Origin of the sequence: Prochlorococcus sp. MIT 1011, from assembly GCF_047305235.1 — a bacterium.
In the GTDB taxonomy this organism is placed as follows: Bacteria; Cyanobacteriota; Cyanobacteriia; order PCC-6307; family Cyanobiaceae; genus Prochlorococcus_B.
Genome location: NZ_CP138983.1, coordinates 517,578 through 571,844, shown reverse-complemented (window position 1 = coordinate 571,844; position 54,267 = coordinate 517,578). Strand labels below are relative to the sequence as shown.

General features: G+C 34.0%; 73 protein-coding genes and 2 tRNA genes (1 of these 75 cut by a window edge). 51 read left to right on the top strand and 24 right to left on the bottom strand.

The window, feature by feature from the left end:
- A protein-coding gene (gene psbD / locus SIB75_RS03150; RefSeq protein ID WP_413678300.1) for a photosystem II D2 protein (photosystem q(a) protein) crosses the window boundary here: on the top strand, nt 1–970 show its 3' portion. Its footprint begins 107 nt before the window's first position; only the last 970 of its 1,077 coding nucleotides appear in the window; the start codon falls outside the window, past its left edge; the stop codon is at nt 968–970.
- Nucleotides 954–2,336 carry a photosystem II reaction center protein CP43 gene (gene psbC / locus SIB75_RS03145; RefSeq protein ID WP_413684021.1) on the top strand — a complete coding sequence of 461 codons (1,383 nt, stop codon included), beginning with the start codon at nt 954–956 and terminating at the stop codon, nt 2,334–2,336. Before psbD ends, psbC begins: the two co-directional genes overlap by 17 nt.
- Nucleotides 2,337–2,400: 64 nt before the next feature.
- Here the strand turns inward: psbC and SIB75_RS03140 are convergent, their stop codons facing one another.
- Nucleotides 2,401–3,042, bottom strand: a complete 642-nt coding sequence (locus tag SIB75_RS03140) for a nucleoside triphosphate pyrophosphatase (RefSeq protein WP_413684019.1) — start codon at nt 3,040–3,042, stop codon at nt 2,401–2,403.
- Nucleotides 3,043–3,111: 69 nt separating this feature from the next.
- On the opposite strand from SIB75_RS03140, the gene SIB75_RS03135 reads away from it, so the two are divergent.
- The 3 genes from SIB75_RS03135 to SIB75_RS03125 are packed head-to-tail and all read left to right on the top strand — an operon-like array spanning nt 3,112 to nt 5,231.
- Nucleotides 3,112–3,486, top strand: a complete 375-nt coding sequence (locus SIB75_RS03135) for an Npun_F0494 family protein (RefSeq protein WP_413684017.1) — start codon at nt 3,112–3,114, stop codon at nt 3,484–3,486.
- Nucleotides 3,483–4,988 carry a cobyric acid synthase gene (locus SIB75_RS03130; protein WP_413684015.1) on the top strand — a complete coding sequence of 502 codons (1,506 nt, stop codon included), beginning with the start codon at nt 3,483–3,485 and terminating at the stop codon, nt 4,986–4,988. The genes SIB75_RS03135 and SIB75_RS03130 overlap by 4 nt, the downstream gene beginning before the upstream one ends.
- Before the next feature lie 9 nt (nt 4,989–4,997).
- Nucleotides 4,998–5,231, top strand: coding sequence for a 2Fe-2S iron-sulfur cluster binding domain-containing protein (locus tag SIB75_RS03125; RefSeq protein WP_413684013.1), 234 nt, complete (start codon nt 4,998–5,000; stop codon nt 5,229–5,231).
- 28 nt (nt 5,232–5,259) lie between these two features.
- Here the strand turns inward: SIB75_RS03125 and SIB75_RS03120 are convergent, their stop codons facing one another.
- Nucleotides 5,260–5,904: a hypothetical protein gene (locus SIB75_RS03120; protein ID WP_413684011.1), complete on the bottom strand. Its 645-nt coding sequence runs from the start codon at nt 5,902–5,904 to the stop codon at nt 5,260–5,262.
- A gap of 248 nt (nt 5,905–6,152) precedes the next feature.
- Between SIB75_RS03120 and SIB75_RS03115 the strand changes: the two genes are divergently transcribed.
- The 3 genes from SIB75_RS03115 to SIB75_RS03105 are packed head-to-tail and all read left to right on the top strand — an operon-like array spanning nt 6,153 to nt 8,494.
- Nucleotides 6,153–6,473, top strand: coding sequence for a hypothetical protein (locus SIB75_RS03115; protein WP_413684009.1), 321 nt, complete (start codon nt 6,153–6,155; stop codon nt 6,471–6,473).
- Nucleotides 6,470–7,990, top strand: a complete 1,521-nt coding sequence (locus tag SIB75_RS03110) for a hypothetical protein (RefSeq protein WP_413684007.1) — start codon at nt 6,470–6,472, stop codon at nt 7,988–7,990. The genes SIB75_RS03115 and SIB75_RS03110 overlap by 4 nt, the downstream gene beginning before the upstream one ends.
- Before the next feature lie 36 nt (nt 7,991–8,026).
- Nucleotides 8,027–8,494 (top strand): carbamoyltransferase C-terminal domain-containing protein, encoded by a 468-nt coding sequence (locus tag SIB75_RS03105; protein ID WP_413684776.1) that lies wholly within the window; start codon nt 8,027–8,029, stop codon nt 8,492–8,494.
- 246 nt (nt 8,495–8,740) lie between these two features.
- On the opposite strand, the gene SIB75_RS03100 is transcribed toward SIB75_RS03105, so the two are convergent.
- The 3 genes from SIB75_RS03100 to SIB75_RS03090 form a co-directional block, all read right to left on the bottom strand.
- Entirely contained in the window at nt 8,741–9,478 is a 738-nt protein-coding gene (locus SIB75_RS03100) for a class I SAM-dependent methyltransferase (protein ID WP_413684005.1), read from the bottom strand.
- Nucleotides 9,479–9,558: 80 nt separating this feature from the next.
- The gene (locus tag SIB75_RS03095) at nt 9,559–9,735 is read right to left on the bottom strand and encodes a hypothetical protein (RefSeq protein WP_413684003.1); all 177 of its coding nucleotides are present in this window, start codon (nt 9,733–9,735) and stop codon (nt 9,559–9,561) included.
- Nucleotides 9,736–10,197: 462 nt separating this feature from the next.
- Nucleotides 10,198–10,392, bottom strand: a complete 195-nt coding sequence (locus tag SIB75_RS03090) for a hypothetical protein (protein WP_413684001.1) — start codon at nt 10,390–10,392, stop codon at nt 10,198–10,200.
- Nucleotides 10,393–10,642: 250 nt separating this feature from the next.
- On the opposite strand from SIB75_RS03090, the gene SIB75_RS03085 reads away from it, so the two are divergent.
- Entirely contained in the window at nt 10,643–11,527 is an 885-nt protein-coding gene (locus SIB75_RS03085) for a tetratricopeptide repeat protein (RefSeq protein ID WP_413683999.1), read from the top strand.
- Nucleotides 11,528–11,612: 85 nt separating this feature from the next.
- Here the strand turns inward: SIB75_RS03085 and SIB75_RS03080 are convergent.
- Together SIB75_RS03080 and SIB75_RS03075 are read right to left on the bottom strand one after the other, a co-directional pair.
- Nucleotides 11,613–11,699 (bottom strand) — tRNA-Ser (locus tag SIB75_RS03080).
- A gap of 73 nt (nt 11,700–11,772) precedes the next feature.
- Nucleotides 11,773–12,798, bottom strand: coding sequence for an extracellular solute-binding protein (locus SIB75_RS03075; RefSeq protein WP_413683998.1), 1,026 nt, complete (start codon nt 12,796–12,798; stop codon nt 11,773–11,775).
- A 147-nt stretch (nt 12,799–12,945) separates the two neighbouring features.
- On the opposite strand from SIB75_RS03075, the gene SIB75_RS03070 reads away from it, so the two are divergent.
- Entirely contained in the window at nt 12,946–13,611 is a 666-nt protein-coding gene (locus tag SIB75_RS03070) for a Fe2+-dependent dioxygenase (RefSeq protein WP_413683996.1), read from the top strand.
- A gap of 86 nt (nt 13,612–13,697) precedes the next feature.
- Nucleotides 13,698–13,943, top strand: coding sequence for a hypothetical protein (locus tag SIB75_RS03065; protein ID WP_413683994.1), 246 nt, complete (start codon nt 13,698–13,700; stop codon nt 13,941–13,943).
- 97 nt (nt 13,944–14,040) lie between these two features.
- Here the strand turns inward: SIB75_RS03065 and SIB75_RS03060 are convergent, their stop codons facing one another.
- The 3 genes from SIB75_RS03060 to SIB75_RS03050 form a co-directional block, all read right to left on the bottom strand.
- Nucleotides 14,041–15,276 (bottom strand): iron uptake porin, encoded by a 1,236-nt coding sequence (locus SIB75_RS03060; protein ID WP_413683992.1) that lies wholly within the window; start codon nt 15,274–15,276, stop codon nt 14,041–14,043.
- Nucleotides 15,277–15,431: 155 nt separating this feature from the next.
- Nucleotides 15,432–16,301 (bottom strand): glycine--tRNA ligase subunit alpha, encoded by an 870-nt coding sequence (gene glyQ / locus SIB75_RS03055; protein ID WP_413683990.1) that lies wholly within the window; start codon nt 16,299–16,301, stop codon nt 15,432–15,434.
- A gap of 133 nt (nt 16,302–16,434) precedes the next feature.
- Entirely contained in the window at nt 16,435–17,079 is a 645-nt protein-coding gene (locus SIB75_RS03050; RefSeq protein WP_413683989.1) for a putative 2OG-Fe(II) oxygenase, read from the bottom strand.
- Nucleotides 17,080–17,911: 832 nt separating this feature from the next.
- On the opposite strand from SIB75_RS03050, the gene SIB75_RS03045 reads away from it, so the two are divergent.
- From SIB75_RS03045 to SIB75_RS03025, 5 genes are all read left to right on the top strand, one after another.
- On the top strand, nt 17,912–18,406 hold the full coding sequence (locus SIB75_RS03045; protein ID WP_413683988.1) for a hypothetical protein: 495 nt from the start codon (nt 17,912–17,914) through the stop codon (nt 18,404–18,406).
- Between the two features lie 374 nt (nt 18,407–18,780).
- The gene (locus tag SIB75_RS03040; protein ID WP_413683987.1) at nt 18,781–19,101 is read left to right on the top strand and encodes a hypothetical protein; all 321 of its coding nucleotides are present in this window, start codon (nt 18,781–18,783) and stop codon (nt 19,099–19,101) included.
- Nucleotides 19,102–19,103: 2 nt separating this feature from the next.
- On the top strand, nt 19,104–19,445 hold the full coding sequence (locus tag SIB75_RS03035) for a hypothetical protein (protein WP_413683985.1): 342 nt from the start codon (nt 19,104–19,106) through the stop codon (nt 19,443–19,445).
- A gap of 108 nt (nt 19,446–19,553) precedes the next feature.
- Nucleotides 19,554–19,748: a hypothetical protein gene (locus SIB75_RS03030; protein WP_413683983.1), complete on the top strand. Its 195-nt coding sequence runs from the start codon at nt 19,554–19,556 to the stop codon at nt 19,746–19,748.
- A gap of 378 nt (nt 19,749–20,126) precedes the next feature.
- The gene (locus SIB75_RS03025) at nt 20,127–20,321 is read left to right on the top strand and encodes a hypothetical protein (protein ID WP_413683981.1); all 195 of its coding nucleotides are present in this window, start codon (nt 20,127–20,129) and stop codon (nt 20,319–20,321) included.
- A gap of 83 nt (nt 20,322–20,404) precedes the next feature.
- Here the strand turns inward: SIB75_RS03025 and SIB75_RS03020 are convergent, their stop codons facing one another.
- Nucleotides 20,405–20,629, bottom strand: coding sequence for a DUF6737 family protein (locus SIB75_RS03020; protein ID WP_413683979.1), 225 nt, complete (start codon nt 20,627–20,629; stop codon nt 20,405–20,407).
- Nucleotides 20,630–20,673: 44 nt separating this feature from the next.
- A complete protein-coding gene (locus SIB75_RS03015) occupies nt 20,674–21,159 on the bottom strand; it encodes a hypothetical protein (protein ID WP_413683977.1) in 486 nt (161 codons plus the stop codon).
- Nucleotides 21,160–21,274: 115 nt separating this feature from the next.
- Between SIB75_RS03015 and SIB75_RS03010 the strand changes: the two genes are divergently transcribed.
- Entirely contained in the window at nt 21,275–21,700 is a 426-nt protein-coding gene (locus SIB75_RS03010) for a nuclear transport factor 2 family protein (RefSeq protein ID WP_413683975.1), read from the top strand.
- 158 nt (nt 21,701–21,858) lie between these two features.
- A complete protein-coding gene (locus SIB75_RS03005; protein WP_413683973.1) occupies nt 21,859–22,215 on the top strand; it encodes a hypothetical protein in 357 nt (118 codons plus the stop codon).
- A gap of 34 nt (nt 22,216–22,249) precedes the next feature.
- Here SIB75_RS03005 and SIB75_RS03000 read toward each other — a convergent pair whose 3' ends face one another.
- On the bottom strand, nt 22,250–22,438 hold the full coding sequence (locus SIB75_RS03000) for a hypothetical protein (RefSeq protein WP_413683972.1): 189 nt from the start codon (nt 22,436–22,438) through the stop codon (nt 22,250–22,252).
- 246 nt (nt 22,439–22,684) lie between these two features.
- Between SIB75_RS03000 and SIB75_RS02995 the strand changes: the two genes are divergently transcribed.
- Both SIB75_RS02995 and SIB75_RS02990 read left to right on the top strand, forming a co-directional pair.
- Complete coding sequence (locus tag SIB75_RS02995; RefSeq protein ID WP_413683970.1) at nt 22,685–22,822, top strand: hypothetical protein; 138 nt, start codon at nt 22,685–22,687, stop codon at nt 22,820–22,822.
- A gap of 97 nt (nt 22,823–22,919) precedes the next feature.
- Nucleotides 22,920–23,195 carry a hypothetical protein gene (locus SIB75_RS02990; protein WP_413683969.1) on the top strand — a complete coding sequence of 92 codons (276 nt, stop codon included), beginning with the start codon at nt 22,920–22,922 and terminating at the stop codon, nt 23,193–23,195.
- A 57-nt stretch (nt 23,196–23,252) separates the two neighbouring features.
- On the opposite strand, the gene SIB75_RS02985 is transcribed toward SIB75_RS02990, so the two are convergent.
- The gene (locus SIB75_RS02985) at nt 23,253–23,708 is read right to left on the bottom strand and encodes a peroxiredoxin (protein WP_413683967.1); all 456 of its coding nucleotides are present in this window, start codon (nt 23,706–23,708) and stop codon (nt 23,253–23,255) included.
- A gap of 196 nt (nt 23,709–23,904) precedes the next feature.
- Here SIB75_RS02985 and SIB75_RS02980 point away from each other — a divergent pair, with 196 nt between their 5' ends.
- Nucleotides 23,905–26,244 (top strand): tetratricopeptide repeat protein, encoded by a 2,340-nt coding sequence (locus tag SIB75_RS02980; protein ID WP_413683965.1) that lies wholly within the window; start codon nt 23,905–23,907, stop codon nt 26,242–26,244.
- On the opposite strand, the gene SIB75_RS02975 is transcribed toward SIB75_RS02980, so the two are convergent.
- Entirely contained in the window at nt 26,233–26,400 is a 168-nt protein-coding gene (locus SIB75_RS02975) for a hypothetical protein (RefSeq protein ID WP_269611017.1), read from the bottom strand. The genes SIB75_RS02980 and SIB75_RS02975 overlap by 12 nt on opposite strands.
- 460 nt (nt 26,401–26,860) lie before the next feature.
- Here SIB75_RS02975 and SIB75_RS02970 point away from each other — a divergent pair, with 460 nt between their 5' ends.
- Together SIB75_RS02970 and SIB75_RS02965 are read left to right on the top strand one after the other, a co-directional pair.
- Complete coding sequence (locus tag SIB75_RS02970; RefSeq protein WP_413683963.1) at nt 26,861–27,139, top strand: SemiSWEET family sugar transporter; 279 nt, start codon at nt 26,861–26,863, stop codon at nt 27,137–27,139.
- A gap of 80 nt (nt 27,140–27,219) precedes the next feature.
- Complete coding sequence (locus SIB75_RS02965) at nt 27,220–27,381, top strand: hypothetical protein (protein WP_413683962.1); 162 nt, start codon at nt 27,220–27,222, stop codon at nt 27,379–27,381.
- A 55-nt stretch (nt 27,382–27,436) separates the two neighbouring features.
- Here SIB75_RS02965 and SIB75_RS02960 read toward each other — a convergent pair whose 3' ends face one another.
- Complete coding sequence (locus SIB75_RS02960) at nt 27,437–27,964, bottom strand: hypothetical protein (protein WP_413683960.1); 528 nt, start codon at nt 27,962–27,964, stop codon at nt 27,437–27,439.
- A 163-nt stretch (nt 27,965–28,127) separates the two neighbouring features.
- On the bottom strand, nt 28,128–28,421 hold the full coding sequence (gene psbF / locus SIB75_RS02955; protein ID WP_413391387.1) for a cytochrome b559 subunit beta, long form: 294 nt from the start codon (nt 28,419–28,421) through the stop codon (nt 28,128–28,130).
- Nucleotides 28,422–28,614: 193 nt separating this feature from the next.
- Between psbF and SIB75_RS02950 the strand changes: the two genes are divergently transcribed.
- From SIB75_RS02950 to SIB75_RS02940, 3 genes are all read left to right on the top strand, one after another.
- The gene (locus SIB75_RS02950) at nt 28,615–29,052 is read left to right on the top strand and encodes a hypothetical protein (RefSeq protein WP_413683959.1); all 438 of its coding nucleotides are present in this window, start codon (nt 28,615–28,617) and stop codon (nt 29,050–29,052) included.
- 462 nt (nt 29,053–29,514) lie between these two features.
- Nucleotides 29,515–30,030, top strand: coding sequence for a flavodoxin FldA (gene fldA, locus SIB75_RS02945; RefSeq protein WP_413391391.1), 516 nt, complete (start codon nt 29,515–29,517; stop codon nt 30,028–30,030).
- Between the two features lie 177 nt (nt 30,031–30,207).
- Nucleotides 30,208–30,447, top strand: coding sequence for a CopG family transcriptional regulator (locus SIB75_RS02940; RefSeq protein WP_413391393.1), 240 nt, complete (start codon nt 30,208–30,210; stop codon nt 30,445–30,447).
- A gap of 320 nt (nt 30,448–30,767) precedes the next feature.
- Here the strand turns inward: SIB75_RS02940 and SIB75_RS02935 are convergent, their stop codons facing one another.
- Together SIB75_RS02935 and SIB75_RS02930 are read right to left on the bottom strand one after the other, a co-directional pair.
- Nucleotides 30,768–31,871: a glycosyltransferase family 4 protein gene (locus SIB75_RS02935; RefSeq protein WP_413683958.1), complete on the bottom strand. Its 1,104-nt coding sequence runs from the start codon at nt 31,869–31,871 to the stop codon at nt 30,768–30,770.
- 5 nt (nt 31,872–31,876) lie between these two features.
- On the bottom strand, nt 31,877–32,827 hold the full coding sequence (locus SIB75_RS02930; RefSeq protein ID WP_413684774.1) for a DMT family transporter: 951 nt from the start codon (nt 32,825–32,827) through the stop codon (nt 31,877–31,879).
- A gap of 53 nt (nt 32,828–32,880) precedes the next feature.
- On the opposite strand from SIB75_RS02930, the gene sppA reads away from it, so the two are divergent.
- The 12 genes from sppA (at nt 32,881) to SIB75_RS02870 (ending at nt 43,830) form a co-directional block, all read left to right on the top strand.
- The gene (gene sppA, locus SIB75_RS02925; RefSeq protein WP_413683956.1) at nt 32,881–33,690 is read left to right on the top strand and encodes a signal peptide peptidase SppA; all 810 of its coding nucleotides are present in this window, start codon (nt 32,881–32,883) and stop codon (nt 33,688–33,690) included.
- A 3-nt stretch (nt 33,691–33,693) separates the two neighbouring features.
- Nucleotides 33,694–34,071, top strand: coding sequence for a chorismate mutase (gene aroH / locus SIB75_RS02920; protein ID WP_413683955.1), 378 nt, complete (start codon nt 33,694–33,696; stop codon nt 34,069–34,071).
- 99 nt (nt 34,072–34,170) lie between these two features.
- The gene (locus SIB75_RS02915) at nt 34,171–34,746 is read left to right on the top strand and encodes a DUF2808 domain-containing protein (RefSeq protein ID WP_413683953.1); all 576 of its coding nucleotides are present in this window, start codon (nt 34,171–34,173) and stop codon (nt 34,744–34,746) included.
- Between the two features lie 48 nt (nt 34,747–34,794).
- The gene (rpmH, locus tag SIB75_RS02910) at nt 34,795–34,932 is read left to right on the top strand and encodes a 50S ribosomal protein L34 (RefSeq protein ID WP_413391401.1); all 138 of its coding nucleotides are present in this window, start codon (nt 34,795–34,797) and stop codon (nt 34,930–34,932) included.
- 48 nt (nt 34,933–34,980) lie between these two features.
- Nucleotides 34,981–35,367, top strand: coding sequence for a ribonuclease P protein component (rnpA, locus tag SIB75_RS02905; protein WP_413683951.1), 387 nt, complete (start codon nt 34,981–34,983; stop codon nt 35,365–35,367).
- Nucleotides 35,364–35,774: a PH domain-containing protein gene (locus tag SIB75_RS02900; RefSeq protein WP_413683949.1), complete on the top strand. Its 411-nt coding sequence runs from the start codon at nt 35,364–35,366 to the stop codon at nt 35,772–35,774. Before rnpA ends, SIB75_RS02900 begins: the two co-directional genes overlap by 4 nt.
- 84 nt (nt 35,775–35,858) lie before the next feature.
- Nucleotides 35,859–37,007: a membrane protein insertase YidC gene (yidC, locus tag SIB75_RS02895; protein ID WP_413683948.1), complete on the top strand. Its 1,149-nt coding sequence runs from the start codon at nt 35,859–35,861 to the stop codon at nt 37,005–37,007.
- Nucleotides 37,008–37,066: 59 nt separating this feature from the next.
- Nucleotides 37,067–38,545: an AAA family ATPase gene (locus tag SIB75_RS02890; RefSeq protein ID WP_413683946.1), complete on the top strand. Its 1,479-nt coding sequence runs from the start codon at nt 37,067–37,069 to the stop codon at nt 38,543–38,545.
- Nucleotides 38,546–38,669: 124 nt separating this feature from the next.
- The gene (gene serS / locus SIB75_RS02885) at nt 38,670–39,950 is read left to right on the top strand and encodes a serine--tRNA ligase (RefSeq protein WP_413683945.1); all 1,281 of its coding nucleotides are present in this window, start codon (nt 38,670–38,672) and stop codon (nt 39,948–39,950) included.
- 19 nt (nt 39,951–39,969) lie between these two features.
- Complete coding sequence (rseP, locus tag SIB75_RS02880) at nt 39,970–41,052, top strand: RIP metalloprotease RseP (protein WP_413683944.1); 1,083 nt, start codon at nt 39,970–39,972, stop codon at nt 41,050–41,052.
- Between the two features lie 124 nt (nt 41,053–41,176).
- Nucleotides 41,177–41,479, top strand: coding sequence for a 30S ribosomal protein S14 (gene rpsN / locus SIB75_RS02875; RefSeq protein ID WP_011824226.1), 303 nt, complete (start codon nt 41,177–41,179; stop codon nt 41,477–41,479).
- A gap of 182 nt (nt 41,480–41,661) precedes the next feature.
- On the top strand, nt 41,662–43,830 hold the full coding sequence (locus SIB75_RS02870) for a polyribonucleotide nucleotidyltransferase (RefSeq protein ID WP_413683942.1): 2,169 nt from the start codon (nt 41,662–41,664) through the stop codon (nt 43,828–43,830).
- Nucleotides 43,831–43,842: 12 nt separating this feature from the next.
- Here the strand turns inward: SIB75_RS02870 and SIB75_RS02865 are convergent, their stop codons facing one another.
- On the bottom strand, nt 43,843–44,751 hold the full coding sequence (locus SIB75_RS02865; protein ID WP_413683940.1) for a 3'(2'),5'-bisphosphate nucleotidase CysQ family protein: 909 nt from the start codon (nt 44,749–44,751) through the stop codon (nt 43,843–43,845).
- 1 nt (nt 44,752) lies between these two features.
- On the opposite strand from SIB75_RS02865, the gene rsmI reads away from it, so the two are divergent.
- Both rsmI and SIB75_RS02855 read left to right on the top strand, forming a co-directional pair.
- On the top strand, nt 44,753–45,643 hold the full coding sequence (rsmI, locus tag SIB75_RS02860) for a 16S rRNA (cytidine(1402)-2'-O)-methyltransferase (protein WP_413683939.1): 891 nt from the start codon (nt 44,753–44,755) through the stop codon (nt 45,641–45,643).
- Between the two features lie 52 nt (nt 45,644–45,695).
- Nucleotides 45,696–45,920, top strand: a complete 225-nt coding sequence (locus tag SIB75_RS02855; protein ID WP_413683937.1) for a hypothetical protein — start codon at nt 45,696–45,698, stop codon at nt 45,918–45,920.
- 12 nt (nt 45,921–45,932) lie between these two features.
- Here the strand turns inward: SIB75_RS02855 and SIB75_RS02850 are convergent, their stop codons facing one another.
- Complete coding sequence (locus SIB75_RS02850; protein WP_413683935.1) at nt 45,933–46,628, bottom strand: hypothetical protein; 696 nt, start codon at nt 46,626–46,628, stop codon at nt 45,933–45,935.
- 205 nt (nt 46,629–46,833) lie between these two features.
- On the opposite strand from SIB75_RS02850, the gene SIB75_RS02845 reads away from it, so the two are divergent.
- The 7 genes from SIB75_RS02845 (at nt 46,834) to thiD (ending at nt 50,890) form a co-directional block, all read left to right on the top strand.
- Nucleotides 46,834–46,907: transfer RNA gene (locus SIB75_RS02845), tRNA-Arg, on the top strand.
- 137 nt (nt 46,908–47,044) lie between these two features.
- The gene (locus SIB75_RS02840) at nt 47,045–48,304 is read left to right on the top strand and encodes a hypothetical protein (RefSeq protein ID WP_413683933.1); all 1,260 of its coding nucleotides are present in this window, start codon (nt 47,045–47,047) and stop codon (nt 48,302–48,304) included.
- Between the two features lie 36 nt (nt 48,305–48,340).
- A complete protein-coding gene (locus SIB75_RS02835) occupies nt 48,341–48,493 on the top strand; it encodes a hypothetical protein (RefSeq protein ID WP_413683931.1) in 153 nt (50 codons plus the stop codon).
- A gap of 8 nt (nt 48,494–48,501) precedes the next feature.
- The gene (locus SIB75_RS02830) at nt 48,502–48,705 is read left to right on the top strand and encodes a hypothetical protein (RefSeq protein ID WP_413683930.1); all 204 of its coding nucleotides are present in this window, start codon (nt 48,502–48,504) and stop codon (nt 48,703–48,705) included.
- Entirely contained in the window at nt 48,663–48,983 is a 321-nt protein-coding gene (locus tag SIB75_RS02825; protein WP_413683928.1) for a hypothetical protein, read from the top strand. The genes SIB75_RS02830 and SIB75_RS02825 overlap by 43 nt, the downstream gene beginning before the upstream one ends.
- Nucleotides 48,984–49,449: 466 nt before the next feature.
- Nucleotides 49,450–50,076 carry a TenA family protein gene (locus tag SIB75_RS02820; protein WP_413683927.1) on the top strand — a complete coding sequence of 209 codons (627 nt, stop codon included), beginning with the start codon at nt 49,450–49,452 and terminating at the stop codon, nt 50,074–50,076.
- A gap of 31 nt (nt 50,077–50,107) precedes the next feature.
- Nucleotides 50,108–50,890: a bifunctional hydroxymethylpyrimidine kinase/phosphomethylpyrimidine kinase gene (gene thiD, locus SIB75_RS02815; RefSeq protein ID WP_413683926.1), complete on the top strand. Its 783-nt coding sequence runs from the start codon at nt 50,108–50,110 to the stop codon at nt 50,888–50,890.
- Between the two features lie 86 nt (nt 50,891–50,976).
- On the opposite strand, the gene SIB75_RS02810 is transcribed toward thiD, so the two are convergent.
- A complete protein-coding gene (locus SIB75_RS02810; RefSeq protein ID WP_413683925.1) occupies nt 50,977–51,993 on the bottom strand; it encodes an SDR family oxidoreductase in 1,017 nt (338 codons plus the stop codon).
- 42 nt (nt 51,994–52,035) lie between these two features.
- On the opposite strand from SIB75_RS02810, the gene SIB75_RS02805 reads away from it, so the two are divergent.
- Both SIB75_RS02805 and SIB75_RS02800 read left to right on the top strand, forming a co-directional pair.
- Nucleotides 52,036–52,395, top strand: a complete 360-nt coding sequence (locus SIB75_RS02805) for a hypothetical protein (protein WP_413683923.1) — start codon at nt 52,036–52,038, stop codon at nt 52,393–52,395.
- Nucleotides 52,396–52,476: 81 nt separating this feature from the next.
- Complete coding sequence (locus tag SIB75_RS02800) at nt 52,477–52,692, top strand: hypothetical protein (protein ID WP_413683922.1); 216 nt, start codon at nt 52,477–52,479, stop codon at nt 52,690–52,692.
- Here SIB75_RS02800 and SIB75_RS02795 read toward each other — a convergent pair.
- Nucleotides 52,689–52,898, bottom strand: a complete 210-nt coding sequence (locus tag SIB75_RS02795) for a hypothetical protein (protein WP_413391034.1) — start codon at nt 52,896–52,898, stop codon at nt 52,689–52,691. The genes SIB75_RS02800 and SIB75_RS02795 overlap by 4 nt on opposite strands.
- A 26-nt stretch (nt 52,899–52,924) precedes the next feature.
- Nucleotides 52,925–53,086, bottom strand: coding sequence for a hypothetical protein (locus SIB75_RS02790; RefSeq protein WP_413683920.1), 162 nt, complete (start codon nt 53,084–53,086; stop codon nt 52,925–52,927).
- A gap of 339 nt (nt 53,087–53,425) precedes the next feature.
- Here SIB75_RS02790 and SIB75_RS02785 point away from each other — a divergent pair, with 339 nt between their 5' ends.
- Together SIB75_RS02785 and SIB75_RS02780 are read left to right on the top strand one after the other, a co-directional pair.
- On the top strand, nt 53,426–53,749 hold the full coding sequence (locus SIB75_RS02785) for a hypothetical protein (protein WP_413683918.1): 324 nt from the start codon (nt 53,426–53,428) through the stop codon (nt 53,747–53,749).
- Nucleotides 53,750–53,952: 203 nt separating this feature from the next.
- A complete protein-coding gene (locus tag SIB75_RS02780) occupies nt 53,953–54,201 on the top strand; it encodes a DUF2997 domain-containing protein (protein WP_413683916.1) in 249 nt (82 codons plus the stop codon).
- Nucleotides 54,202–54,267: the final 66 nt, after the last annotated feature.

The following is a 54,267-nucleotide window of genomic DNA, read 5'->3' as shown; positions in this document are numbered from 1 at the left end:
CTTCCCTACAGCTTTCCTAGCTATTGGTGGATGGTTTACAGGTACAACCTTCGTTTCCTCCTGGTACACCCATGGTGTAGCCAGTTCTTACCTTGAGGGATGCAATTTCCTCACAGCCGCTGTTAGTACTCCTGGCGATGCCATGGGTCACAGTCTTCTATTCCTTTGGGGACCAGAAGCTCAGGGCGATTTAACACGCTGGTTCCAGCTTGGTGGCCTGTGGAATTTCGTTGCTCTACACGGTGCATTTAGTCTTATTGGCTTTATGCTTCGTCAATTCGAAATTGCAAGACTAGTTGGTATCCGTCCATATAACGCACTTGCTTTCTCAGCAGTTATTGCAGTATTCACTGCTTGCTTCCTTATTTATCCATTAGGACAGCACAGTTGGTTTTTCGCTCCTTCTTTTGGAGTTGCAGCAATATTCCGTTTCATCCTCTTCATTCAAGGATTCCACAACATTACTCTTAACCCATTCCACATGATGGGAGTAGCTGGAATTCTTGGTGGTGCTCTTCTTTGTGCTATTCACGGTGCAACAGTTCAGAACACCCTATACGAAGATTCAAGTCAGTACTCTGACGGCAAAAATCAGAGCACAACTTTCAGAGGTTTCGACCCAGTACAAGAAGAAGAGACTTACTCATTTATTACTGCAAACCGTTTCTGGAGTCAGATTTTCGGTATTGCATTCTCAAATAAGCGTTTCCTTCACTTCTTGATGCTCTTCGTGCCAGTAACAGGTATGTGGGCAGCATCAATCGGAATTGTTGGATTAGCTCTAAACCTTCGTGCTTACGACTTCGTTAGCCAAGAAATCAGAGCTGCTGAAGATCCCGAATTCGAAACTTTCTACACCAAAAACATCCTTCTTAATGAAGGTATGCGTGCATGGATGTCTTCTGTAGACCAACCACACGAAAACTTTGTATTCCCTGAGGAGGTACTCCCACGTGGAAACGCCCTTTAATAATTTACTCAACGCTCCTAATCAAAGTCTTGAAGAGACTGGTTACGCCTGGTATGTAGGAAATGCAAGGCTAATCAACCTTTCAGGAAGATTATTAGGTGCTCACATTGCTCACGCAGGACTAATGGTGTTCTGGGCAGGCGCGATGATGCTTTTCGAAGTAAGTCACTTCACCATGGATAAACCCATGTGGGAGCAAGGCTTAATTTGTATGCCTCATGTAGCCATGTTTGGATACGGCATTGGCCCAGGCGGAGAAGTTACAGATGTTTGGCCATTCTTCATCGCAGGTGTTATTCACCTTGTTGCATCTGGAATCCTAGGCTTTGGAGGGGTTTTCCACTCTTTAGCTGGACCAGAGAAACTTGAAGAAGCTTTCCCATTTTTCTCTACTGACTGGAGAGATAAAAATCAAATGACCAATATTCTTGGTTTCCATTTGATTGTTTTGGGTATTGGATCTCTTCTATTTTCGCTTAACTGGATGTACTTAGGTGGTGCATACGACACTTGGGCTCCTGGCGGAGGAGAGGTTAGGTTGATCAACCCAACTCTCGATCCAAGAGTTATTTTTGGATATCTACTTTCAACCCCTTGGGGTGGCCAGGGTTGGATCGTTGGTGTGAACTCAATGGAAGATATTGTCGGAGGACATGTTTACCTAGCTGTTATAGAAATAATTGGTGGTATATTCCATGTCCTTACTGGTCCTTATGGATGGGCAAGAAGAGCCTTTATCTGGAATGGTGAAGGTCTTCTTAGTTATGCATTAGGTGGAATCTGTGTAGCAAGTTTCATTGCTTCATGTTTCATCTGGTTTAACAACACAGCTTATCCATCTGAGTTTTATGGTCCAACAAACGCTGAAGCCTCTCAGGCTCAGAGTTTCACATTCCTAGTTCGTGACCAGCGAATTGGTGCAAATGTAGGATCAACTATGGGACCAACTGGATTAGGTAAATACTTGATGCGCTCTCCAACAGGTGAAATCATCTTTGGTGGAGAAACCATGCGTTTTTGGGATTTCCGAGGTCCATGGTTAGAACCTCTTAGAGGTCCTAATGGATTAAGTCTCGACAAAATTCAAAATGATATTCAGCCTTGGCAAGTTCGCCGCGCTGCTGAATACATGACACATGCTCCTAACGCTTCTATCAACTCAGTTGGTGGAATTATTACCGAGCCTAATGCAGTTAACTTTGTTAATTTGCGTCAATGGCTTGCAGGTGCTCAGTTCTTCCTTGGTTGGTTTACTTTTGTAGGTCATCTTTGGCATGCTGGTCGTGCGAGAGCCGCTGCCGCTGGATTTGAAAAAGGTATCAGTCGTTCACAAGAGCCTGCTCTTTCAATGCCTGATCTAGATTAGATCCTAATAAATAAAAAAAGTCCTCTTAAAAGGGGGCTTTTTTTATGCTTAAAAATATTTGATCTTATTTTTGTTTATCTAAAATCAAGTTAGATAAGCCGAATTTCTCTAAATTAGTTTTCAACCAAGGCAAGCTAAGTCCAACAACATTACTAAAACACCCATCTATTTTTTTTATAAATAGTCCGCCATAACCTTCAATCGCAAATCCGCCTGCACAGTTATATGGTTCTGAAGTTGAAGCGTATTTATTAATCTCAATATTGGATAAGCGCATAAATTCAATTTTTGTGCTCACAACTCCTTCACAACTATTATTTAGTGAAATACTTTCCGTATAAGATTTACAATCATCCAATGAAATTAAATAGTGACCTGTATGCAAAAAACCAGTCTTACCAGACATCCTTTCCCATCTGGATATCAATTGATCTTTATTAACTGGCTTTTCGAAAATTCCCCCCTCAAACTCAAACAAAGAATCACAACCTAATAAAGCTTGAAAGGTATTTGAAGCTTTATTTTCTTTCATCAACTTTCTCAAGGCAGCATTAGCTTTACCCTTAGCTAACAATTTGACCTTTAAGATTGGATCTAATTCCTGAAGCTGTGTCTCATCAAAATCACTTACAATAACTTTGTATTTCAAAGATATTTGATCAAGTAATTTTTGACGTGCTTTGGATGCAGAGGCAAGCACAAACATAGAAAACTAATTTTTTAATACTAAGGATCATCATTGATCTTCTGTTAAAAAATAAATCCATTTAATTAAATGTTGTTGATTGACCAAAAAATCTTTAGAAGAGCTAAGAAAGGGATCAAGATTTGTCCCTTTAACTTTTTTCTTTTTATTAGTCTTCAAGAAGGGAGCCTTAGTGCTGAAGATGTTTTTTTGAATAAATCAAACTATTTGAAGCAAGACTATATGTTTATCAATAGTTCATTATTAATAGAGAATGAATTTCTTAAATTAATTAGGATAGGTGTATTAAGACGGGAAGTTGATGGCCAAGGCCTGACTTCAAAAGTTCGTATTACACCTATCGGGAGACATGTCCTAGAAAACAGTTCAGATCTATTTTCTAAAAAAAAATCACGAATAGAAAAATTAATTACATGCCTAAAATACCAATTATTACCAAGATGAACATAGGACTAAAACACACTCCATTAATGGTTTTAGGAACATCTAGCGGTGCGGGTAAAACCTTAATAGCGACTGCTATTTGTCGATATTTAAAAAGAAAAGGAGAACAGCCAATACCTTTTAAGGGTCAAAACATGAGTAATAACGCTTGGGTCGATACAAAGGGAAGAGAAATGGCATATTCTCAAGCCCTTCAATCTTGGTCTGCAGGCTTAGAGCCAAGCGCTGAAATGAATCCTGTACTTCTAAAACCAAAGGGGGATTGTACAAGTGAAGTAATTCACCTAGGCAAAAGCGTCGGCACTAGTAAAGCCATCAATTATTACGAAGACTGGTTCGAGTCAGGGTGGGAAGCTATTAAAAAAGGCCTAGCAATATTATTAAAAAAAAACGGAAGACTAATTCTTGAGGGGGCTGGAAGTCCCGTAGAGGTGAATTTGCAACATAAAGATCTTACAAATTTGAAATTAGCAAAATTTTTAAATGCAAATTGTATTTTAGTTGCAGATATTGAAAGAGGAGGCGTTTTTGCTCAAATCATTGGAACAATTGCATTGATGAAACCAGATGAAAAAAGATTAATTAAAGGAATAATTATTAATAGGTTCAGAGGGGATAAAGCTTTATTCGAATCAGGAGTTACATGGATAGAGAAAGAAACAGGAATACCAGTTTTAGGAATATTGCCATGGCTAAAAGAGATATTTCCACCTGAAGATTCCCTTGATCTATTTGAAAGGAAACAAATAAATCAGACTGCCGATATAGAAATAGCAATAATAAAATTACCTAGAATCAGCAATTTTTCTGATCTAGATCCTTTATTTAGCGATTCAAGTATTGAAATGAGATGGATAGAACCTGGCCAAAACTTAGGGGAACCAGATGTATTAATAATTCCTGGAAGCAAACAAACAATTAAAGACTTAGAGAGTCTAAATAAAACTGGTTTGAGCAATCAAATAAAAGATTATGCAAAAAAAGGGGGAAATATTTTTGGAATATGTGGAGGGTTACAAATGCTAGGGCAATCATTAGAAGATCCATATAAACAAGAAAGTATTAATGAAAAAAGTAAATTTTCGAATAAGGGGATGAACCTTCTTCCAATAAAAACAACCTTTGGAGAAATCAAGCAAACCTCACAAAGAGAAGTAAGAGTTACATGGCCAAACTCACAGAATGTAAAGGGGTTTGAGATGCATTATGGAGAAAGTGATTTAATCAATGGTAAAAATTACGATATTATTTCTCTTTTCAAAAACAGTTCTTTAGGATGGGTAATTGAAAGAGAAAATAAAAGCTTTATTGGAGGAACTTATTTACACGGAATTTTTGAAAATGACGAATGGCGAAGACAGTGGATAAATAAAATAAGACAGAGAAAGGGTTTGAATAAATTAACTACTTTCGAAGAGAACCATCTTGATAAAAGAGAAAAGTTATTAGATTTACTAACTGATGCCTTCGAAAAAAATGTAAATCTAGACAAGGTAGTATAAGTATTAAAGATGAAACAAGTAAGAATAAACTGGCCTAACAAAAAATCAAGCAATTGCTCTCCTGGAATCGAATGGTTAAAAGCTGCATACGATGCCAATATCGATATCCCTACTGGATGCTTAGGGGGGAGCTGTGGGGCATGCGAAATAGAAGTTAACGGTGAAGTGGTTCGTGCATGTATTGCAACAGTTCCTGACAAAAAAGAAATTAATGTTGATTTTTTTAGTGATCCTTATTGGTAATAAAAAATATATCAAACTTATTAGATAATCAATAATATTTCTCTGCTCTTCTAATAGCCTTAATAGAACCTTTATAATCTCCAATTTCATACTTTGATTCACTAATAATTTCTAATTTATTTATCACCTCCTCCTTTATTTTATTAGTAATTACTTTTTTATAATCTGAAATCAAATCATATTTATTTTTTCGTATTTCCGAACCTTTGATCAATGCATTATATTTAGGTTCTAGATCTATTTTTAAAAAAGTACCTAACAAAATATTTTTATAATCTATTTTAGTATTATTATTAATATCCTTGGTTTTATCAATTTCCAATAATCTAATTTCTCTTGCTTTCCTTTTATCCTCTATTGCCCCCTGGTAATCACCATTTTTATACCTAGAATTACTTCTTCCATTATATGAAATATCTTTAGATCTTTGATTAATAATTTCTATTTTAGCTTCAAAACAAATTGACATTGAGAAGTCATCTATCGCTGATAGATTATCTCCCATTTTATCATTTAGAAAACCACAATTTAAATATGCTAAAGCAATATCATCTTCACTTTCAAGACTATCAATGTTCTTTCTTATAGATTTAATGGCACCATCATAATCATTTAAATCAATCAAGTTAATTGCTTCATCATAAAAAGATGAAGACTCATCGATTTTTTTCAAATCATTTCTTCCTCTTATTTATTTAAGCACATTCGACACAAGCAGTTTAAAAATCTTTAAAAGAATATGTAAGAGAAAAGTAAGTTCTAATCAATAAAGAGAGGGTGTCAAATAGTGACTTTTGAGTAGGTCTGTACAGGTCTGAATAGGTATTTGTATAAATATCCCCTTCTTTAATACACACAAGGAACATCAGGTGCATACGAAAACACGCAGTTCATCGGCAAAAGAAGAGAGTTGATGAATTGGTGGACTCAGGAATTAATCCATCTATTATAGATCCCCAAAATACAAACAATGAAGAAAAAGATCATGATTCTAGGAACATCATATTTAAAAAAGTATTAGAGGAACACATTCAGGAAAAAATAGAAAAAGTAGTTTACACAACAGAAAGAAATGATGTTATTAGAAATTCACAGGGGATTTCCATAATTTTAGATGCTTATATGGGTGTAAAGTCAGAAGAACTTCTCCTTTCCAAATTCAAGAATCTTGAAGCAATCAATACAGCAACAACCTTTTGCTCTCATATAGACACAAACTATTTACTCTATTTAAAAAGATGAAAAACGTTCTCTATTTGACACAAAGCTCCTGTTTAAATATGTTTTATGAATTAGATAAAAGACTTAGAAAAGAAAATAATATTAAAGCCTCAGGCTTTACTATTTCTGATAGTCAATTCTATGAAGCTTGGAAGGAAAGGACGGGTTTCATTGAGTCGGATTTTTACATAATAAAAGAATGGGAACTAACAAAATCACCTTTCCTATCTTTGGATATGGAAACACTCGTCGAAATAGAAAAAAAATATTCAAAGACTGATCTTGTCTGCGGTAGTTATGTTTCTGATAGAAGACTATATATGGGTAAACTTTGTGCTTATAAACAGGATTATAAGCATCGGTTTAAAGGAGAAGAGCTTGATTGGATAACATATAAAGCGATTACAGCAATGGAAAAAATATTTGACGATCTAAAACCAGAATTAGTTATTGGATTTATTTGTGTCACATTTCTCGATTATATTGGTCATATGATTGCAAAGAAAAGAGGAATAAAATATGTCAACATGAGAGCCTGTAGGATAAGAAATAGAATACATTTCGGCTCAAGTATAAATGACCCTTCGCCAGAACTAAAAAGAGAATACATTACAACTAACAAGCTTAAAGATTCAGATTTAGAAGATTATAGAAATTATATTTCTTCACTTGAAAATATTAATTGTAAATATGAGGGTGTAGTCAGCCCTTCTGATAAACCCGTTGCCTTAAGGCAAAATGATAAGAAGTATTCACTAAAAAGAATATTTAAGAATCTTATTAAATATCACTTTACTGATATAAAAAGGGACAATCATACAATAGATCCAATTATAGGTTATTTTATGTCGTATATATATCAGCCATTAAATGCTAAATTGCTTAGTTTATTTTACAAAAGACGATACGTACTAATAGAGAAGGTAAAAAAGAAAAAGAAAATTGTATTTTATGCATTACATACTGAGCCTGAAGTAACAATCTTAGTTTATGGAAGACCATTTATCAATCAAATAGAACTTATCAGAATTATTGCCATTTCGCTTCCATTTGACTGTTGCTTAATAGTAAAAGAGCATCCCTGTATGATAGGGAAGCGTTCATTAAATTACTATAAGAAAATAGTTGACATTCCCAATGTTTACTTGGCTAGTCCAATATTAAGCCCTAAGGAGATAATTAAGGAAAGCGAATTAGTTATTACTAATTCAGGTTCAGCTGGTTTTGATGGAATAATAATGAAGAAGCCAGTAATCACTTTCGGTGATTGTTCTTATAATATTCTTCCCGATAATATGGTTAGACAATGTATGGATATCAAGAAACTTCACTTATTAATTACTGAAATTATACAATCTTATAAGTACAGTCAAGAAGACATTTTAAGATTAATTAAAGCACAATTTAACACGTCAATAGGAATCAATCTTTACTCTACACTACTAGGAAGGAGAAATGCTTTTAAATATGAACTAACTGACTTTAATTCTGAGATTGACAAGCTAAAAACAAAGATAACATCAATTATGCAAGATTAGATAAAGATATATCTTATCTAATTAAAATGAACTAATATCTTTATTATTACTATAGTAAAATACAAAAAAAGATATTCTGACATTATAAAAATTAAATATAGAAAGTATTACAGACCTTTTGCACCAGTATGCTTAAGAAGTCAAGCTTCTAAGTATTTTGATGTCTCTAAGGATTATTCATGCTCAGCAATGGAAAAAGTTGTCTATGTAAAAGAAATATTTAAGGATAAGCTACCTGCTATTACTCATTTTGATGATAGTGCAAGACTTCAAACAATTGATGATAATAATGATGACCTTTTGCCTTCGATATTGAAATATATGGACAAACATAAAGCTATCCCAATCCTAATTAATACCTCATTTAATCTAAATGGAGAGCCAAATGTTGAGGCTGAGATAGATGCTATTAGGACTTTCTTTACGAGTGGTCTAGATGTTTTAGTTATTAGTAACTTATTGATTTCAAAAGAAAGATTAAAATCATCAACAGGCTGTAATTGAAATCGATTACGGAGAGGGTGAGAGTCGATTTGGGCAAATATAGGATGCGGTAGGAAGGGATAGGAAAGGATACCTGCCAAATGAGCAAATATCCACCAACATATCCACCAACACTTTTTTTGCCTTTTTTACTATCACTATTATCCGACTAAATGAAGTTTAACTAATCAAATTCTGCTAGTCTAGGAAGTATATCTGCCAAGTTTTCATAAGCAGTTTTAGCGTCTAATTATTTTCTTTATAAAATTATTTTATTTGAATAACACATTGTGCCGCTCTCAAATTAAATGCTTTAAAGACAAACTCATCCTCATTAAATACTTCTTTTAATGCCTTATATTCGTGATGTTTCCAACCATAGTAATTATATAATTCGTCAAAAATTATTATTGAATTCTTAACTAAATAAGGTTTAAGTTTTTCTAAGGTAAATTTTGTTGGACTATAAGTGTCCATATCCAAATGAACAAAATTTATTTTTGGACTATGTCTATTTAGAAAATCATCTAAAGTGTCCTCTACCCAACCAACAATCGGTTCAATATTAGAATTAAGTTTAGGAATTTTTTTATTATTAGTAAATTTACCTATGGGCGCATTTCTACCACCCCAATCCTCCCTCAAACCTTCAAAACTATCAAAACAATATAATTTATTCACAAATTTAGACCAAAAATTAGCACTTTCACCTTTCCAAACTCCAAACTCCAAATAATAATATTCTTTATTTTTATCGTTGAATAAGGCATTTTTCAACGCATATTCTCTAATGGAATAAACATCTTCAAAAAGCACACTCTTTTCAAAATCGTTTTTAAAATAAGTGAATGTTTCGTCTACCACATGACTCTGTAATTTTAATTTTAATTTTGATTTTGCTTTATATCCTGACCTATAACCTTTCAATTCAATGGGAATAATTAAGTTTATAATTCTATAAATCAGCAAAACAAATCTTGATATTTTTACAAGTATATATTTCATGATATATTTCATAATAATCTAATCTATTAGATAACTAGAACTAATGTAGATTAACATATCAATAACTCCTAGAAAATCACCTAACAATGTATCGGGTAGATATGAGCAGAGGTGGGGATGTCGTCCAACCAAGTTGTTTTCTCATCATTGACCACTTCATTCAATTGTTCTTGTGCGAATTTCTTAACGTCTTCCCAATGCTCTTTTGCTTCCAAGAGTGAATTTTTGGTTGGTTTATCAAAGTCAGGATTACCCATATTTTTACTACTTCAGGTGGTGTAAATCTAGCAATTTTCAACAAGTAGAAGATCAATCAACTGTTGTTTCGTAAATCTAGAAATACCTTTGATACTTCCCACCATTAACTTGAGTTCTTTCTTTGTCTTTTTAAGGAGCAGTTCCTTTTCAGATTTAATTACATGAGCAAGCTTAAATGTGAGAAGAATTCCCAGTGATTTAAAAAAGAGAATTGTGGCACGATGCAGAAAACAATTACTGCATCCACGAAGCGATGAGTGTTCACTTAATTTTTAAAATTCTTTATTGCCGATGGAGAACCAACAAGTTCTTCGCACTCCACCCACATATCTTATGTCGGATGCAGGTATACCCAGAAACGACTGGTTAAACCTTCAATCCGTGAGAGACAAGAGCATCACACCACGCATCCATAAAAGTTCTCCTCTCTTCTAATAATTGGGATTTGTCATATGCCTGTCTCACTTTGTCCCCGACTGCGTGTGCCATCTGCCCTGCCTACTTATTACTTCATAGGGAAACTTCAATACATCTTGCCCTGCCGTTGCTGGTAATTTTCTAAATCCGTGTGCTGTTTGCCTGTCCTTACCAGTCGATTTGTGTTCAGGAGGGACGATGAGGGAACAAAGAGGAACAATAATTAGAAATCGGGTCAAAAATCCAACAACATATCCAACAACATTTTTGCTCTGCCATTAAAGACAAATCTTGATCGAGAGAATCACAGTCATAGCAATAGATTAAAAGAAATCCAACAACACCCGAATTCATCCAACAACATTTCTAAAAATCCAACAACAAAATCCAACAACATTCAAATTGCTAATCAATTATCTATAAAAACTAGTAAAGATATATGTGCCATAAAAAAGTAGGGACTACTATCAAGCAAAATATCTAATAAAAATGAAACCAAAAAACATATATTCCTTTTTATTTTCATTTTTAATTATCCCTTTTACAGCAAATGTAGGAATATCTTTTTTCTCTTTATCAACTGATATAGGTTTATTCAAAAAAGAAGCAAAAGCAACTAATTGGAATGCATTTAAATTGAATTCCGACAAAGGTTATAGGAATTTAAATAAAGGGAACTACCAAAAGGCACTTGATTATTTGAATAAAGCAATTAAAAACTATGGACTTGATGGTCCTACCTACTACAACAGGGGGAATGCATATATGGGACTAGAAAAATATGAAGAAGCAATAAAAGACTTTTTAAGATCTATTGAATTAGATAGTGAAACAGGAAATCAATATGCCTACAATAATGCTGCTATTTCATATGAAAATTTAGGAGATTATAAAAATGCTATTAAATATATAAGTTTAGCAATAAAAGCATACCCAGAAGACGGTCTATACTTCGAAAACCGTGGTTGGTATAATTTAGAATTAGAAAATTATAAACAAGCAGAAAAAGACTATATTAAAGCAGGTGAACTTTATTTAAAGTATAAAAATAGAACAAGAATGTATGAAAATTGTCCCAAAATTAAAACCTTGGTGCATTGCCAAATGGATTCAGATTATTACAACGAATTAGGTATAGCACAAGAGAATCTAGGAGACCTCCAAGGCGCATTACTCAACTACAATAAAGCAATAGAAGCGAACTATCCGAAGGAAGAAAAGTATATCTATTATTATAACCGTGGATATATTGTTGAAGAATTAGGAGATTACGAAAGTGCTTGTAAGGACTATAAGGTAGCAGCAACTCTTGGAGACGAAGAAACCATTGAATGGTTGAATACAAAAGATGGTGAATGGTGCAAGGAAATGTAATTATGAAATTTATCAATTTTCAATAGAAAATAGTTAAATATTATGGGTCTATATACAAATAATTTTATACTTTTAGTAAAAACCACGGAGAGGGTGGGATTCGAACCCACGGATAGTTTTAGCTATCTAACGATTTCGAATCGTTCGCTTTAGACCACTCAGCCACCTCTCCGTCAAACAATTTTAAAGCAAACAACTATTTGATTTTTAGAATAATGTGAATTAAAAATTTAATTATTAATCCTTTAATCCCAACCGGCCTTTTTCATAAGCTTAATTGCTTTTTTATTATTTGCGCCTAACTGCTCAATGGTTACATCATCAGGAGTAAATTCTCCAAATTGTGTAACCTCATCCGTTTTATTAAAACCAACTAAAGGATGTTCAAATGTTGGACCAGCTAAACCACTACTACCTGTAGGGGAAGCAAGAAACTCCAGAAGTTGAATAGCTTCTTCTTTGTTTTCAGCATATTTAGCAATTCCACCTGCACTGACATTCACATGAGCAGGATTAGGAGTTAGAACCTTTACTTTTTTAGCCAACCTTTTATCTTTTGCTCCATTAACACCAGCAAGCATTCTGGAAACATAATAGTGATTAACAATACCAACACCACATTTACCTTGAGAAACAGCTCTAATAACCCCTATATCTCCAGGGAAAAAGGGTTGAGTAATATTTGAAATCATTCCTTTCAGCCATTCTTTAGTTTTTGCTTCTCCTTTGTTGACAATTTGATTAGCTACTAAAGATTGATTATATGGACTGCTCCTTTTCCTCACACAAACAAGACCCTTCAAAGCAGGGTTAGCGAGATCTGAATAATCATTGATTGTATTTATATCAACTTTCTTAGGATTAGCGACCATAACTCTAACCCTCCTAGTTAGGGCATACCATCTTGCTTGAGGATCTCTATATTCTACTGGAACATTTTTATCTAATTCAGCAGATCTATATGACTGAAGAAGTCCACTTTTTGCAGCATTGCTAATTCGAGCAGCATCAACCAGAAGAATCACATCTGCTTTAGAATTTGCTCCTTCTCTTTTTAATCTCTCAACGAGAGAAATACCTGTAGCCTCAATTAATCGGATTTTTATCCCGGTCTCTTCGGCAAATCTCTTATATATTTGCTTGTCAGTGTTGTAATGCCTACCTGAGTAAATCCTCACTTCTCTATCAGAGGCCTTTACTTGATTAAAACTTGAAGAGACTAATAGAGAACCTGCTATTACTGAAGTAAAAAGACGCTTAATTAAATTCATTAATCAATCTAGGGAAGGGATTAATATCTTTAATAGACTAGACAAGAAGAGACAACTAGATACAACTCCGCAACATTGATACGTATTGAGGTATAAATTGATAACTTATTTATACTTTAAGATAGTAATTAAAACTAGATATTGTACATGGAATATTTAACTCATTCCCTAATCGATCAATCAGAAGCTCTTCAAATAATTCAAAAACTAAAAGCCGAGAAATCCTCTTGGCAAGATGGTAAAAAGACAGCAGGAAGCCATGCTGCAAAAATAAAATCTAATTTTCAATTAGATAAAAGTTCAAACTTATCAATTGAGCTTAAAGATATTATTGTTAATAAGATTATCTCAGATCCTCTTTTAAAAAGTTTTACATTACCTAGTCTTATCCATGGAGTCATGTTTACTCGATCCCTAGCTGGACATGGTTATGGCACGCATATTGATAATCCTTATATGCCCTCAGGAAGAAGCGATCTATCTTTTACTTTGTTTTTAAATGAACCAGAAGAATATAAAGGAGGTGAATTATGTATTCAGACGATCAATAAAACTGAAGAAATAAAATTATCTGCCGGAGAAATGATAATTTATCCCAGCACTCAACTACATTCTGTTGCTGAAGTTAAAGATGGTGAAAGGCATGTATGCGTAGGCTGGATTCAAAGCTATGTACAAAGTAACGAACATAGGAATTTCTTATTTGGTCTTGATGCTGGAGCAAAAGGATTACTATCAAAACATGGAAGATCTGATGAATTAGATTTAATTTTTCAGGCTTATAGCAATCTTCTGAGAAGCCTTGGAGATTAAGAGAGTTTCTTTATACTAAACAAAGTAAAAAATGAACTTTCATTGATAGACTAAAGATATCAAAATAGAGTCAAACTTAATTACATATGCCTAAAAAAAGTCCTGTAGGAATTTTCCTAGCAGCAACAGCGGCATTAGCCACAACCGCAATCATTCCTGATCATTCAATGGCTGGAGAAAAACATGGTGACATGGGTGGCACAAAGGAATGGACCACTGATCAAGAAGCAGATGAAGATGGCAAACTCGATGAAGCCGCGGAAAAAGCTGCTAAAAAAGCAAAAAAAGCTAACGTTTGTATTCCTATAGGGGAAGGGGAGAATTGCTGGTAAGTTTTAATTAGACAAAAAAGCCTCTATCACGGGGCTTTTTTAATGCACAAAAAAAATGCCCCGTGAGGGGCATTTTTTTATTGTTTTAATAAGGAATTTAGAATTTAAACTCTGTTAAAACAACTGCGCCGTTGACGTCTTTGCCATCAGCTTCAACATCAGAACCACCAAATATTGCAGGAGTAATGCTTACGCCATCATTAACCTTGAATGTGTAATAAGCTTCCCAAACAGTGTTGTCTTCTGCAGGGTCAGAACCAGCTCCATTGTAAGAAGTTGCTGCTTGTCTAGAACCGAATGCAACTCCAGCTCTGTTGCCATCTACAAATAGATCAGTCCAACCTAGACCTACCATCCAAGCTGACATCTCGTCTGGATCACCAACAGCAGCATCATCAACAGAAGCTACGTCGTAACCAACTTGAACTTGAGGAACAGATCCTGAAGTTTCAGGCTTCCAATAAGCTCTTAGACCAATAGAAGTTAGGTCTTTGCTGTAAGTTTCACCAGCTTTAGTGTGGTAGTAACCATCATAAGATTCACCATTTGTTTTGCTGGTGAATGCTGCTGATACTTGCCACTGAGGTGTGCCGTACTCAACCTTAGTCAAGAACATTTCCTTGGCATCGTCATCAAGGATTCCAGATTTTGCATCATCTGCACCTTTTCCGGTGTAGTTAACACTAACTGCAAACCTACCTGCAGATGGATCATCAACCTGCTGAGTATAAGCAGCACCAAAACCTGGGCTTGTGCTTGAACCATAAGTAGAAGCGTTACCACCAAGAGCAAACTGCTTGGTAATTGGCTTATAAATTGATGGAGCACTAGCTAGCATGTAGTAGTTCTCAATCTTTGGTCCAACCCAAACTTGAAGGCTGTCGCCTACAGGGAACTGATACCAAATCTTGTCAACTTTGAGTGCGTCAGCAGAACCATCTTTAGTAGCAGAAAGGTAAGTACCATTTCCTTTGTCTGCGAAACGACCACCTTTATCAAAGTTACCAGTCTTAATTCTTGTGTATAGAAGATCTTCACCAGTAAAACTAGAGTTCATGTTCAACTGGTACATGTAGTTGAAGGTGATTTTGTCAGAGTCAGTCTCTGTATCATCATCAACATAACCAGTTACGAACGCTGCCTTACCACTCATTGTTGTAGTTGAAGAGAAAGCACCAGCTTGAATTTCATCTAGCTGAGCTTCTACACCATCAACACGAGCTTCAATAACTTCAGATTCGTTTGATACAGAAGTGATATCTGCATTTGCTGCCATTGGTGCCATAAGGCCCAAAGCAGCAGGAGCTACCAGCAAACGCTGAAAAAGCTTCATTGTGTCCTCACACAAAATATGTCCAGCATATATTAGTGTATTCATTGAGACATTACCAGAGCTTTAGTCCTCTGAAGTATCTTTTTATACAGCGGTTTATATTATTAGATCTATTTATTATTAGGAAAAATAAAAATATTAATCGATGTTAATAATTAATTCAAACAAAGAGGAAATCCAAAAGACTCTCTTTCTTCCAACCAAGCTTCAGCAACGTTGCGAGCCAAAGATCGAATTCTTGCAATAATCTTAGTTCTCTCTGTCACAGATATGACTCCTCTAGCTTCTAATAAATTAAACGTATGGCTACATTTCAGAACATAGTCAAGGCTAGGAGCAGGAAGTTTTTTATGTATTAATTGATGAGCCTCTTCCTCGTAAATTTCAAAAAGTTTCCTTAAATTATTTGAGTTAGATTCTTCAAAATTATACTTACATTGACCTTTCTCGAAAGGAAGCCAGATATCACCATATTTATGGCTTTTATTCCATGAAAGATCCCAAATACTCTCAACATTTTGCAAATACATTGCTAATCTCTCTAGGCCATAAGTGATCTCAATCGAGACCGGTTTGCAATCAAGACCTCCACATTGTTGAAAATAAGTAAATTGGGTAACTTCCATTCCATCAAGCCAAACTTCCCATCCCACTCCCCAAGCTCCCAAAGTAGGAGACTCCCAATTGTCTTCAACAAATCTAATATCGTGGTCTTTGGCTGAAATCCCCAAGGCTTCAAGAGAAGACAAATAAATTTCTTGAATACCATCTAAAGAAGGTTTAATCAGAACTTGATATTGAAAATAATGTTGAGCCCTATTCGGGTTGTCTCCATACCGACCATCAGTTGGTCTACGGCATGGCTCTGGATAAGCAACTGCCCAAGGCTCAGGTCCTATCGCTCTTAAAAAAGAATGAGGACTCATTGTTCCCGCTCCTTTCTCTAAATCATATGGCTGAAGCAGTAAACAACCTTTCTCACTCCAGAAATTATTCAGACTAGAAATTATGTCCTGGAAATACATATATAATGAATTATCTAATTAATTTTAGTTTTAGAATTAATAAATTCCTCCAATAAATATACACTTAAATAAAAAGTTTACGAGAAAAAACAGAGTATGAAAATATTTAAATGATTTAAATATTTTCATCATATCAACCAGGAAGATAAGATAGATTTCCTGCTATTGAAATTCTTGGTTCATCTGTTTTAAAAAATGGATAAACGCAATGTCTTAATTTAGCGGGAAAGAAAACCATAGTACCTTCATATTCTGAAGACAATTTAAATCTTAGATTTAATATTCCTCCTAAAGAATCATTATATTCAAATTCAAAACAACCTGCCTTTATATTCCTATCAAGCAAATCAATATGTTGTGGCAATTTTTTTTGATCCTCCCATTCATATGGAATCTTCAACCAAATAGCGAAAGAATAGACCCCAGTATGATCATGGTATGGATTAAATTCAGTTTTATATTGATAGTTAACCCAAAACTGATCTAATACCAATTGACTTTCAGGTCCCATTAACGCATTCTGCGATACAGGATCATCGCCTATAGAATTATTCTTACGATAATATTTAACTAGAGGGATGCAAACAGATTTAAAAAAAAAGGAATCTATATCTTCAAGCAAAAGACTTTGGGAAATATTTCCTACTAATTTGCTTTTATAGTTCTCATTAGTGGTTTTTGCTATATCAATAATCTTCCAAAGATAATCAACTACTTCTTGATCCAATTTAATTTGTAAAAAAGGAGTAACTGGAGGAGATATTTTTTCAACTTCCATTGAAAATTGAAACTTACTCAACTAATAATATCAAAACAAAATACAACCTATTGTCTAAACATCGCCTAAACATCTTATACTGTTACATCATTATCCTTCAAAACTACTGCTATAATTGACTTTACAAGGTTAAATTTAGACCTATGTGCTTATGTCCTGGAAATACATTAGTGTTGATATAACATGAATTAGAGGTGATTGGCTTAACCTGGCGGGGGCTGTAAACAAGAAGCAGATCAAATACTTCTCGTTTTTAAATTGCCCTACCGAGAAAATTAATTAAATTATAAATCAACTAGCGATCATTTAAAGCTGAGTATTTAGATGAGGACAAAGAGTAAAATATACAAGTACTTACACCTGGCGGACCCAGTGCAACACTTTTCTTAAAAGATAGTTTTTTCGATAAACAAAAGCATTTAATATTGTTTTTCCTATATATTAGTTACTTGTAACGAATATATAATAAATTTTGTAATATATGATTATTTAACAAAAATTCAACTGCCCTCTAATACCATTCAAGATACAAAATAAGTTTTACTTATAGTTTTATTAAACTGAATATACATAAAAAGCATGAAGCATAGTTAAAAAATCTTAAAACTACCGTAAAACAGAAAAATGTAGTCAAATTTTAGTACACCAGTATCCATTGTTCCGATTCGTCACAAGGCGTATATTGGGCAGGTACTTGGCAAAGACTATGGAATTATCGCCTACAGAGGTGGTCGACTTAGCGAGTATACCGCTCAATAGTGAGGTTACAAAGGGGCTAGTGCCAGCCCAGGTGGAGTACGTCAAAGAATCGGTCGTCGAAATCAACGATGAGTTGAACTGCGTCGGTCAGTCCCTAAGGGCTGTCGCGGCAAATCTTTCCGACATAAAGAGCAACATTAAGCCTGGGAACTGGAGAGCCTTTCTCAAGTCTGGAGCAATTAATTGCTCGGAGAGATTTGCTGTTGATCTTGTAAGCGCATACACTAACTGGTTAGGCGGTTCCGACATAGAAGACAACCTACTCGCTTCGCTAACCCCTAGGTCACTAGCCCTAATGGGGAGCAAAGGGGTAACCGACAAGGAGCGGCAAAAAGTTTTCGAAGCGGTGGGGAATGGCGAAAGAATGACAGAAGCAACGGTAAGGGGCTTAGTAAAAGGGAGTAAGAAAAAGGGAAATAAATCCGTCCAAAAGACAGAAAGCCAAAAGATCAAATCCTTGAAAGAAAAAATCGAGACTTACAAAAAAGTCATAAGCAATCTTCAAGACGAAAACAAGAAGCTTAGCAAATTACTTTCAAATCGAGAAAAGATTGACTCACTTGTCTGACCCTTAATTCTAAAAGTTTCTCACTATTATTATTTAAAATGAAGATCACCAACTTAAACTCCAGAAGTTTCAAGCAATTAAAACCTGAATCAAAGAATATTAATGCAAGTGAGCGGGGAATTACGAGGAGGTTACTAGAAAAATACAAGCCAAAGTATTGTTCTAATGTGGAGAACATGAGCGACAAAAGCATTGAAAAGAGAGTGGCTTGAGATCATGAATAAAATTTCAAAATCCAGAAATAGATTATTCCATTTATACAACCCGAAGAAAGAGGGATTGGGATCGTATGACGTACACTATATAAATGCTTATAAAAAATATAAAAGATTAAAAAACGAACTAAACAAAAACGATAAAGGGAGGTATGCGGCATGATTCCTTTCATTAGAAGTCTTTCAGAACTAATGGCTATCACAGAGTCAAGGGAGACCCAAAATGATCTCTCTCAAAATAATGAGAGCTATATCTCAATAATGGATAGTGGGCAAAGAAAACGATATACAAGATCTCTCGACAAAAAAGACGTTGGTCTCCCCAATTTACCAAAAAAGATAAGGCGTAATTGGATAAATAGAAAAGAAAAGTTATCAAAATTTGTTGATGAATTAGACTATAATAATCAAATCCAAGCATCCTATGATCTGACCTTGCTAGAAAGACAAAATAAAAGAAATACTCAGGATGTTGCCTAATCATGAAAAAAATTAAGCTCAATCATGCCATAGAATATCTTTCTTCGACATTAGTTCTCTCATATTTTTTTATTCATAATATTTTTTTAGTTCTGATTGGGATTATCTTTTCATTATATTTGATTAATATTAATTTTATAAATAGAATTATTAAATCTATTTATAAAAATTTTGTTAATAAAAAAGATTCGATAGAGTTAAATGCAAAAGATACAGAAATAGATACTATTCCTATTAATAAAAAATCAACTAAAGAGGATACCAAGCTTACATTAGTTGAAAAGATAGAAGAGCTAGGATTTATTCCATCATTAGACAATAGTGATGAAACTAATGTTGCATAATATATTTTACTATATAAATATCTTTACTAAACCTTACTTCTAGCAAAGCTATTTATCTCTTTACAAGCATATTTATAAAAGGTAGTATGGACTAGATACAATAAGTAAATGCAAGATGAGCAAAAAAGGATAGAAGATATATTAGTTAAGGGTCTATCGCATATTTTAAAAAGAACAGTAAAGGTCTGCCCAGGGGATCAATTAGCTATTGCCCAAGAGTATAAAGAGTGGATAAATTGTATATCAGCTAGCGATTTTTCAAAGCAGGAGATACTAGTTATAGATAAATTCACATTTAATTAATAATATATACATTATTAGATAATATTATCTCTAATTTATTTTTTTATTTATTTGATGATTCATTGAAATTAATTTATGCATTATATTATATAAATAAAAGAATTTATATAATATAATTTAATAAGAATTTTTCTAAATTAGTAAATTAGTTAATATAATGAATTTTTACTAAATTACACTAAATACAAAAAAATAAAAAAATTGACTTCTAGCAATACTGATGTACTATACAGAGGCATTCCAAGCGTATTAAAGAATCTCAATTTTTTATACACACTCAAACAAAATCATTTAATTCACAAAGCATGATTAATGAAATAGTCAGCAGAGGCAGGGGATGTTTAGCTTATTTTTTCAACCACTCAACTGGAGCATCTAATGGAATCTTCAAGCACTTCAAGCTGGAAATCAACAACGAGTCTAAAGCTTTCAAGCGGACTAGGAATAGGCAGAGAAACTCTCATAACAAGCTCCACAAGAGAGTTAGTTGAATTTTATTGGACAAATCGAAAGCGGTTTTCAGGTGGTTACATAGGCTTCCCATCCAAAACAAGTAAGGATAAGGGTAAATAAAGATTTAACTTTTAATTCTTATTTTTGTTTGTCTGGTCTAAATAGAGAATTAATTTTTAAGCCTATTGAAATAAAATAATTAATTATGATTGTTCTTTATCATTAATTAAATGATATGAATTTGGAGCAAGTATTAAAAATAATATCCACCAGACAAAAACAAAAACGCCTATAATTGAAGTAAATATAATGTTATTAAATAGTTTCCAACTAAAAATTAGAACTAAAACTCCAAAGCTAATAATTGACCAAGGTTGACACCAGTAAGGCTTGGAATCCCAAAAACTTTTTTTTGAATTTGTATCCATTAAAGAAATTTGAGAAATGATTATATCTTTCCAATCCTAACCATTTACTCAGGCTTATCTTCTTCAAAAGGCTTATCTTCTTCAAAAGGCTTATATTCTTCAACAGACTTTCCCTCTTCAATAGGCTTTTCCTCTTCAGCAGGCTTTTCCTCTTCAATAGGCTTATCTTCTTCAATAGGCTTTTCCTCTTCAATAGGCTTTTCCTCTTCAACAGGCTTTTCCTCTTCAACAGGCTTTTCCTCTTCAACAGGCTTTTCCTCTTCAATAGGCTTTTCCTCTTCAACAGGCTTTTCCTCTTCAATAGGCTTAATTTCAACTATGTTGTCAATTGAAGAAGAGGTCTCACTGTTAGTAAAAATCTTAGAAACCTCCTCAACAGAATCAGACGCTGAGCCCTTAAGTAAAAATTTCAGAACATATCCAAGAGAGACAAACAAAGCTATTGGAAGGACAAGTCCTAAAAGCAATTTATAGAGAATTATTCCTATTCCAAGTACAGCAATAGAAATAAGAATGTTCTTCCTGTTCATATGAGCTAAATGAATAGATACTAAATCTAAGCTATTTCTGAGTTATCTTGATGACATAGCTTAAACGCGATGTTTATTTAAATAATCTAAATTGTAATTATCATCGTAAAATTCAATGCTCATCAAAGAGAAAGAATTAAAAAAATTCTTTAATTTATCTTATGGAGAGAAAGCTCCATCTAGGGAAGAATGGGAATCTTTGTACAATCAACAAGTTAAATTTATTGATCCTACTCAAGAAAAAAATGGAATTGATGCATATATCAAAGCTCAAGATGGATTAATCAAAAGATGTGATGATATTTATTTAAAATCACATTCAATTGCCATCAATAAGAATATTGCTTTTGTTGAATGGACAATGGGTTTAAAAATAAAAGGTATCGAATTTGTATACGATGGCACATCACGATTAATATTTGATGAAGTGGGGAAGGTAAAAGAACATAGAGATTATTTTGATTTTTGTTCAGGAACATTTGGTAATATTCCAATTATAGGAGCATTTTTCAGATGGTTATACGCAAGATTTGTTGACTAAAATATTTATAATTAAAGAAAAAAGAACTAGTAAATTTGCTTAATCGCAAACCAAGCGAAAAATAATATTTACTTATTTTCTAAATTTTATTTGTTTATTTGGTTCAATACGTAATTAAAATTTTTTAGCTATAACTATGTTGGTGCTGGAAGAATCAAATGGGAAAATTAGTTGAATTAATCAAGGAAACCTACGACCATAAAGCATGCTTAGAGATTGCGAGTAGTGGTTGTTCTGAGGGTGTATGCACAAGACATAACTATCAAGCTGACACTCTCTTGCTCTATATGAGTTACTCAGATGAGATCATCCAATACACCTCAGAAAGACTCGGATACTCTTTTCTTTCCAATCTTGCAAGAGATTTTGGATCACCACTAAAAGACAATAAAGATCAAGATACTTTCTCATGGCAAGAAGTAGTATCGGCTTGTCCAAATAAGGACGACTATAAACATGCCCTTGTATGGAAATTTATAGAATTAGTAGCCAAAGAGAAAAGTTTAGAGCACTAATAATAAGGAAATTAATTCTCTAGTAATTGAGTATTTATCCTACAGATAATTTAATTTTCGAAAGAAGATCAACTATTGGACTCATCCAATGAGGTTGAAAAATAAAATAAATCACACAAAAAAAGAATATTGCACCTATTATTCCATAAATTTGAACCTCTATTTCTTCCCAAATGTCTTCGGTCCAAATAAGAAAAGATTTGTTTTTGCTTTCTCTTTCCATTGAGAAATAGATTTAGAAAAGTACTATAAACTAATAATAACTAGTTTAAAATACTATTTATAAAAATACCTAAGATTTATAAGTAATTATATTCGATTGATAAATTGAATATAAAATTATGGCCAAAAAGACTCGTCAGAGAGAATTTTTAATTAGATTATTCACCTGAGACACAACCAAAAATTGAAGAATACCCCTTCTATTGAAGAAATAGTTTCGGTCACACTTAGCTGTACCTTAATTAGGATGACTGAAATAAATAGAATAGATAGATCCGTTCTTTATCAAGAATTTAAAGAATGGATAGTAAATTCTGGAGAAAATGAAGAGAGTCAAGAAATTTTATGCCTGAGATACTTAAAAAATGATAGGAAGATTAATTAGATTAACTTATAATTACTATTTGATTATCTTGCAGAAAAGGAATTTTGAAATCCTCGTTCAAGGACAAAAGCCACTAAGCTAAAGTAAATCTAAAGAAATGTTCACTTCTTTATTTTCTCTGTTTTTCTCAACTTTACTTTGGGTTCAAGTACCTCAGTGGAGTGATAATTGGTCAAAATGTGCCGTAGATGTACCCGACACTGCTTGCCATTGGTACATAGTTTCTCCGGACAATACTTTTGGTAAAGGATTCGATTGGGCGACAGCCCCATGGCTTGATGCAAACGGTTTAAATGATGTTGCAAAAATTTCTTCTGAAACAGTTGTAGAAAAACTACAATCAGAAGAAACTCATAGAAAATTAATATCTTGAGTATTTCTCAGCACTTACTTTATAAAAGAATAGAATTAAATCTTTAATCAGAAATAATTAATTTCTTATTTCACCTAATACTCTTAGTGCTTCATTCACATGAGCAGGGCCATTTAAAAGGTCGTTGAAAATATGTCTAATAACCCCTTTCGAGTCAATAATATAAGTAACACGACCATCTAGCAAACCAAGAACTTTAGGGACACCAAAAGTTCTTCTCAAAGAATTATCCGTATCACACAATAATGGAAAAGGAAGTTTATTTTTGTCAGCAAAGGATCTATGGCTTGCTTCATCATCACCACTCACCCCCCACACTTCAGCACCAAATAGTTTAAAAAGATCATATTTATCTCTAAAGCCACAATTTTCAGCTGTACAACCAGGGGTATCATCTTTCGGATAAAAAAATAGAACTAGTGGCCTACCTTTAGCTTGCTTGCTCGTCCTAGCAACTCCAAGCTGATCAGAAAGTGAGAAATCAGGTATTTGATCGCCTAACTTTAAAGGCATTTGAATCCTAAATCCAACTGATTCATTATATAAAAAATTAAGGCATATCGGAGGAGAAAAGAGTTGATAAAATAGTATTTACTCTACAATTTATAGATCAACACCTAGTAACTATGGTTTATAAACTCTAAATTTATTAAGTTAAAAAAATAAGATTTTAAGTTTTAGTATAATGGTATTAATTAAATAAAAATCATTGAGTGGTTTCGGGAAAAAGAAAAAAGAGAATAAAGGCTCTTCTAAAAAACTCGGGAAGCTTTCAGAAAAGGATCTGAAAGCACAATCAATCAATAATCATATAAAAGGTAATTTAGATGCCGCAGAAAAAGGTTATGTAGCTTTTTTAAAAAATGGGTATTCTGATGCAGATATAATTTCAAATTATGCACTCATATGTGAAGACAAAGATGAAAATGATAAAGCTATTAAACTATATGAAAGATGTATCAATAGTTATCCAAATCATATTTTCTCAAAATTAAATTTATCTTTTTTATATTATAAGTTAAATAATTTAGAAAAAGCAGAAAAAATCATTGAAGAAGCAATTAAATTAAAGCCGAGTCTTCCAAATAGCTATTGTATTAGAGGATTAATTCTGAAGAGTTTAAATAAATATGATGAGGCCAAATCATCTCTTGAACAAGCAATCGAACTAGATAGTAATTACTTTGATGCTTTCATAAATCTAGGTTTGCTAAATAAAGATTCTAATCAATATGATAAGGCAGAAGAATATTATTTAAAAGCTTTAGAAATAAATAATAAATCTGCTATAGCTCACTTAAATCTTGGCGCATGCTATAAAGAGAAACAAGAACTAGAAAAGGCAGTATTACATACAGAGAAAGCAATAGAGATAGATAATAAACTAGAAAAATGTTATTTAAACCTAGCTACAATCTATAACCAAATGGGTGATTATAAAAAATCAATCTTACTTACAAAAAAAGAGATTTTATTAAATAAAAATAGTGAGTTAAGTTTTCAACTTTTAAGTGATTTAATAAAAAAAGGAGAATTATTAAATACATCAAAGAAAGATAATAGAGAATTACTTAATAATTTATTAAATAGGAAAGATATTTCTCATCGAGAACTATTTGGCAATATAAACAGCCTGATCTCCAAAGAAATATTAGAAAAATTATCGATTTTAGAGTCGGAATTATATGAGTATAATGAATTTAATATTCTTATTAAGGAAAGGGAATTAGTAAAAGCACTTTCATTACTCATATTTTGCTCTCCGTTATGGGAAAAAGTTTTAAGGAACCTACGCAAGAATATTCTAATGAGCTATTCAGATAAAGATAAAATAAGTAATAATATTTTTGTTTTTACTATAGGGCTGGGATCACAATGTTTCTTAAATGAATATGTCTATTATATATCCGCAGAAGAAGAGAATAAACTAAAAGAACTTAAGAGAAGCATCAATAATAATAAAAATCAAGATTATAAACTAGCAATAATCTCCTGCTACCAATCTCTATCTTCAATAAACAATGAAATAATTAATTTGAATGATTATGTATCAAACAACAAAGAATTTAATAATCTACTTAATTTACAAATTAAAGAATTAAATGATGAAAAAAAGATTTCAAAAGGGATTAAGAAGATAGGAAATATAAAAGATTTTGTATCTAAAGAAGTGAAAAATCAGTATGAATTAAATCCATATCCTAGATGGAGATATAATTCATATGCTAAAGAAAACAAATTAAATTTTTTATCGATTATTAATTCTGAAATTTATCCAAATACAATTAAATCTAATTCAGATCCATTAAAAAATAAACAAACAAATATACTTATAGCTGGTTGTGGAACAGGGATTCAAATACTCGAAGCATCTCGATATAGTAATTGTGAAATAACAGCAATCGATTTAAGCAATTCAAGTATCTCATATGCAAAGAGAAAGGTAGATGAATATGGATTGAAAAATGTCGATTTTATAGAAATGGATTTACTTGAATTAAAATCACTAAATAAAAAATTTGATTTAATAGAATGTTCAGGTGTTCTTCACCATATGAATGATCCTACTAAGGGATTATCAAATCTACTTGATGTATTAGAACCGAAAGGTTTTTTAAAGTTAGGTCTCTACAGCAAATATGCAAGAAAAGAAATACTAAAAGCAAGAGAGCTAATAAAAGAAAAAGATATTAAATCAAGCGTTGATGAAATAAGAAGCTTCCGAAATGATGTTCTTAATGGAGAAATAAAGCAGTTAAATGAAATAACTAATTGGTCAGATTTCTACTCAACCTCAATGTGTAGAGATCTCTGCTTTCATAGTCACGAAAACTGTTACTCGTTAATTGAAATTAAAAAGATGTTAAAAGTATCTAATCTGGAATTCTTAGGTTTTACTCTTTCTAAAGAGATAAAAGATAAATATCAGAGAGATAATAAAGATATAGACTCTTTAAAAGATTTAAAATTATGGGATAAATTTGAAAAATTAAATCCTAATTCTTTTAGAGAAATGTATCAATTCTGGGCTAGAAAATCAATTAAATAGTTGTTCTTCCAATCCTGGAATAAACAATTTACATAGGGAGAAAATAAATAATATTGCTAGAACATTCCCTAGCATTGCTATTGCAAAGCGAATTCTTAGATCCTTAGCAAAGGGTAGTAGGTTTTCCCAAAGTTGTAATAATGGTCCGCCTGCCATTGGATATTAATATTTAATTACTAACAGCTTACAGTGGGACTACCTTATTGGCTACATGAAAACCAAGATTTAAAGTAAAAAGATTCTATTATTATCTTCTACTTCAATTTGCTTCTCATAACAAATAGAAGTATCAAACCTATCAATATTAGGACTATAGGGTAAATCAATACAAATAATAGATCTGTTAAACTCTCTGGTCTATTCACAATAAATAAACCCACTATAAAAATTATTATTGGAAAAAGAATCAGTGATTTTATTAATAGGCCTTCATTCCATCTTTTAGTCTCAATATCTTCATCTAATAAAGTTTGCAACTTCTCCTTTAAAACTTTATCATTAAAATCAGACTGATCACTCATAAGTTCTTTATAATAAGACTACGAATCTATAATAAAACTATATACTTATTTTTTTCATTACTATATAGTTTTGGTCCATATTCATTCCTAAAAAAATGGCGAGTCAATTTAATTATATAGATTTATTTGGTTTTTCAGCAGCTTTGCTCACAACAATTGCTTTTATACCTCAATTATATAAAACATGGCAAACGAAATCAGCAGAGGATGTATCTTTAATTATGTTGATTTTATTTATAACCGGTCTGATTTGTTGGATTATTTACGGTTTAAAAATCCATTCAATTCCTATTTTAGTTGCAAATATAATTACCTTTATTTTTAATTTTTTAATTTTAATTTTAAAAATCACTTATAGAAATAATAATCAATAGAAAAATTCTTTTATATATATTAAATTATTTTTCTTCAGCTCCTTTAGAAGCTATAGTTGAAGGAGAATTAATTTAATTAAATGTCAGGAGAAGAACTACAACTAATTGGCAGATCTTTAGCTCTGCATCCTCCCGTAATGATAATCACAATTGGTTTATTTATGTATATTAGAGGTAAAGCTATTGCAAGCAGCACTCCAACAAAAAAAGTTACTCCGTTTTTCCCTTTTAGAAACGTTTAAAAATATAATTAATTATCCCAACTTTTACGAATAAAATAATTTATTTTTTTAGCAATCACCCAAAAGGATTAGTTCCTCTTAGTGGTCCTACGAATAAAAATTCCATAACAGCTCCGGTTATTGCAAAAGGGAATACCCAAATAGACATAAATCTAATTCCCATGAATTTCATTCCTCCTTTCCCTGAGAAAGCATCTTTTGTCATGGTATAGACAGTTTCAGTATCTTTTACTGAAAATGTATTTTCTCCAGGATCTGAGTAGGCTTGGGCAAAATTCAAATTATTTATTAGATTTCTAATTTTGTTATGCAAAACTATGGGCCAAACCCATAAGAAAAATATTCGACCAACAAATGAAAAAGAATTAGATTGACGAGCAGATAATTGATTGTTAGTTGCTTTATTTGGGAAAGCACCTTCGATGATAGATGTTATTGAGTCCTGATCAGTAGGAAATACTTTCTTTTCCTCTTTAACTTCTGCTTGATTATCTATGGAAGAGATTTCGATATCATTTTCAGCATTATCTAAAACAGCGGTTAAGCTATTATTTTCTGTTTGGGTTGATTCTTGATTTTCCATAGCAAGCTTTTTTCTTTAGTAATTATAAGCCTTATTGGTAGCTTCTGATTAATCTAAAGAGATAATATTAAAATTATCTATAAAATTTCGAAGAAAAAAAATCCTTTTACCCATAAAAAAAGGCTCATCTGTCGATAAGCCTTTTTTTATTTTTATTTTTTAGTTATGCGTTTATTACACCACGGCGAATAAATTGCATTGCGAAGATCGCACCAAGGAAAAACACTGTTGGGATACCCAATGCATTCACCGCCAAAGTTCTAACAGTGAAAACTGGGTAACCCCCTGCAGGTCTTCCTTTATCAGTAACAATTGCAGTATCTTCCCAAACTTGCTCATTTTTAATAGTTGGGCCATTATCCCAGACAAATACTCCCCACCTACGTAACCAATAATCGGCAAAGGCAAGAGTAAAAATAACTGGAGTTAGAACCAGCAATAATTTAAGTGTGTTCATCCATCTAGGATATTTATGTGACAAATCCTGGCATATGAGAGCCAAAAAGGCTGAGCAAGAAGAAGACCCTAAGGATTCTGTAACAAATTGGTCCGAATTTAGAAGCTTTAATAACTCTCTAAGTTGACTCGCATTACTTCTGATATGGTGGGATCATTGCCCCTAGAAAGGCCTAAATTAATTGGTTTGATTTATGGAATTCGGTCTTAAAGAAATTCTTTTCGGATTAGCTGGAGTAAGCATGGTTGCTTGGGCTGGAGTAATCGGCCTCTGGCATACCTATATGTTTCCAAGATTTTTCAAAGAAGATTCCAGCCGAATTAATAGTTCTTCTTCAGCAACTTCCGTAGCGCAATCAGCTCCTGAAAACAGCGGCCCAAGCAAGCCTTGGTTCCTAGACGATGAGGGTGGTTCACTTACACCTCAGACAGCACTAGGTGCAATAGGTCTTACCGATAGAGGTAAATACAGTAAAAAATCTTTTGTGGTTGCTGATTTCAATCCTGTTGAAGCTGGTTATGGAGTTAATAGGCTTTACTCATCAGTTTTAATTGGTTTGGCTATCAGTACTTTTGTAATAATTTGCTTTGGTCTTCAAAGTGGTTTTGGAATGATGGGACCAACCTTATAAATTGATTCAAGTTAAAGCGAAAACAGATAGAACCAGCTATCAAAAGTTAAATCACCAATTTCCGCAAGGATTTATAAACAAAACTTCAGCCATTACTTGGCTTGAAGAAGATGCTTTAATTAAAAAAACAAATGTTTTCAGATAAAGATCTTTAATAAGAACCTTTTTGACTTATTTGCCAATCTTTTTCTCAAGTTAATAACAAATCTATAGCAGTAAATTTTTTCTTAGAAAATTTTCCTAAGGTTTTTCTCTGAAAACCCTTTAAGAGACTAAATCTAAGAATCGTGATTAGCAGCAAAAGCAATTTTAGAAATTAGTCGACTAGTAAGCAAAGGAATAAATATTGACTTTTTTATGTATCAAAAATCAATATTTAATAGACAAGAAAATTTAAAAAAAACCAAATTCACTCTAAATGTGCAAAGCTGCTTTAAAATATTCTTGATTTTAAATTGCTCCATGACTGTAGGAATCTACTTCGCTACAACAACAGGTAAAACCGAAGATATAGCTGAACGGCTGCACGGCTTACTTGACTCTGCTGAAGGTCCAAAGGATATTTCAGATGTCGATGATCTTAGTGAATTAGCTGGACATGACGGGGTTATTTGTGGAATCCCTACATGGAATACTGGCGCTGACTCTGAGAGATCAGGAACTGCTTGGGACTCCATCCTTGAAGACATTGGAGAGCTAGATCTCAGCGGGAAGAAAGTTGCAATTTTCGGTTTGGGTGATTCTTCTACTTACACCGAAAACTATTGTGATGCAATGGAAGAACTTCATAGGTACTTCAAACAAGCAGGTGCCTCAATGGTTGGATACACTTCAAAAACTGATTACACTTTTGACGAGTCAAAAAGTGTAGTTGGAGAAGAATTTTGCGGATTACCTCTTGATGAAGACAGTGAATCAGACATGACTGATGAAAGACTTTCAGGATGGGCTGAGAAACTAAAAGGCGAGATGTTTTAAGCCTAAAAAAAATTCTAGATCTTCCTAAGTAATTACTTAGGAAGATTTTTTTTATTCATTTTTATTTGAGATTAAAAATTTCGAGAAGATAAATTAAAAATATTCTAAAAAAGTCATTTTCTGAAGCTATTTAAGAAATCGCCCCAAATAGCCCGACAATATCTTAATGTTTTCTTCATGAACTCAAATAATTGCTCAGATCAAAACGTTTCTATCAACGTAAACCTCTCTTTAAAAAGTGAGACTTTGCGGATGTTAATAGAGATGGCAAATGATATGGGTGCAAGTCTTGAGGATGTCATAAGCTCAATAACTGAAGATTCAGTAATTGACTTAGAGAGGCTGCAAGATGATTTAGGTATTGTTATCATCCCAGAAAAATGTAGCAAACAAGATTTAATAAATTCGATTCAATAGAAATAGACCCCTTTTTTTAATCTTTACGATATGGGGTTTCTACAAAAATAGAAAAAAGCCTCTATTTGCATTATTTAGTTCATCTTTTAAGAATTCTCTATTAAATCGTCAAAAATTATCTAATACCAAAATCACTTAAAAATTTTGGATTAAGTCCTTGCTAATAAGATTTTTCCATTGATTTGTATGAATAATTAAAAAAGTAGTTTCTGCCTTTAATCAATATTCATATCTTCTTTCTAAACTCTTCTCTTCTCATTCTTAAGTTCATCTGAAAAATGTAACTGGGGCAGCAACTTCTTTAAACTTCTCAATTAATCTTAAAAATCTGCAGAATTTTTTTTATTTAAGCCCTTATAAAGCCAATTCTCAACTCGTTCTGCAAAAACTTTGTTAGTAGCTTTTTTTTCAAACCAATCTCTACAATTTTTTCTTTTAATTTCTGAGATTGATTTTGTTGCTTTAATCAATTCTTCAATGTCATTGGGTTTCACCAAAAACCCATTAAACCCTTCTTCGATCAATTCACCTGGTCCTCCAAGATCATATGCAATCACTGGGACACCACAAGCCATCGCTTCAACAATAACGTTACCGTAAGCTTCATTCCATTTAGGGGTATTTATCAAAGCTCTGCATTGTCCTAATTCCTCCTGAAATTTAATCGTTGGAAGAAATCCTCTCCACTCAATAATTTCCTTTGAGAAAGTATTTTCAATTTTTGACGCATATTCTTTGTCTTCAATAAGTCCCCAAACCAATAGTTTTTCGCCTAAATCCCTCGCGACTTTTGCTGCATCTTCTAAACCTTTCTCTGGTGCAATTCTTCCAGCCCAACCTAATGGCCCATTCTCTTTTTCATTGAAAGAATAATTTTCTTTATCAAAACCATTACCAACAATAATTGGATCAGTTTTTAAAGAATAATCTTTTGATTGACTTTTGGTATGAAAAGCTAATTGAGAAGGAAATATTTGACTTATTTCACTAATGATTTCTTTCATTATTAGTGATTCAGCACCCATACTAATTAAATGAAATATTTTGGTTTCTTGAGTTTTTGTTAACCATAAAGGGAGCCAATCATAGGCAAAGTTAATAACTGCATCGTATTGATTTGCTACATCAATTGCAGCTTCCCATAACTTAGGTAAAACACTATTAGAAGGAATTAAGACAGGATCTGTTTTTTTTTGATGCTGCCAACTAGGTTGATCAATCCCATCTATTAGTCTTATTTCAACTAATTCACTTTCAAAAGGTAATTTAGAACCTTTTGGTGCAATTAAAATAATTTCATGACCTAATAAAATTAATCCTTTTATGAGAGAAATAATAGTAAGTTCAACTCCCCCACCTTTGCCACTCCCTAGATAACCTATAGGTGTACTTACAAGAATAAGTTTTAATTGTTTATTTATCACTTAAGTTAACCCTCTTCTATTAATTCATTATTATTTTTATCCCCCCAGAATCTTCTCCTCTGACTTACAAATAGTACCGATATTAAAACCAAAACCACTCCAATCCACTGAAGGATAAAAAGTCTCTCACCCAACCAAATTCCACCAGTTATTAAGGCAAAAACTGGTGTTAAAAAAGCAAGTGTACTAAAACTTGTTAATTCTTTACGGCTTGCAAACCAAAAAAACAAGCCATAGGCCAGTGCGCTACCAAACAAACTCGAATAAGACATCAAAGTCCATTCAAGAGCAGACCAATCTGGAAATAAAGGCCAATTTTTATCAAATACATGCCAAACGAGAAGAGGGATACTTCCTAAAACCATGTGCCATCCTGTTACTGCAACAGGATCACTGTTTCTGCATGCGAATCGAATAAGAACAGTTCCTAGTGCCATAGAGGTTGCTGCGCAAATCATCCATACTTCTCCGTGGCTTAAAAAATTACTTCCTGATTCAAACTTTCCAAGTAAAAACCAATTTCCAAGCATCTCAGTAGGGACTCCAAGACAAATAATTCCAACCAATCCAAAAACCAAGCCAATCCATCCAATTGGATTAATTGCATCTCCAAATAAAATCCTTGCCAACAGAGCAACCATCAAAGGTTGGGAATCGATAAGAACAGAACCCAATCCTGCTCCAGTTTCCATTAAGCCTTTGGCGAGAAAAATTTGAAAGAGGGTCGCATCAATCAAAGTAAATACTAAAAACCACACCAAATCATCTTTTGAAATATTCCAACTTCTCTTAAGAAAAGGTACGGAAGCTAAAACCACTAAACCAGCAGGCAAAAGCCTTAGTGAAGCAACAATCTCAGGGCCTGCTGCTTTAACTAAAGGTGCCATGGCCGCCATTGAAGTGCCCCAAAGAGCGAACGGCAAAATCATCAAAAACCAATTCCAAATGACAAACATAAGGTCAGAAAGCAATCTCCTTTTTAAGATCAATAAAGTTATGCATAATTTGAATGATTTGGCCCTTGAGACGCAAATCCAAAAAGAGGATGGCACGAATCTGTATTGAAGGTCCTATCAATGCAGAAACACGAAAAAATGTCCTAAAAGCATTAAAGCAAATTGAGGAGAGAGAGTTCCCAGCCCTATTACTTCGCATTGACAGCCCAGGAGGAACAGTTGGTGATAGCCAAGAAATCCATAGTGCTCTCTTGAGACTAAGAGAGAAAGGTTGTCATGTTGTAGCTAGTTTTGGCAATATCTCAGCCTCTGGAGGGGTCTATATAGGAGTAGGTGCTGAAAAAATTGTTGCCAACCCTGGAACAATAACAGGTTCTATTGGTGTGATTTTAAGAGGGAACAACCTCTCAAAACTATTAGAGAGGGTTGGTATTAAATTTGAAACAGTAAAAAGTGGAATTTACAAAGACATTCTTTCTCCTGACCGCCCTTTATCAACTGAAGAGAGAGCACTGCTTCAATCTCTAATTGATAGCAGTTATGAACAATTTGTCTTAGCAGTTTCAAAAGGAAGAAACTTAACAACAGAGGTTGTTAAGAGTTTTGCAGATGGAAGAGTTTTCACTGGAGAGCAAGCTAAAGAATTTGGCCTGGTAGATGAAATTGGTGATGAAAATGATGCAAAGTTGCTTGCAATAAAAATTGCGAACCTAGATGAAAAAACAAAGCCAATTACCTTTGGCAAAACCAAAAAGAAATTATTAGGTTTTTTACCAGGAGGGAAATTAATTCATAATCTTTTAAACGCATTAAATCTAGAGTTGGAGGGAAATGGGCAAATTCTTTGGTTATATAAGCCATAAGTTATGAATTTTCAAAATGAATTCCATTATCTATGTGCATTGAGGGGTGCAACAACTTCAAAACACAATTCTGTTGAGTCAATCACTTCTGCAGTAGAGGAATTGCTAGTTGAATTAGTCTCCAGAAATAATTTGATCCCAGATCAAATTATTTCTGTTACTTTCTCTGTAACCAAAGACTTAGATGCTTGTTTTCCAGCTTCTATTGCGAGAAGAAAAATAGGTTGGGAAAAAATCGCACTTTTAGACTGCCAACAAATGTTTGTTAAAGACGACTTATCAAAATGTATTCGCCTACTTGCTTACGTTTCTTTACCAAATGAACAAATTCCCCAAAATCCTTACCTAGGTGAAGCAAGAAATTTGCGTCCAGACCGATAAATCCAGATTTTTTGCCAACAAAGGCCTATATTTAACTAGGTTTACGCTAAGACACTTGAAAAATATTCAAGTGATAAATTTTTTCAAATAAAATAAGTCATGCTCAAAAATCAATCTTTGCCAATCATAAAAAAAGCTTTTTTTATTGGATTCTCAGCATTCTTGTTTAGTGCAGGAGCTTTAAACGTGGCTCCAAAATCTTCTGCATCGCCAGGCTTTTTTGAATACCAATGGTACCCAGAGGAAGGTTATAAAAAGCTTAGATACCTTCAATCATCGTCTGAAAGGCTTGAGAGAGCAACTTATTACTTTTTTCTTAGAGGCAAAGAAAGAAAAGCTGATATCAGCAAATTAACCCTTAGAGTTCCTGATTATTTTGAAGCAAAAATTAAGCCTGAAAAATTAAGTTTATGCAGAGTAAACATTGGCTCATATACATCAAGAACTCGTTGTTTAGAGAATGTTCCATCTGAGATAAAAATCAATGAAGACCAAACTTCCATTGATATATCCCCAGAAAAAGCAATTCCATTCAACAAAGATTCTTACGCAGTGGTAATGAAGATTTTTAATCCTAGAAAAAGAGGAATGTTTCAATTCCAGGCTTTTTCACAGAATGTTGGAGAAATCGACATCTCAACATATTTAGGGACTTGGAACATAGACGTGCAGTGAACTGATAAATTAATCTCTATATCTAATCCAATACGAGCATAAATAGAAATGACACAAAGGACCTTTGGAGGAACAAGTAGAAAAAGGAAAAGGGTTTCTGGATTCAGAGTGAGGATGAGATCTCACACTGGAAGAAGAGTCGTAAGAACCCGTAGAAAACGTGGTAGAGCTCGTTTAACTGTTTAAAAATAACTTCGTAAAAAATAAAGATACTGATAACAAAAGTTTCTTCTAATGGTTTTGCCAAAACACATGAGACTCAAAGGTCATAAATGTTTTGACTATATATATAAGAAGGGCTCAAGGTTCTATAGCCCTTCAATGGTTCTTAGAGTTACGAATGCGAATACAAAATTACTTTCCACAGAAAGGAAGTCAAAGATTAAGCCCTCTGTAAAATGTGCAATATCTATAAGTAATAAAGTAAGCAAAAAATCAGTTACGAGAAATAAGCTTCGACGGTTATTCCACCATCATTTATCTTACAGACTTTCTAAAATGATCCCTGATAATGATGTTTGGGCATTTATTTCATTGAACCCTTCCTGCATGAAAAATTCCAACAGCAATCTCTTGAAAGAATGTGACAAACTACTTACTAAGGCTGGTATAACAAAATGACAATTAGTCCCAACGAAGATATCTTCTACGAAGGTGGTCCTGCCAGCGGTGACTTAATAATTAATTTACTTGCTGGAATAACTCTAATAGGACTACCTTTTACTTTCGGAGCCTTAGTTAGAGCCTTGTGGGTTAGGTACAAAATAACGACTCGAAGAATATCTGTTACTGGAGGCTGGTTAGGCAGGGACAAGACTCAAGTTGTTTATAGTCAAATTGCTGAGATAAGAGCCATTCCAAGAGGATTAGGCTCTTATGGTGATATGGTTTTAGTCCTAAAAGATGGAGCTCGCCTTGAGATGAGATCACTTCCGAACTTTCGAGAAACAGAATCTTACATCCTTGAAAAAATAGAAAAATCACCTAGTAATAAAGTCGATAAAGATGTTCAAGGTTTTTCAAACTAATGAGCCCTCACAAATATGTGAGACAAGAACACATCTTCTAAGGCAAACTGGCCTAACAAACTCAAACTTTCTACCTTAAAAACCGTGATCGGGTACATCTCAGACAATCTACTTATCCCGATCCTAGATTTTTTCTACGGATTAGTTCCAAGTTATGGACTAGCGATTGTCGCCTTAACCATAGTTATACGCTTAGCACTTTTCCCTCTTAGCGCTGGCTCTATTAGAAGCGCAAGAAGGATGAAAATTGCTCAACCTGTCATGCAAAAAAGACAAGCTGAGATCAAAAGCCGCTATGCAAGTAATCCTCAAAAACAACAGGAAGAATTAGGGAAATTAATGGGTGAATTCGGGAGCCCATTAGCGGGTTGCCTTCCTCTCCTTGTTCAAATGCCTATTTTATTTGCATTATTTGCAACTTTGAGAGGTTCACCTTTTGCGGATGTCCCCTATCTTGTCAACATTAAAGTTCTGCCATCAGACCAATTAGCTGCTGTAGAGCCAAAACCTTTCAAGACAGCAAAGCACTCTATATTTATAACTGAAAAGAATCATTTTCCTGTTATTGCATCTCTTCCAGGAGGTACAAAAATCGGTTCAGGTGACTCAGTAAAAATAAATTTACAAACTTTGAGCGGAGATTCATACGTAAACGAATTAAAAAAATATGAAAGTGGATCGAATTTTTCACCTTCTTGGAAAGTCACAAAAGGAGAAGACATTGTAAAAGTATCCTCTGATGGGACTGTAAATGCACTCAATCCTGGAGATGCGACTGTTGAAGCTAAGATCCCTGGATTAGCGGCTAAAAGCGGTTTCCTTTTTATTAAAGCTTTAGGAAATGTCGGCTTTTATGTAGATGGAGCAATTCATTGGGATATTGCAATTCTAGTAGCAGGTTTTGGATTAACACTTGTCATTTCTCAGGTGCTCTCTGGGAGAGGAATGCCTGTAAACAAACAACAATCAACTGCTAATAAAATCACACCAGTAATGATTACTGGAATGTTTTTATTCTTTCCTTTGCCTGCTGGCGTCTTGCTTTATATGGTCATTGCAAATATTTTCCAAGGATTGCAAACATTTCTGCTTAGCAGAGAATCTTTACCAGATAATTTACAGAAAATACTTGATGATCAACTTAAACAGCAAGATAAACCTGCTGTCTCTGTTTCGTCAGAAGTAATATCCGATTCCGATAGATTACCCTTTGAACCAAAAAGTAATAAATAAGATTAAGAGCGATTTATTATATAAATTCAAGTCTTATTCTAGATTCAAATCTATAACTGATGTCTAATTGGAACGAACAACTTGATCTACTAATTCGGGCGAGAACTCCCATTATTTGGATAAGGAGTAATGAAGAAGAAAGAGTTGAAACTCTTTTAAAAAATTCTACTAAAAGGCTTTCTCCACGAAGACTTGCTACTTGGGATTATATAGATGGAATTAGTAATGTTCTTAATTCGAATAATCTTGGTTCAAGGCAACCAATGGCAGTCCTCGAATGGCTTAAAAAACTAGATAAAAGTTCTCCAACCATCCTTTTATTAAAAGATTTTCATCATTTCTGTGAAGATCCAGGGATTCTAAGAATGCTAAAAAATTTAACTATCAATCTTCGCTCAAAGCCTCATTCAATAATTATTAGCTCTGGATTATGGAGTCCCTCAAATGATTTAGAAGAAGACCTAACTATTCTTGATCTACCTCTACCCAAGGAAAATGAAATCAAGACACTTCTATCAAATATTGCTGAAGCTAGTAATTCTAAATTAGATGAAAACGTTCTAAATGAACTTACAAATGCATGTGGGGGTCTAAGTGAATCAAGGATCCGTAAAGTAGCCGCTAGAGCTCTTGCGCAAAGAGGCCAAATTGGTAAAGAAGATTTACTAGAAGTACTAGAAGAGAAACGCCAATCTATTGCTCGTAGCGAAGTACTCGAATATTGCAAAACGAATAAGTCGCCAAGTGATGTTGGTGGTTTACAAATTTTGAAAGATTGGTTGAAGCAAAGGAAACAAGCCTTCTCCGAAGAAGCAAAAGATTTTGGATTGCCTTTACCTAAAGGGGTTTTGCTAGTTGGCCCTCAAGGGACAGGCAAAACTCTCGTAGCAAAAGCAATAGCAAATAGCTGGTCTATGCCCTTATTAAGACTTGATGTAGGGAGATTATTTGCTGGCTTAGTGGGAGCCAGTGAGGCACGAACAAGAGAGACCATTCAACGCGCTGAAGCTATGGCACCTTGCATTTTATGGATTGACGAAATTGACAAAGCTTTTGGCGGAGATGGAAGAAGTGATGGAGGAACGAGTCAAAGAGTACTTGCAAATATTCTCACTTGGATGTCAGAGAAAACTTCTTCTGTTTTTCTTGTAGCCACTGCAAATGGCATAGATAAGCTTCCCGCTGAGCTCCTTAGGAAAGGAAGATTTGATGAGATTTTCATGCTGGAATTACCCTCTAGAAGTGAAAGGCATAGCATTCTTGAACTGCATCTTCAAAAACGTAGACCTAATTTAAAAATTGATTTAAATGTTGCTGCTGACAGAACGGAGGGATTCTCAGGTGCAGAATTAGAACAAGCCGTTATAGAAGCAATGTACTTTGCATTTGCAGAGAAAAGAGAGCTTCTTGAAGGTGATTTAATTCTTGCTACTAGTCAACTAGTTCCCCTTTCTAGGACAGCAAGAGAACAACTTGAATCTCTCAGAGAATGGGCTTCTAGCGGAAGAGCAAGAGCTTCATCTCCAAAACTTTTCTAGAATCATCTTGTAATTTTTATTTTAATTACTAAAAAAAAATCCCTTCATTTTAAAGGAAATAACACGAGTGATTATTTTGGGGAACAATTAACGACTAGGCTAAAAGGAATTCAACATTTAGATAGTGATAGACCAGAGATTACTTAGAGAAAATCCAAATTTAATTGAGGAAGGACTTAAATCCAGAGGAATGAATGTTGATTTAGAAGCTCTTCAGAAATTCTCAAAAGATCTTAAAGAGCTTGAAGAAAAAAGAAACTCTTTACAAGCACAAGGAAATTCAATTGGGAAAGAGGTTGGACAAAAGATAAAACAAGGTTTTTCTCAAGATTCAGAAGAGATTTCAAATCTTCGCATTAAGGGCAATAAAATCAAACAACAAGTTGGGATTATAGAAGAGAAAGAAAAATCGATTTCAAATAAATTAAATGAACAAATCCTTTGCTTACCCAACCTTCCTGAGAAGGGTTCTATTAATGGCAAAAACGAAAAAGATAATAAGGAAATAAGAAGATGGGGTGAACCTATTTCAGGAAATAATTTAAAAGAACATTGGGAAATCGCTAATCAATTAAACCTCTGGGATAGCGAAAGATCTTCAGTAATAGCTAAAAGTAGATTTGTAACCCTTTTCAATCAAGCTGCAAAACTTGAAAGATCACTTATAAATTTCATGCTTGATATACACGTTAAGAAAGGATATTTAGAAGTTCTTCCTCCAGCACTTGTAAATACAGCTAGTCTTACCGGATCTGGACAGCTACCAAAATTCGCAGAAGAAAGTTTTCGTTGTGCTGATGATGATTTATGGCTGACTCCTACTGCAGAAGTGCCAATAACATCTCTCCATCGTGGCGAGATAATCCCTAAAGATTTGCTGCCATTAAAATACGTAGCGTATAGTCCCTGTTTCAGAAGAGAAGCTGGGAGTTACGGTAGGGATACAAGAGGTCTAATTAGACTTCATCAATTCAATAAAGTTGAACTATATTGGTTTTCTACTCCAGAAAAATCTGAAGAAGCTTTAGAGCAAATCACATCTGATGCAGAATCTATATTGCAGGAACTCGAATTGCCTTATAGGGTAATTCAGCTTTGTACGGGAGACTTAGGTTTTTCAGCAAAGAAAACTTATGATTTAGAGGTTTGGCTTCCGGGTGCAAATACCTTTAGAGAAATATCTAGTTGCAGCAATTGTGGAGATTTTCAAGCTAGACGTTCCTCAATACGAACAAAAGATAACAATAAAAAAAATATACTTTTGCATACCTTAAATGGAAGTGGATTAGCAATAGGCCGTACGATGGCTGCAGTCTTGGAGAATGGTCAACAATCTGATGGAAGTATCAATTTGCCAAAAGCCTTAATACCTTACTTCGGTTCGAACAAATTACAGCCAGAATAGCAAAATCAAAATCTAATTAATGAACGTTCTTTTATCTATAACTGTACTTGGCCTTCTAATTTTTTTTCATGAGGCTGGTCATTTTTTAGCAGCCGTACTTCAAAAAATTAAAGTAAGTGGTTTTTCAATTGGTTTTGGACCAGCTCTATTAAAAAAGGAAATAAATGGAATTACTTATTCACTTAGATCTCTTCCTTTAGGGGGATTCGTATCATTTCCTGATGAAGAAACAGATTCACTAGTTCAACCCAATGACCCAGATCTTTTAAAGAATAGACCCATTCACCAAAGGGCCATAGTCATCTCAGCTGGTGTAATAGCAAATTTATTACTTGCTTGGATAGTACTTATTGGTCAAGCAAGCTTCGTCGGGATTCCTAATCAACCTGATCCAGGCGTAATCATTATGGGTATCCAACCAGATGAACCTGCATTTTATTCAGGCTTAGTGGCTGGAGATCGAATAATTAGCGTAAACGGTCAAGCATTAGGAAGCGGGAAAGAGGGGATTATGAATTTAGTTAATATCATTCAAAAATCATCTGGAGAAGAATTACTTTTTGAGAGAGTTAATGAAGGAGAAAGCGAGACAGTTACTATAATCCCATTAGAGAATGAGGGGAATGGAAGGATAGGAGCTCAATTGCAACCAAATCTTCCAAATGAAGTATCTAAAGCAAAGAATATTGGTGAAATAGTTAATAGCTCAAATACACAGTTTTATGAATTACTAAGTCGAACAGTTATTGGCTACAAAAGTTTGATTACTAATTTCTCTTCAACTGCACAGCAGTTAAGTGGACCAGTCAAAATTGTTGAAATTGGTGCTCAACTTTCTCAGCAAGGTGGTTCAGGACTTGTACTCTTTTCTGCGTTGGTTTCAATTAATCTTGCAGTTCTTAACTCGTTACCATTACCTCTTTTAGATGGAGGCCAATTAGTTCTTCTTATTTTAGAAAGTATACGTGGTAAGCCTGTTCCTGAAAAAATTCAGTTAGCTTTTATGCAATCTGGCTTTGTTTTACTTGTAGGTCTAAGTGTTGTTTTAATAATCCGGGATACAACACAGCTATCTTTAGTTCAACAGTTCGTTCACAGATAATAACCTTAATTCTGGATGATCTTAAGTTGAAAAAAATATTTTAAAAATAAATTTCCTGCAATAACTTAAAAACAATCAGGCAAGGAGTTAAAATGTCTGTTAAATGATTTAAATAAGCTCCTTAATGGCAAAAAAGTCAATGATAGCGCGAGATGTAAAGCGCAAAAAACTTGTAGAAAGATACGCAGCAAAGCGTAAGAGCCTGATTGATGCCTTCAAATCAGCAAAAGATCCTATGGAAAGACTAGAGATCCATCGAAAGATTCAAGCTTTGCCTAGAAATTGTGCCCCAAATAGGATTAGAAATCGTTGTTGGGCTACTGGAAAACCAAGAGGGGTTTATAGAGATTTTGGCTTATGCAGAAATCAACTTAGATCGAGAGCTCATAACGGGGAATTGCCTGGAGTAGTAAAATCAAGTTGGTAGAAAATAACAGTAAATTGATTTATACCAATAATTGGGAGAAATTATATCTCCCAATTTTTTCAGTTTTATATTTTCAGTAATTGTGGTAAATGTTTCCTCTAGGAAACAAATCTATCGAGATTTTTACTCAATTAGTCCCATTAAGTGTAAGAATGTATAAAGACAAAAAGCTATAAAGTCACGTGCAAGGTCAGACAAAATCCGTTTCCTTCGATGGTAGAGAGATAAAGCTCACTACAGGGAGATTTGCTCCACAGGCTGGTGGTTCAGTAATGATTGAGTGTGGAGACACCTCCGTCCTCGTAACAGCTACAAGATCTACAGGGAGAGAGGGGGTTGATTTCCTACCTTTAATGTGTGACTACGAAGAAAGGTTATATGCAGCAGGAAGAATCCCAGGTAGTTTTATGCGTCGCGAAGGTCGACCTCCTGAAAGAGCGACTTTAATTTCAAGACTTATTGATCGTCCAATGAGACCTCTTTTCCCTGGTTGGATGAGAGACGACATACAAGTAGTAGCAACATGTCTTTCTTTAGATGAAAGAGTTCCAGCAGATGTTTTGGCTGTGACTGGAGCTTCAATGGCAACCTTGATGGCGGGTATTCCTTTTCAAGGACCTATGGCTGCTGTTCGAGTTGGGCTCTTAGGAGATGACTTTGTTCTTAATCCAAGCTATCGAGAAATCGAAAGAGGTGATCTTGACCTTGTAGTTGCTGGAACTCCAGATGGGGTAGTAATGGTAGAAGCAGGTGCCAATCAGCTTTCAGAGCAAGACGTTATTGAAGCTATTGATTTTGGCTACGAAGCCATAACTGAATTAATCAATGCTCAGAAGGAAGTTTTAAAAGACTCAGGAATCAAGCAAGAGATGCCTGAAGCGCCTCAAGTTGACGACACAATTTCAAATTATTTAGATAAAAATTGTACAAAATCAATCAGTGAAGTTCTTAAAAACTTTGATCAAACAAAAGAAGAGAGAGACAATAAGATTGAAGAGATAAAGACAAGTATTTCTTCAAAAATAGATGGACTTAAAGATGATAATGCTGTTAAAAAATCTCTTTCTTCAAATAGCAAACTTTTAGATAATAGTTATAAAGCTTTAACAAAAAAATTAATGAGAGATCAAATAATTAAGGAAGGGAAAAGGGTCGATGGAAGAGAATTAAATGAAGTAAGAGAAATTCATGCAGATGCTGCGGTTTTACCTAACAGAGTTCATGGCTCAGCTTTGTTTCAGAGAGGTTTAACACAAGTTCTATCTACAGCAACATTGGGAACTCCAAGCGATGCACAAGAGATGGACGATTTAAATCCTAATACCGATAAGACCTACATACATCACTACAACTTTCCACCTTACTCAGTTGGAGAAACTCGACCAATGAGAACTCCTGGCAGGAGAGAGGTTGGGCATGGAGCTTTAGCAGAAAGAGCCTTAATCCCAGTTCTACCAGCAAAAGATACTTTCCCTTATGTACTAAGAGTTGTTAGTGAAGTCTTAAGTTCAAACGGCTCTACTTCAATGGCTTCAGTATGTGGAAGCACTCTCGCACTAATGGATGCTGGAGTTCCTCTAAAAGCGCCTGTAGGCGGAGCAGCTATGGGGCTAATTAAAGAAGGGAAAGAAGTAAAAATATTGACTGATATTCAGGGAATTGAAGACTTTCTTGGAGATATGGATTTCAAAGTTGCAGGAACAGAAAAAGGAATTACAGCCTTACAAATGGATATGAAAATAACTGGTCTTCCCATCAAAACAATTGGAGAAGCAATCAATCAAGCTCTTCCTGCTAGGACCCATATATTAGGCAAGATGCTGGAGGCAATTGATACACCAAAAGAAAATCTTTCTCCCCATGCTCCAAGACTATTAAGTTTTAGAATTGATCCTGAACTAATAGGAACTGTTATAGGTCCAGGTGGAAGAACAATAAAAGGTATTACAGAAAGAACTAATACAAAAATAGATATTGAAGATGGCGGAATAGTCACTATCGCTTCCCATGATGGAGCCGCAGCAGAAGAAGCTCAAAGGATTATTGAAGGTTTAACAAGAAAAGTTCATGAAGGAGAAATCTTCTCTGGCTCCATCACTAGAATTATTCCTATAGGAGCATTCGTAGAAATTCTTCCTGGGAAAGAAGGAATGATCCACATTTCGCAGTTGTCTGAGGCAAGAGTGGAAAAAGTTGAAGATGTTGTAAAAGTAGGTGATCAGGTAACCGTAAGGGTAAGAGAAATAGATAATCGTGGACGCATTAATTTGAGCTTAAGAGGAGTTCCTCAACATGGCGGAGCAAATAATTATCCTGAGCCAACTCCAACTCCCGTAGCCCCTCTCACCTGAAGATCAAACTGTTTAATATTCAGATATTTCTAAAGAGAAAAATTCCATAGCTTTTTGACAAATCTCTTTATGACATTTCCCATGGCTAGCGATTAAACAACCTCTTTGTGAATAATCTGGATTTTGGTAAATCAAATTTGTTCCATCTATATGGGAAAAAACTCCACCAGCAGCCTCAATAAGTGCATGTGGAGCTGCCATATCCCAATCCTTTGGGGAGGTTTTTCCAGATAGAGAAATATAAACATCTGATTCTCCTCTCAAAATTGATGCAACTTTGCAACCAACGCTCCCTATTTTTTTTATCTCAGCAAAGCATAAAGTTGATAGAAGATTTTGAAGTTTCGATTGTTGATGGTTTTTGCTTGAGACCAGAATTAATTCAGATATTTCTAGCCTTTCACTAAAAGAAATATCCTTTTTGCGACCATCACGATTTTCATACCATGCACCGCTTCCAATAATTCCAAACCAAAGCTCATCTCTTTCAGGGATTAAAACTATCCCTATTTTTGGCTTTTGTTTATACGCCAAAGCAATATGAACAGCATAATTTTCAGACCCTTGAAGAAAATCTTTTGTACCATCTAGTGGATCAAGTACCCAACACCAATCTTTTTTAAAACTATTTTCTTGAAAGGCTTTTTCCTTAAAGGTTTCCTCACTTAAAATATCCCATTCTTTATAAGTGAAATTATCTTTTATCCCAGAGATCAATATTTCATTAACTGCCAAATCAGCTGCTGATACAGGTCCATCTCCACCTTCTTCTACTGTTAAAGATTTTGGGAAACCGTAGGGAGGTTTATCTCCTCGCGCATATGCCATCAAAACATCAGCAGCAGCCCAGCTAAGATTTCTAAGTTCATTCAATAAGCTCGTTAATTCGACATCTTCTGGTAAAACAAGATCAATTGACATAATGGATTTAATTAATGATTCTCATAAGCCCCAACAAGCAAGATCAGAACCTTGCCCTGGGACTCTTTACATAGTAGGGACGCCTATAGGAAACCTCGGAGATCTTTCACCTAGGGCAAAATCCGTTCTTAAAAAAGTATCATTAATAGCATGCGAAGATACTAGAAGAAGTGGTCAACTCTTAAAAACTATAGAATCCAAAGTTCCTCTTCTTAGCTATCACAAAAACAATTTCAAAAGTCGGCAATCTCAATTATTAGAAATATTAGAACGGAAAGGGAGTATTGCTCTAATTAGTGATGCTGGTTTGCCAGGGATAAATGATCCAGGAGAAGAACTTGTTCATGCTGCAAGATCAAATAATTATGAAGTAATCTGCATCCCTGGTCCCTGTGCAGCCACAACAGCATTAGTTATAAGTGGATTGCCATCCCAAAGATTTTGCTTTGAAGGATTCCTTCCAAAAAAACAAAGTCTTAGAAAAAAACGTTTAGAAGATATATCTAAAGAAGATAGAACAACGGTGATTTATGAGTCACCACATCGATTGATAAACCTTTTAGAAGAGTTATCAAATGTTTGCGGAAAAGAACGCCTTATTCAAATCTCTAGAGAGCTCACAAAAAGACATGAAGAGTCAATTGGTAATACTATAGAAGAAGTAATAAAATATTTTAATCTACATAAGCCAAAGGGTGAATTTACACTAATTTTAGGAGGGAAAAAGAAAAAGCAAGAGAAAAAAACAAGTGAATCGGAAGCATTAAATAAACTTAACAGATTAATTAATCAAGGTGAAAAAGCTAATGAAGCAGCGCGAAAAATCGCAGAAGAAACAGGTTATAAAAAAAATTGGCTTTATTCCAAATTACATGAGAAACTTGACAAATAAACTTTTTTAATTAATGCTAATTAGAAGACTGATTTTAAACATTTTTTTTTAAATGCTTTTTAGATTACAACTTTTAACTATAAATATTACATCTGCAATATTACTGATTTTCTTCCTTTGTCTTGGATCACAAAATATAAGTAAGAAACATAATTTAAATTTTTTAATAAATAAAACAGTTGCTCTTCCAATAGGCTTTCTAGTAGGAACTTCATTTACTTTAGGGGTGATATCAGGAGGATTAACTTCAGTATTAATGATCAATGACAAAAATTAATCTACAGAGAACCTAATCATCTAAAGCAATTATAAAATCATCAAGTACTAATCTAGTAATCCCCTTAGCAATCAAATAAGATTTTGAGAATTGAAAAACATTTGTGTTTGGTATTTTTATAACTCGTTGATTTCTTGAGCAACTTCTTTTAGCAGAACGTTGATTCAAAAACAAAAAAATTGCATTTCTTTCTAATTCACTTTCAGGTAAAAAACTCCATTCAGGGAACTCAGAGATAGGTTTGAATTCTAGCTCGACTTTCTTATCTACAAGCATATAAACACTCTCTGGAAGCTTATCTTGTGTATGAATCTCGAAATCTATTTCTTCTTTTTCGAAGTCAAAACTAGAAATCAATGGAACTATTTCCTCAAAATCTGAGTTTTCAAACTCATCATTAGCATTTATAACTTGTTCTTTCTCATATACTTTTTGGTGTGAAGAATTAAAAAAATCTAAATCATCAAAAATTTCTTTTTCATTGTCATCACTTTCATTTTTAACAAGCTCTATACTTTTATTAATGTTTTTTGATCTCTTCCCTTTTAGAAATTTATACTCAACATCTGAAAGTAACATTTTAACTGTTCTATTTATAGTGCTTGCACTACAACTATATTTTTTTGCAAGAGTTTCAGCATTATCTCCACCTCGATAAGATTCTACAATTTGATCTTTTTGAATCTTTGTAAGCCTTCTTGCAATCATATCGATTACTAATACATATCCAAGATAGGGCCTAATGCAGAGATAAGGAATAGTTCTTTATAATAGAAGGGCTAAGAGGATATGAAGCAAACTGTTGTTAGTCTGCTTAATTCTGCTTGTAGTTAGTCACAAGACTATGTAATGTTGAACAGTTGATTTTTATTATTGGGATTTCTCCGCGACCAAATAGCTAAAAAATCGATCTGCTCCCTTAGCTCAGCTGGATAGAGCAACTGCCTTCTAAGCAGTGGGTCGTCGGTTCGAATCCGCCAGGGGGCGTACTCAAAACATAGTTATACCAATAGGCCTCAGGGATCGGTGAAATTCTCTGAGCCATCTTGATATGTCGTGATACTTGCCGATATAGCAATTCTGCACCAAAATATGCACCATAAGCATTTAGTCATACCAAGGAAATGGGCGATTGGATTGAACTTCTGCACCAAAATATCAAGGTTGAATGTGGACGTGGATGGCTAGTTACTCCTCAAGGTCGCAAAACAAAAGTCTGGAGAAGACTTGCAAAAGGACTCGGAGCTAACAATCCAAGGAGCTGTTGCAATCTGGACATATCTTTTAACCAAGAAAATGCACCACTTATCAGAGACACAGTTAAACGACTTAACGACCTAACAAGAAACGCAGATAATCCTCTTTCACTCAAAGAAGCTCAAGCCAAAATCGAAACCAAAAGCCCTGTTCAATCTGGAGTGGTGAATTGGGAAAATTTAAAAGATGAATACTTGGCTACAAGAAAAGCAAAAGGGATCAGAGCAACAACTGACTACGACACAAGTAGAAGACTAACCAATCTATTAAGGACTCTTTCAGGGAAGCCAACGCCACGATCAGGAAGAGAAGCGATGATTCAATACTCAAAGCAGCATTGGGCAAAAGCAAAAATCGGAGGAACAGAAAGGAAAAAATCTCTTCAGAATGTTGCTGCTTTTTTTACTTACTGGATCGACCAACATGTTCTTGATAATGATTGGAAACCATTAACACCTGAACAACGTGAGGACTTAATTGGAGTTGAAGAAGTAACTCTAGACGAGAAATTAACCCCTGCTGTTTATCCCAAAGACTTGGCAAATTTGCTCGACAAAATGAAAGAGGATGGGAGAGGAGATTTGTATTTAGCAACCGCACTTATAGGACTTTATGGTTTAAGACTTAGTGAATTAGCTGCAATTATTTTTGAAGATGATCGACCCAAAGTTATTGATATAAAAAGATCTAAAAAAGGCACTAAGAAAAAACCCAGAGATATTTCTCCACTAGACATTCATGGTCGAGAAGGTGAAGGCGCAAGAGTAATGCACATGTATAAAACTGGGCTAGAAAAACTTCCTTATGCTGTTCGCACCCAAATAGACAGAGTTGAAGAGAAAGGATTTTATAAAAATGTTGGTGATGCTTATTCAGGAATCTTGGAAAGATATAAGCCTTGGAATGAACTGGTAGCAGCAAACAAATCAATCACTCCTTACTCACTTAGGCACTCTTTCGCTTACAGAGCACATCATGGAGCTGAGAGAACAATCACCAGAGAAACGGCTGCGAAATTAATGGGTCATTCGGTCACTGTTCACAGCAATATTTATAGTGCTTGGCTGGATTCTGAAACTATGGATGCCGAGGTCAAACGGTTTAATGCCTCATTAATAGAACGGTAAATATGTTGACGTATCAAATAAAAATGTATATAACTCATGGTAACTAAGAGCTTCGGTAACGAATTAGCTGGTAACAGTGAAGGTCGTCTAGAAGTCCCTGAACTTTTAAGTTCAGTCGTATTCATTCCCGAAAATAAAGAAAGGAATGGAGCTGATGAAAGGTTTTCTCGTAAAAACAACTCTTTCTAGTTCCATTTATGTCCACTGATAAATTCGCTAATCCCTATCAGATAACCATTAATGGAGTACTAATTGAGGTTCCTAAATCTCTGGGCATGACTGCCAAAGAGATGAAGGAAGAAATTTTGCGATTAGATAAAGGGAAGAAAGTGAAATGGGATATGACTAATAAACCGCTTTGCTATCAACAAATGGCTATGGCATTGGGATTGGCGATCTAAACCTCTGTTTTTTAAAAAATGGACTCAAAAAGAGCGCACAAGCAAAAAACGCTTGGGTCAAAACTGCTGTTGCAATCAATTTCCTGAATGTATCGGCACAAACATTAAAGAGATACCGCTCAATTAATGAAGGTGGTTTTCTTCTTGAAGGCAAGCACTACCGAAGTGGTCTGCACTCTAATTCTTCAATTCTTTGGGACTTAGAAGCAGTTGAAGAAGAATTTATTCATCGAGGATTAGTCCGAGTTCAAGCAGACAAAGTACTTGCAGAGGTCTAAAAAAAATGACCTCCAAAACTGAAGGCCATCGGGAAACGCTTGCTCCGATTAAAGGAATAGCTCAATCCCCCTGAAAAGGCAATAAATACTAGATATATAGTTCAGCTATAGTTCTAAATGGGACAGAAGTAGGTGCAAAATGCTGATTTTTAGTCTTTTTAAGAACACTATTTAGTAACAAATTCTGCTTTCAATTCAATGATTATTTGTTATGAATGGAAAAGTGGGAAGGTCGCCCATGTCCATTTTTGCCCGAATGAGTCGATCAGAATTAATCCATGGTCGAATTGCTATGACTGTATTAATGTTATTTCTCTTGTCTAAAAGCTTGTTTTAAAATTCAATTTCTAAGACGTCTAATAAAAAAATAGAAAGGGAATTATCGAGTAGCAAAAACGAAACCACATGAATGTTGAAGCAATAAGAAAAAGAGGCATGATGTGTTTATGAGACAATTACTAAATTAATGTTGATAACTCAAGAATTATGGGAAAGCAATTACGATCTTGCTTCACTCAGCCTAAATACTAAATTCGTCCAAGGGATAAAGAATGGAAATCTTCCTAAAACAAAATTCCAAGAATATTTAGCTCAAGATTATTTTTTTTTAGAAAGTTTCGCTCGTGCATACGGATTAGCAGTTTCCAAATCAAGAAATAAACAAACTATCAAAACTTTAAGCGTACTCTTATCAGGAGTATCAGAGGAGTTAATTCTGCATGAAACTTATGCAAAGGAATGGGATATTGATTTGACTACTAATTCAATAGAACCTGCAACAAAAAAATATACTGATTTTTTAGAAGACGTCTCCATAAACCTAAGTTTAATTGAAATCATGAGCTCAATGACGCCATGCATGCGTTTATATTCTTGGCTTGGGAAAAATTTATTAAATATGATTTCCGACAATCCTTATAAAGAATGGATCTTAACTTACGCTGATGAAAGTTTTGATAATCTTGCAAAATCACTAGAATATCTAATAGATGAATATGATGATTCTTATGATATTGACCAAGTTAAGTTTCTATATAAAAGAGCTATGGACTTGGAACTAGATTTTTTCAATGCCTATTCTTCTTTCTCCTGAATTAGTAGAATTTACCTTATAAGAGGAAATTATGTATTCTAAAGTTGCTCTCTCAATTGGTGGTAGTGATTCTGGAGGAGGTGCAGGTATTCAAGCAGATCTAAGAACATTCATGTCTATTAAAGTTCATGGATGTACTGCAATTACATGCATTACAGCACAAAATAGTATAGGAGTAACTGACGTAGAAGCTGTTCAAAATGATATGTTAATCAATCAGATTGATGCTTTATTCTCTGATTTCAAGATCCAGTGTTTAAAAACTGGAATGCTATTAAATGAAAGTATTATTACAAATACTGCAACAAAATTAAAGGAATACTCTATTCCTAAAATTATTGATCCAGTTATGGTTTCAAGGACTGGGGCAAAATTAATCGAAGATAGTGCAATTAATGCTTATAAAAAATTACTTTTTCCTCAGGCCGAAATAGTAACACCAAATATTTATGAAGCTAATTTACTTTCAGGTGTGCAAATAAAAAATGAAGAAGATATAGAAATAACTGCTCAAGAAATCTTAAAACTTGGTCCTAAAGCTGTATTAATAAAAGGAGGAGGATTAAATTCCTTGAAAGGTAAAGATTTTTATATTAATAAAGCAGGCAAAAGAGATTGGTTGATTAATAAATTTGTTAACACCTCAAATACACATGGTAGTGGATGTACATTAAGTGCTGCTATTTGTAGTTATATTGCTTTGGGATTTAATTTAATAGAATCAATAAAGAAGGCAAAATATTTCATTGAAAGATCTTTAGAAAAATCCTATAAGATTGGATCTGGTCCTGGACCTCTTGGACATTACCAATAACAGATAGGTTGACGAGTAGGTGATCTTCTTTCTTTAAAGTAGAATATAATTTTTACGACTAAAAGAAAAATTTCATATAAATAATTTTAATTTAGAATTGTCTTTAAAGAAATAGTCATATCTTCTAATGTTTTTTTAAAAGGGGTTGGCTCCCAATCGAAAATTGAAATAGTTTCGGATATATCTGCACCATATCGACCTCTTTTAATCATAGAGGAAGTGCTTTTCATATCTCTATTGAACATTGCCAAAGAATTTATTACTTGAGTAGGGACCAAACTCTTTGGAGATTTATTAAATCCAAGTTCTCTTAGAATTTCTGAAATTTCTAAGAATGGAATACCTCCTTGAGACGTTGCAATTATTCTTTTATGATCACTTTCGTTATTCGTTAATGATTGAACATGTAACTTCGCTACATCTCTTACATCAACCACAGTGAAATAAATATCTGGCAAAGCTGGGAATTTACCAGTAATCATTTTTGTAATTAAACTCGCTGAGATACCATCTATATCATTGCTAAGTAATGGTCCAAAAACCATTCCAGGGTGAATAGTAGTCATTGAAAATGACACGTCGGTTTGGTTGTCAACAAAATCCCAAGCTGCTTTTTCAGCTATTGTCTTGCTTTTTATATAAGCCCCAACATCCTTTGAGGTGTCAGTCCAATCATTAGTATTGCAGCAGCTCTTATTGTGACCGTAAGCTATTGCACCCATTGATGAAGTTAGGACTACCTTCTTAACTTGTGATTGATGCGCAGCTTTTAATGCCCTTAATGTTCCTTCTAATGCAGGGGTAATTAGTTCATTCTCATTCTTTGGCTCTTCGACAAAGCATGGTGAAGCGATATGAAAAAGATAATCACAATCCGAAGCTGCATCTTCCCAGCCTTCATCATTAAGTAAATTCAATTTGCAAAATTCAAGATTGTTGTTGTTAAATTCTGTACCAAGTGATTTTCTTACTTCATCCTCACGCTTTAGATCTCTTAGAGATCCTTTTACTTCATATCCATTATTTAATAATTCTAAAATGCAATGCAGAGCAATATACCCTGAAGCACCAGTTACTAGAACTTTCCCTTGATTAATAGTCATTGGATAATATTATCAATAAAATAATCTGCCTGTTCTTTTTTTGTGATTGATGCTATCAATTTAGAAGTCAAGTTGAAACTTTGTACAAGTTTTCTAGTTAAAGAAGTTATCGCTTTAGATCCATTATCAAGAAGACAATGGCTTTATACGTATAAAGGGATCATTCAATACGCTGATTCTCATGGAAGTGAACTTACTCAAGAACAGATTATTGGAGCAGATATTTATAGAGACCTTATCCAGCAAGTAGAAAACTTAATTGAAGAAGAAGATTATGAAGGGCAAAACTACAACACCTTTAAAAGCCGTGATCCTAATTACGAAACTATTTACAAAAAACGTTTGCAACAAATACGAGAAGATTTTCCTATACCTGATCAATTCAAAGAGGTCTTCATATAAATAACTAATGCCAAACTTTATTCCCTCGTTGTTATGGGCCTACAAAGAAAGTCATAATGGAAGAGTTAATACATTATTTGGGTGATAACTGAAGAATGCCAGGAAAGGTGGGAAGCGACTGAAGAACAAATTGAGACCATAATTATTCCTGCAATGAAAAACATTGCTCAGCAATGCGCTGGATACGGGGAAAAGCTTCAATGTCCTCCTGCTTTTATTGCTGTAATGCTTAGAGATATTGCAGATGCTTTTGATGAAAACCCAGCAGAAGGCGAAAGTAGTTGTGGGTGCTGCTAACTATCTCCTCTTGTTGGGAATTGTCTTTGAGATTCCTTCGAGGAATATAAGAAAATAATAATCAATAGAAACCATATACCTCCTGCCAAGAAGAAAATAGGAGCATCATTAAACAACTCAATGGAAAAAATACTTCTTGAAATTGGTATCAAACCAATAGAGACAAAAGTAATTCCTGAAAGGTATGCAAGTTGAGATTTATTCATTATTTTATCCATTTATTAGAAAGAAATTATTGTTCTGATAATGGATCTGAAGTTGCTATTTCTATTTCCTTTTCAGGAGGACTATTGGGATCCTCTTTTAATCTGGTAATTCCAAAATCATCTTTACCAAAAGCAAAAAATGCTATTCCTAATATGAAGAATGCTGCAATAGCTATTAATGGAAACATTTATTTTTTAAAAAATTCTTAATATTTATATACTGATTTTTTGTCTTATTGCTCCTTAGGATTTATAACTTTATATTGATGTGATTTATAATTATATATTATGCATTTTATTTACAATTCTTGGTTTTATAAATAGGCAACTAACTTATGTTTTATTACAATTCTAAGATATTATTGATTCTCATCTTGTGATTAGTTGGTCATAAGAGGTGATCAACAAAAGATTAATCAATCAGGGGGTAGAGAAAGAAGCAAAGTCTACTAATTAGAGTTTAAAACTATTCATCTTTAAGTAAAAAATAATCATTCTTGTCTTGTTGATTTTGCTAGGTTTAAAATATGGGATTTTATTTTAATTTTGCTTCAACGTCCACATCAATTGCAATGATAGGAGCTCTCTTGTCATTCGCAGGTGTTGGTTTATTGATTTTAGTTTTAAGTGAAAGAATGTTTCATGGGCTTAGTAAATTAATTTTATTTTTTGGCCAGCAAGCCCTTACAGCTCGAAGATTGTTTTCCAATAAATATATTGAAGAAAATAAAGCTTCAAATAATCAACTTTATAATAAGCAAACAGAAGTCTCCCTAACAGAACAAAAAGAGCGGCTAGAAAAAATCCTCAAAATGAAAGTTCAAGTTAACAGATATGACTTAGAAAACTAGAATCGTATCAAGAATCCAGACAGAGGAACGCTTATAGCAATTGATAACCTTGGAGTGTTTATACCCATGCAGCAAAATCCATCTATAGCTAGAACATAATTGTTAAGAAAATATTAAAGGCTACTTCTTCGGTGTTCTTGGGCCTGACCTATCCGATCGACTCGAGAAGAGCATGAAATCCCCACCAGTAGATCACATTAGTCATGTCACTTACAACAATTAAATACACAATCAAACCCGATGGGAATTTAGAAGAAGAAGTGCAAGGGGTAGATGGTCACGCATGTCAACGAATTACTAATCCAATTGAGAATGAGGTAGGAGATGTTGTTAGCCGTGATTATTTACCATCATTTTTTGTAACTGATTCAAACCCCATCGAAGCAAATATACAAAGACTTGAAGATGAAGACTGGCGTGGATGCTGTACTTCCTGGGAGTGTGCTGTCTAAATTTCTTTATTAGAAAAACCACTCCATCTCTATAGGGGGCAATTCAAGGCCCTTATCTCATCAACT

Bases quoted from the DNA above. Each gene is read 5' to 3' on its own strand.
- SIB75_RS03140 (WP_413684019.1), bottom strand. From the start codon at position 3,042: ATGTTTGTGCTTGCCTCTGCATCCAAAGCACGTCAAAAATTACTTGAT.
- SIB75_RS03135 (WP_413684017.1), top strand. From the start codon at position 3,112: ATGTTGTTGATTGACCAAAAAATCTTTAGAAGAGCTAAGAAAGGGATC.
- SIB75_RS03130 (WP_413684015.1), top strand. From the start codon at position 3,483: ATGAACATAGGACTAAAACACACTCCATTAATGGTTTTAGGAACATCT.
- SIB75_RS03125 (WP_413684013.1), top strand. From the start codon at position 4,998: ATGAAACAAGTAAGAATAAACTGGCCTAACAAAAAATCAAGCAATTGC.
- SIB75_RS03110 (WP_413684007.1), top strand. From the start codon at position 6,470: ATGAAAAACGTTCTCTATTTGACACAAAGCTCCTGTTTAAATATGTTT.
- SIB75_RS03100 (WP_413684005.1), bottom strand. From the start codon at position 9,478: ATGAAATATATACTTGTAAAAATATCAAGATTTGTTTTGCTGATTTAT.
- SIB75_RS03095 (WP_413684003.1), bottom strand. From the start codon at position 9,735: ATGGGTAATCCTGACTTTGATAAACCAACCAAAAATTCACTCTTGGAA.
- SIB75_RS03085 (WP_413683999.1), top strand. From the start codon at position 10,643: ATGAAACCAAAAAACATATATTCCTTTTTATTTTCATTTTTAATTATC.
- SIB75_RS03075 (WP_413683998.1), bottom strand. From the start codon at position 12,798: ATGAATTTAATTAAGCGTCTTTTTACTTCAGTAATAGCAGGTTCTCTA.
- SIB75_RS03070 (WP_413683996.1), top strand. From the start codon at position 12,946: ATGGAATATTTAACTCATTCCCTAATCGATCAATCAGAAGCTCTTCAA.
- SIB75_RS03065 (WP_413683994.1), top strand. From the start codon at position 13,698: ATGCCTAAAAAAAGTCCTGTAGGAATTTTCCTAGCAGCAACAGCGGCA.
- SIB75_RS03060 (WP_413683992.1), bottom strand. From the start codon at position 15,276: ATGAAGCTTTTTCAGCGTTTGCTGGTAGCTCCTGCTGCTTTGGGCCTT.
- glyQ (WP_413683990.1), bottom strand. From the start codon at position 16,301: ATGTATTTCCAGGACATAATTTCTAGTCTGAATAATTTCTGGAGTGAG.
- SIB75_RS03050 (WP_413683989.1), bottom strand. From the start codon at position 17,079: ATGGAAGTTGAAAAAATATCTCCTCCAGTTACTCCTTTTTTACAAATT.
- SIB75_RS03040 (WP_413683987.1), top strand. From the start codon at position 18,781: ATGATTCCTTTCATTAGAAGTCTTTCAGAACTAATGGCTATCACAGAG.
- SIB75_RS03035 (WP_413683985.1), top strand. From the start codon at position 19,104: ATGAAAAAAATTAAGCTCAATCATGCCATAGAATATCTTTCTTCGACA.
- SIB75_RS03030 (WP_413683983.1), top strand. From the start codon at position 19,554: ATGCAAGATGAGCAAAAAAGGATAGAAGATATATTAGTTAAGGGTCTA.
- SIB75_RS03025 (WP_413683981.1), top strand. From the start codon at position 20,127: ATGGAATCTTCAAGCACTTCAAGCTGGAAATCAACAACGAGTCTAAAG.
- SIB75_RS03020 (WP_413683979.1), bottom strand. From the start codon at position 20,629: ATGGATACAAATTCAAAAAAAAGTTTTTGGGATTCCAAGCCTTACTGG.
- SIB75_RS03015 (WP_413683977.1), bottom strand. From the start codon at position 21,159: ATGAACAGGAAGAACATTCTTATTTCTATTGCTGTACTTGGAATAGGA.
- SIB75_RS03010 (WP_413683975.1), top strand. From the start codon at position 21,275: ATGCTCATCAAAGAGAAAGAATTAAAAAAATTCTTTAATTTATCTTAT.
- SIB75_RS03005 (WP_413683973.1), top strand. From the start codon at position 21,859: ATGGGAAAATTAGTTGAATTAATCAAGGAAACCTACGACCATAAAGCA.
- SIB75_RS03000 (WP_413683972.1), bottom strand. From the start codon at position 22,438: ATGGAAAGAGAAAGCAAAAACAAATCTTTTCTTATTTGGACCGAAGAC.
- SIB75_RS02995 (WP_413683970.1), top strand. From the start codon at position 22,685: ATGACTGAAATAAATAGAATAGATAGATCCGTTCTTTATCAAGAATTT.
- SIB75_RS02990 (WP_413683969.1), top strand. From the start codon at position 22,920: ATGTTCACTTCTTTATTTTCTCTGTTTTTCTCAACTTTACTTTGGGTT.
- SIB75_RS02985 (WP_413683967.1), bottom strand. From the start codon at position 23,708: ATGCCTTTAAAGTTAGGCGATCAAATACCTGATTTCTCACTTTCTGAT.
- SIB75_RS02975 (WP_269611017.1), bottom strand. From the start codon at position 26,400: ATGGCAGGCGGACCATTATTACAACTTTGGGAAAACCTACTACCCTTT.
- SIB75_RS02970 (WP_413683963.1), top strand. From the start codon at position 26,861: ATGGCGAGTCAATTTAATTATATAGATTTATTTGGTTTTTCAGCAGCT.
- SIB75_RS02965 (WP_413683962.1), top strand. From the start codon at position 27,220: ATGTCAGGAGAAGAACTACAACTAATTGGCAGATCTTTAGCTCTGCAT.
- SIB75_RS02960 (WP_413683960.1), bottom strand. From the start codon at position 27,964: ATGGAAAATCAAGAATCAACCCAAACAGAAAATAATAGCTTAACCGCT.
- psbF (WP_413391387.1), bottom strand. From the start codon at position 28,421: ATGAACACACTTAAATTATTGCTGGTTCTAACTCCAGTTATTTTTACT.
- SIB75_RS02950 (WP_413683959.1), top strand. From the start codon at position 28,615: ATGGAATTCGGTCTTAAAGAAATTCTTTTCGGATTAGCTGGAGTAAGC.
- fldA (WP_413391391.1), top strand. From the start codon at position 29,515: ATGACTGTAGGAATCTACTTCGCTACAACAACAGGTAAAACCGAAGAT.
- SIB75_RS02940 (WP_413391393.1), top strand. From the start codon at position 30,208: ATGAACTCAAATAATTGCTCAGATCAAAACGTTTCTATCAACGTAAAC.
- SIB75_RS02930 (WP_413684774.1), bottom strand. From the start codon at position 32,827: ATGTTTGTCATTTGGAATTGGTTTTTGATGATTTTGCCGTTCGCTCTT.
- sppA (WP_413683956.1), top strand. From the start codon at position 32,881: ATGATTTGGCCCTTGAGACGCAAATCCAAAAAGAGGATGGCACGAATC.
- aroH (WP_413683955.1), top strand. From the start codon at position 33,694: ATGAATTTTCAAAATGAATTCCATTATCTATGTGCATTGAGGGGTGCA.
- SIB75_RS02915 (WP_413683953.1), top strand. From the start codon at position 34,171: ATGCTCAAAAATCAATCTTTGCCAATCATAAAAAAAGCTTTTTTTATT.
- rpmH (WP_413391401.1), top strand. From the start codon at position 34,795: ATGACACAAAGGACCTTTGGAGGAACAAGTAGAAAAAGGAAAAGGGTT.
- rnpA (WP_413683951.1), top strand. From the start codon at position 34,981: ATGGTTTTGCCAAAACACATGAGACTCAAAGGTCATAAATGTTTTGAC.
- SIB75_RS02900 (WP_413683949.1), top strand. From the start codon at position 35,364: ATGACAATTAGTCCCAACGAAGATATCTTCTACGAAGGTGGTCCTGCC.
- SIB75_RS02890 (WP_413683946.1), top strand. From the start codon at position 37,067: ATGTCTAATTGGAACGAACAACTTGATCTACTAATTCGGGCGAGAACT.
- rseP (WP_413683944.1), top strand. From the start codon at position 39,970: ATGAACGTTCTTTTATCTATAACTGTACTTGGCCTTCTAATTTTTTTT.
- rpsN (WP_011824226.1), top strand. From the start codon at position 41,177: ATGGCAAAAAAGTCAATGATAGCGCGAGATGTAAAGCGCAAAAAACTT.
- SIB75_RS02865 (WP_413683940.1), bottom strand. From the start codon at position 44,751: ATGTCAATTGATCTTGTTTTACCAGAAGATGTCGAATTAACGAGCTTA.
- rsmI (WP_413683939.1), top strand. From the start codon at position 44,753: ATGGATTTAATTAATGATTCTCATAAGCCCCAACAAGCAAGATCAGAA.
- SIB75_RS02855 (WP_413683937.1), top strand. From the start codon at position 45,696: ATGCTTTTTAGATTACAACTTTTAACTATAAATATTACATCTGCAATA.
- SIB75_RS02850 (WP_413683935.1), bottom strand. From the start codon at position 46,628: ATGATTGCAAGAAGGCTTACAAAGATTCAAAAAGATCAAATTGTAGAA.
- SIB75_RS02840 (WP_413683933.1), top strand. From the start codon at position 47,045: ATGGGCGATTGGATTGAACTTCTGCACCAAAATATCAAGGTTGAATGT.
- SIB75_RS02835 (WP_413683931.1), top strand. From the start codon at position 48,341: ATGGTAACTAAGAGCTTCGGTAACGAATTAGCTGGTAACAGTGAAGGT.
- SIB75_RS02830 (WP_413683930.1), top strand. From the start codon at position 48,502: ATGTCCACTGATAAATTCGCTAATCCCTATCAGATAACCATTAATGGA.
- SIB75_RS02820 (WP_413683927.1), top strand. From the start codon at position 49,450: ATGTTGATAACTCAAGAATTATGGGAAAGCAATTACGATCTTGCTTCA.
- thiD (WP_413683926.1), top strand. From the start codon at position 50,108: ATGTATTCTAAAGTTGCTCTCTCAATTGGTGGTAGTGATTCTGGAGGA.
- SIB75_RS02810 (WP_413683925.1), bottom strand. From the start codon at position 51,993: ATGACTATTAATCAAGGGAAAGTTCTAGTAACTGGTGCTTCAGGGTAT.
- SIB75_RS02795 (WP_413391034.1), bottom strand. From the start codon at position 52,898: ATGAATAAATCTCAACTTGCATACCTTTCAGGAATTACTTTTGTCTCT.
- SIB75_RS02790 (WP_413683920.1), bottom strand. From the start codon at position 53,086: ATGTTTCCATTAATAGCTATTGCAGCATTCTTCATATTAGGAATAGCA.
- SIB75_RS02785 (WP_413683918.1), top strand. From the start codon at position 53,426: ATGGGATTTTATTTTAATTTTGCTTCAACGTCCACATCAATTGCAATG.
- SIB75_RS02780 (WP_413683916.1), top strand. From the start codon at position 53,953: ATGTCACTTACAACAATTAAATACACAATCAAACCCGATGGGAATTTA.